The sequence below is a fragment of the Paraburkholderia sp. GAS32 genome, assembly GCF_050434225.1.
GTDB lineage: Bacteria > Pseudomonadota > Gammaproteobacteria > Burkholderiales > Burkholderiaceae > Paraburkholderia > Paraburkholderia madseniana.
Genome location: NZ_JBNPVS010000045.1, coordinates 1 through 57671, shown reverse-complemented (window position 1 = coordinate 57671; position 57671 = coordinate 1). Strand labels below are relative to the sequence as shown.

Below are 57671 nucleotides of genomic sequence, written 5' to 3'. Positions count from 1 at the left end.
GCGCCATCACGCGTGCGCGTAGTCTCAGTGTTCGTTCGTCTGCGCGCCAGAGTTCGAACAGGATCTCCTCACCCGGATAGACTGGCGCCGTAAAACGCACGGAAATCGAGCGTAGTCTTGTGGCGTCATATGACAGGGCTGTACACAGCACGGCGTGGCATGCCATACCGTACGTGCAGAGTCCATGCAGGATTGGTTGGCTGAAACCCGCCGCAGCGGCGACGTCCGGATCCGCATGCAACGGATTCAGGTCGCCGGTCAACCTGTATATCAAGGCTGACTGAGGCAGGCTTTGAATGTCCATCTCGAGATCCGGAGGTCCCTCGGGCATCGCTGGCAACGGTTCGGGAAGCGGATCGGAGACTCCGCTTGATGCGCTAAAGCCGCCGTCCCCGCGGAGGAAGCTCACGTTGCGGCTCTGCGCCACCAGAACACCTGTCTCCCAATCGACCAGATCTCTGAGCACAACGCCGATTGCACCCCGACCCTCACCCTTGTCACTCAGCGAGTGCACACGGTTCTTAGCGATGAGGCACCCCTGTGCCGGCAAAGGCCGGATAATTCGCAGGGATTGCTCGCCGTGCACCAGCTTCAAGGCATTCGCGCCGATACGCGGATCGCGCCACCAGGCACCTGGGGCACCCATCACGGTGGCCATCGTCGGCACTGCGTGCAACTCTTTCTCATACACGTAGCGCAACTGCCCGGCGTTTGTCGGCTCGGAGCCCATCCCAACGCTCAGCGCATAAAGCATTGAATCGCGAGCGGTGTAGGGATAGCGAACATCTTCAAAGCTCCATGACTTCACAACGTGATAATTGATCATGGGGGGGTTCCTTTCCTTGCCGGGTAATGATGCGGCGCTGTTTCGTCTGCCAACTGGCCGCCCTGCCAGCGGGGAAAGCGCTTTTCTGCGAACGCCCGCGGCCCTTCGATGGCATCCTCGGACGCATACATAGCGAGCACCGCCGGATACTGACCTTGCAGACTAAGCGCCTCGCTCAGCCCACGTTCGTCGAGTCCTCGCAGGATTGTTTGCTTCGCCGCGCGCACGGCCAATGGACCGCCCTGAAGAATCTCCTCTGCCCAGCGGCGCGCGATGTCTACGGAGCCCCCTGCCGGGGCAACCTCGTTGACGAAACCGAGCCGACTCGCCTCCGCTGCGTCGACGCGGCGACCTGTTAGAGCGATTCCCATGGCAGCCTTGAGCCCGATCTCTCGCGGCAAACGATGCAGTCCTCCCGCCAGCGCGGCTAGCCCAACCCGGACCTCCGGTAAAGCGAACTGCGCACGCTCATCTGCAACAATCAGATCGCAGGCAAGGGCGAGTTCAAATCCGCCGCCAACGGCCAAACCGTTGACCGCCGCGAGAACCGGTTTGTCAAGATCAAATCGCGCGGTCAGTCCGGCAAACCCCGATCCGGGCATGCGCTGACGTCCCTCCGCAACGCGGAACTTGAGGTCATTACCCGCACAGAACGCCCGTTCACCCGCACCGGTGACAATTGCGACCCATTGACTGCTGTCGTGCTGAAATGCATCGAAGGCCGTAGCAAGTTCATGATGTGCTGGCGGATGCAGCGCATTGAGCACTTCGGGACGGTTTATCGTGATCAGCGTAAGCCGGGCTTCCTGCGCAACGGAGATAAACTCGTAGTGCATGACAGCTAGATTCAGACTTTCTCGAGAATATGAACGGCGCAGGCGCTGCCGAGCCCCACCACATGAGTGAGCCCCAACCGAGCGCCCTGTACCTGCCGCTGCCCAGCTTCGCCGCGCAACTGCGTCACCACTTCATAGATGTTTGCGATGCCGGTCGCACCAAGCGGATGTCCCTTGGAGAGGAGTCCGCCGGACACATTAACCGGAATGCGCCCTCCGAGCGCCGTCTCGCCCTTATCGATCAGACTTCCGCCTTCACCCTCCGGACACAGACCGAGGTTTTCGTAGTGAGGAATCTCCGCCGTAGCAAAACAATCATGCAGCTCCACGAGATGCAGTTCGTCTGGACCGATACCGGCCATTTCGTACGCCGTTCTTGCAGCAAGACGCGTCACCGTATTGACGTCCTGCATCACCAGATTGCGCTCGGACCACGCGTCGCTCGCGAGGGCAGACGCCCTCACTCTCGCGGCCCTCCGCTCGAGGCCTAGCTCGCGCGCCTTCTTCGCGGACATCAGTACCGCAGCCGCAGCGCCGTCGACATTGACCGAGCACATCAGCTTCGTATTGGGGTATGCGATCATCTCCGCACCCATTACTTCCTCTAGCGGAGTTTCCTTTTGGTACATCGCTTTGGGATTGAATGTCGAATGATGGTGATTTTTCACTGACACCTTCGCAAACTGCTCAAGCGTAGTCCCATATTTGCGAGCGTGTTCCATGCCCATCATCGCAAAGACAGCCGGCATCGTTTCGGAACCGATAAGCCCCTCGACCGGCAGAGGCTCGTTGCCCACTTTCTTCTTGACGATCATGCCGGGTTGCATTTTCTCGACGCCGATACAAAGGACGATGTCGTAGAGCCCCGCCTTGATGGCCGTCCACCCTTCACGGAGCGCCGTCGCCCCGGTTGCGCACGCGTTGGTGCAATTGACGACCGGGATCCCGGTTTGTCCAATCAACTGCAGCGTGCGCTGCCCCGTCATTGTTTCGCCAATGTTTCCGCTATAAAGCGCCTGCACGTCTCCAATGGCAACGCCACAATCGTCAAGTGCACCCAACGCCGCTTCCGCAGCCAACTGAACGACGGTACGGTCGGGGTAGCGCCCGAACCGGATCATGTCGATACCTACCACATATACGTCGGACATATCAGGCCTCTCAAGCCGGGACAAAAAAATGGGCGACGAAGCCAAGCGCGTCTGCATTGGCCGTCTCAGCACCACGGAATACCATCTTTACCGGCATTCCAAATGTAAGTGCATCTGCCTCGGCCTCAACACCCAGTAGATTCCCTTTTAAGGAAGTCCCGTCATCAAGGTCGACCACAGCGGAGATGAAAGGTACCGAGATACCCGGATAACTTCGGTAAACAATGGTGTAGTTGTACAAACGTCCGGTTTCGCTTAATGAGTAGCTCTCCATAAACCCCCGCGCTCCGCAGCGTGCACAGTTCTCACGGCCACCAACAAACCGTGCACCGCAAGCCCGACATTTACATCCTTCCAGATAAGCTGTACCGTCGTCGCGCAACCTCGTGTAGGAGGTGGCAGGCTTCAGGACATCAGAGCTGCTATGTTCCATATGGTTTTCTCTCTTTCAATGGGTCTATACGAGCTTGGCCCTGCCATTCCTGATTACCGTGACGTCCCGGGAGCGCACGCCGACTTCAAACCAGACATCATCCGCTTCGCGCCACAGATCCACCGTAAGCAAATCGCCAGGAAACACAGGTGCAGAAAAACGAACCGAGAATTCGCGAATGCGCGCAGGGTCGTAATCACAGAATGCCTGCATGACAGCCCGGCATGCCATTCCGTAGGTACATAGACCATGGAGAATTGGCACTTCAAAGCCTGCGGCCCGTGCCACTTCGGGATCTGCATGAAGCGGATTTCGATCTCCACAAAGACGGTAAAGTAATGCCTGGTCCCGTCGCGTCTGCAGCTCAATTGTCAGGTCAGGTCGCCGCGCGGGTCCGCCGTTCCCTGTTCGACTGTCTGTTGGACCGCCGAAGCCCCCATCCGCCCGTGCAAAGGCGGTTCGGGTCAGCGTTGCGAGCGGTTCTTTCGTTTGGGGATCGCGCAGGACAGTTTCACGCTGGATGACCGCACCCTTGCCCTTCCCTTTGTCGTAGACGGCAACTACCCGGCTATCCGCCACCACGCGGCCTTGCACCGGAATCGGTTTATGGACGATCAAACCCTCCTCGCCGTGCAGCGTCTTACCTCGATCGACTCCGATCTGCTCGGGCGAAATCCCTGCGCCCCAGGCTGCGACGGCGGCAAATGTAGGTACTGCTAATAGTCCGACTTCGTAGACGAACGGCAACTCCCGGCGATCAAGCGGATCGCCTCCCATGCCGATCGCTAGTCCGTATAGCATCGTCTCCCGCTCCGTCCAGGAAAACTGCCTGCCCTCTTCTTTGAGATCGAGCACGGCGGGGTACTGAATAGGCATGGATGGATCCCCTTCCTAGCGGTTTTTCTGCGCGGGTCCGTAAGCATTGACGAAGTTGAGATCCCGTTCCGGCAGCATGACCTTGCCCGAGGCGACGGCAGCGGCCAACGCGTGTGCGTCAAATTGTTCCGGCGGGACGATCCCCGGACCGATCTCCATACGGATCTCGCCGACGTAGCCGCCACCGGCCAGAAGCGTCTTGCCAGTCTGGTCGCCGGACAAATCGCTAACCATATAGAGCAGCACAGGAGCGACACGCTCGGGCGTGAACACCTTCTTGTAGTCTTCCGAAACCATGCCATCGATAAGCTGGCTGGCCGCAGCGGGCGCGATTGTCCAGACTCGAACGCCGTACTTCAGACCTTCCTGGGCGAGCGAATTCGAGAATCCCCAGATACCCGCTTTCGCCGAGCCGTAGTTGGTCTGTCCGAACTTGCCCCGCAGGCCCGAGGTCGACGTGGTGTTGACAATCACTCCGCCGCGTCCCGACTCCTTCATATGGCCAAAAACGGGTCGTGTCACACAGTATGTGCCCTTCAGATGCACGCGGATCACTGCATCCCAGTCGGCCTCGTTCATCTTCACGAGTGACTTGTCTCGCAGGATGCCCGCATTGTTCACGAGAATGTCGAGTCGACCAAAGGCCGAAAGCGCATCCTGAAGAATCTTTTCTCCTCCCTCGACGCTTCCGACGTCCGCTACGTTCGCAACAGCCGCGCCCCCCTCTTCACGAATACCAGCCGCGACTTCCTCTGCGGGCCCTTGAGCATAGTCGTTCACCACAAGGGACGCTCCCTCACGCGCCAGCAATTGCGCGTATGCGCGTCCAAGCCCGGCGCCCGCACCGGTCACTACCGCTACCTTACCGTCCAGCAAACCCATTTCGTCACTCCGTCCTTTGGCAAACCGGGATCAGCGCCGTGCGCGCCAACGTTCACAAGGCGCACGAACGTCTCAGTCAGATAACGACGCACGTCTTCTTCACCGCCGTTCAACCTGCCTGAATCTCAATCAGCTTCGTCTGTGTAAATTCATTCAGACCGTCCTCGCCGAGTTCCCGGCCGTAGCCCGAGCGTTTGACACCGCCAAAAGGGCCATCCGAAAGCTGAGTGCCAGCGCCGCCGTTGAGCGTCACACCGCCTGTGCGAATCGCACAAGCCATCTCGAAGGCACGCCCCACATCTGCGCTGATAATTCCGCCTCGAAGTCCAAATCGAGAATCGTTAGCGATGCGAATCGCTTCATCATCACTGTCAAAACCAATGACCACTCCGACCGGCCCGAAAATTTCGTCTTGGGCAATCACCGATTGACTCTCGACGTTGTCAAAAAAAGTCGGCTCGTAATAGAAGCCCCTGGTGAGATCCGGTGGGCGCCGGCCGCCTGCCATCAGCTTCGCTCCAGTATCAACACCCAGCGCGACATAACGCTCAACCCTCTCGCGCGCGGCGGCCCGTATCAGAGGTCCCATCTGGGTGTCAGAGGCGCGCGGATCTCCAACCTTTACCGCTCGGGCCATCGTCGCCAGCTGCTCAACAAATTCCTTCCGAAGCGAGTTGTGAACAAGCACTCGCGTGTTCATGGCGCATCCCTGCCCCGCATGGCTGGTGAAACCACGTAATGCCTGACCGAGCGCCATTTTCACGTTCGCGTCCGCACGCACGATCAGGGCAGATTTGCCGCCAAGTTCCATGACGAGCCGCTTCAGCGTCGGTGCGCTCTGTGCAACAATCTCAGCTCCCACCTGGTCAGAGCCAGTAAAGGTCACCATGTCGACCCTGACGTCCGTTGTCAGCCTCTCCCCAGCTTCCTTGCCGCCCGTGATGACATTCAGCACACCTTTCGGTAGCCCTGCCTCCGCCGCCGCACCGGCCAGCAAGAGCGCTTCGAACGGAGTGTAGGGCGAAGGCTTCAGTACAACGGTATTACCGGTAATCAATGCTGCAGCAACCTTAACCACGTTAAGGAAATACGGATAGTTGTATGGCGTTATGGCAGCAACTACGCCCACCGGTTCACGCACTACGAAGGCAGTGCCTAGCACGGTGCCCGCTCCTGCGCCGCGGGTCAGTTCCGGCGCAATCGCGCGGACATCCTGGCGCGATACAAGTTCCAGAAAGCGTCGAAAGTGCTTCATCGGTATATCAAACTGGCGTGCTCTTGCGTTCGACTGTACGGCCCCCGCTTCAAGCACAATCAGCTCGCAAATCTCCGCGACTCGCGACTCGAGTACGTCATACATTTTTTGCAGATATCGGACACGCTCACCAACGCTCATGGCAGCCCAAGGGCCCGCGTCGAAAGCGGCGCGTGCAGCGGAAATGGCCGCCTCGGCATCAGCCACGCTGCCGCACGGCGCCAACGCAATCACCTCTTCTGTCGCCGGATTGAGCACGGGATCTTCGCCCCCACCATGCGGCGGGACGAACTCTCCGTTTATATACAGTGCGCCAGGTTGCTGTAATGGCAAAATCAAAGCGGTTCCCCTTTTCTCTATGCGGTATTGCCAGCAGTCTGCTCCGCTGGGTCGAGGATCCAGCTACGACTATCACGCAACCGCTCCTACAGGACACCCGTGCAGCGGACCAGCGGCCCGGGCGGTCAGACGTGCGACAAGATCTTCTTGATGTCGGCCGACGTCACCGGCTTATCCGACGCTGCCGAGGGATTCAAACCGCCGCGCGAGAGCGGTCGCGTGTCGACCGTTGCAGCCAGGTTGCGCAATGCTCCTACCGTGCAGTTCTCCCGACCCATGATCGAAAACGGGTCGTAGCTAAACTCTCGCATCGCGTTCAGGTGGGTGATCTTATTGATGTCTGTGGATGGAAGTGCGCGAATGCTCTGCCAGAGATGCTCAGGAGAATTGGGCCAGGTCGCGTCTGAGTGAGGATAGTCAGCTTCCCAGGTGATCATATCGATACCAATGTCTTGCCGATTGCGCAGCCCAAATTCGTCATCGATGAAGCACGTGATGATATGGCGCCGAAAGACGTCGCTTGGCTTTTCCTTGCCAAAATTTGCACGCGTCCACGCGCTATGCTGCTGGTACGTGAAATCGGCGCGTTCGAGCAGATAGGGGATCCAGCCAATGCCGCCCTCCGAAAGGGCCATGCGCAAGCCGGGGTAGCGCCGCCAGAAGCCGGCGAATAGCCAGTCGGCCGCAGCGTTCGCAATCGAAATAGGCATCGACGTAATCCACGCGTCGATCGGCGATTCGTCTGACGGATAAGGCGCATTTCCGCCTGAGCCGATGTGGCAGCAAATCACCACAGCGTTTTCCTCACATACTGCCCACAGTGGCTCCCAGCAATCGTTGTGCAGGCTCGGCAGACCGATCATAGACGGATTGTCCGGGAATGTGATGGCATGACAGCCGAGCCCTACCAGACGCCGTACTTCTTCCACAGCAAGCTTCACATCCCACAGCGGAAGCATGCCGAGCGGGATAAAACGGCCGGGATGCTTGCCGCACCAGTCGTGGAAGTGCCAGTCGTTGTATGCCTGAATAGTGGCCAACGCCAGTTCCTTGTCCTGCATTTTCTGGAAACGCGCCCCTGCAAAACCCGGAAACGACCCAAAGCAGATAGAGCCGAGTACGCCATTGGCGTTCATATCCTCGATGCGGGCGTCGACGTCGTAGCAGCCCTTGCGCACCTGGTCGAACGACACCGGTTCAAACCCGTACTCCTCTTTCGGTCGACCGGCGACAGCATTCAACCCGAGACCTGGAGCCCGCTGCCCCTCCACCACCCAATGGTGCGCGCCGTCCGTCCCTCGCACCACTTTCGGCGCTCGCTCCTTGAACGCCGCACGAATGTGGCGCTCGAACATGTCCTCCGGCTCGATCAGGTGATCGTCGACACTAACCAGAATAAGGTCTTGCAACTCCATGTGCGTCTCCTGTTGTACATCAATTCTCATAAACTGACTTTCGTTCATTTTATTTACCGCGATATTGGATGTCAACATACATCTTTCATAGCGGGTAAACATTGACGTCTGGCCAAGGAAACAACGGTAGACAAAAGCTGACAGTTCGTCCATTATTTGAATCATGTCGTATCGACAAACCGCCAGATAGATGCTCCGACGATCTCACGATCGACTAGCAACGACGATGCCGGTACGCCAGGCAGTTCACAAATCCCCTAGACCAACCGCGTGGCTGGCGCGAAAGCCATCGAACGCGGGAAGCTTGAGACGACGACACATGGATGAGCATGAGATCTGGTCCCGTGGAAAACAGGACACCGTAACGGCGGCGCTCGCCCGTTCAGCAGCAGCGTACCGCGACCGAATATTTTTGGACTTCAGTGGCGAGCTGCATACCTTCGCCGAGATCGATCGTGAGTCCACGCGCCTGGCTCGTGGTCTCATAGCGCTGGGCGTCAAGAAGGGCGACACCGTGGTCAGCATCCTTGACAACAATGTCGAGGCAGTATTGAGCTGGTTCGCCATTAATAAGGCCGGCGCCATCAGCGTGCCCGTGAACACTGCCTACAAGGGGGAGTTCCTGCGACACCAGTTGAATGACTGTGGTGCAAAAATTGTAATTGCCGAGGACGACTACGCCAGACGGGTAATCGACATTGAGGAAGGGCTTGCCGACGCGACAACGTTACTGCAACGCCGCGGATCGTTGGTCCATTCCTCTCGCTTACGGGTCGCCGCACTGGAATCAGTTTTTGACGAATCGAGCGAACCGCTTCCCGACGTGAATGCCCCAGCCGATCTGTCGATGCTTGTCTATACGGCCGGAACAACGGGTCCGTCAAAGGGATGCATGATTAGCCACAACTATGTATGCAACCTGGGCAGACAGGTGGTACAGATGGAAGACCGGCGCAGCGAGGACTGCAACTGGACAGCGCTCCCCCTCTTTCATATGAACGCGACTGGCGGTTCGATTCTGTCCTGCATGTTTGTCGGTGCCCGCGTAGCGATCTTTCCGCGTTTTTCGGTATCGCGATTCTGGCCCGACATTCAACGCAGCGGCGCGACAGTTGTGAGCCTGCTGGGTTCGATGATTACGTTCCTGGCGGAGGCAGAAGACACCGAAGCATCCAAGGCATGCTTTGGCCAGTTGCATACTGTTCGCGGCTCGCCATTTCCGGCCCCACTACAGCGCAAATGGAAAGAACGTTTTGGCGTAACTACCGCCGGGTCGAACAGCTATGGCCTCACCGAAGCTGCGCGCGTCGTCACGGGCATGCGCTCTGACGAATCTGCCCCGCCCGGCTCGTCGGGTCGCGCAAACGAAGACTTTGACGTTCGGATCTTCGATGACGAGGATAACGAGTTGCCTCCCAACACACCGGGTGAAATTGTCATCCGCCCACGAAGACCGCACATCATGTTCGAGGGCTACTGGAACCGCCCCGCAGATACACTGAAGATCATGCGGAACATGTGGCTACACAGTGGCGACGTTGGAAAGTTTGATGAGAACGGGTATTTTTACTTTGTCGACCGAAAGAAAGACTACCTTCGACGTCGTGGAGAAAACATCTCGAGCTTTGAGGTTGAAACCGGCTTGCGTGCCCACCCCAGTATCGCCGACGTAGCAGTGCATGCAGTATTCTCCGAATCCGGCGAGGACGATGTAAAGGCGACGATCGTCCTGAAAGAAGGCGCCTTCATCACGGAAGAGGAGATCTGCCTTTGGGCAATCGAACGCCTGCCGTACTTCACAATTCCGCGCTATTTCGAATTCCGACCGGATCTCCCCAGAAATCCGGTCGGCCGTGTCTTGAAGTATGAACTGCGCGCCGATGGTTGCACCGCGGCAACGTGGGATCGCGAGAAGAACGGCATGCAGGTCCCGAAGCGATAACGCTATCGCTTCGGCCCGCCAAAGGAAACAGAACATCCCGCGATCGAGATTGAAAATGCCCAGTCAGATACAAAGCGAAAGCACTGTGATTGTCGGAGCCGGCCAGGCTGCCTGCGAAGCGGCCGTGTCCCTGAGACAACTGGGATACGGCGGCCGCCTGCTTATGCTTGGGGAGGAAGCATACTTGCCTTACCAAAGGCCTCCTCTTTCAAAATCCTATCTGTCAGGCAAGACGGAGCAACAGGCATTATATCTGAGACCTGCAGCAGCGTACGAGAAGCTTGGCATCGAAATCCACACCAACGTCCGGGCAACGCATATCGACCCGAGAGAGCGGACGGTTGCGCTCTCGGACGGAACGAAGGAACAATACGACAAGCTCATTCTCGCGACCGGTGGACGTGCTCGCCCGCTTCTATTGCCAAGCAGCGCTAGCGAGTCGCCGCGCCTGTCAAATCTCCACTACCTTCGCACAATCGAGGATGTGGATCATATCCGGCAGCAGTTGCGTCCCAACTTCCGGCTTGCAATCATCGGCGGCGGATATGTCGGACTTGAAGTCGCCGCAATAGCCAATCGCCTGCGCGTCCGCGTGACGGTACTTGAAGCGTTACCCCGGGTACTTGCACGGGTTACCGCACCTGAGTTGTCGGAATTCTACGAGAGAGTGCACCGGAACGCTGGCGTAGATATCCGCACGTCGACGCAAGTCGAGCGTCTCGAGCTAGATGCGTCTGGTGACGCCGTGAAAGCAATCGTCTGCGCCGACGGCACCGTGCTGCAAACAGACCTCGTCATCGTCGGAATCGGCCTGATTCCCAACGTCGAGCTCGCCGAAGAGGCCGGCCTTGCGATCGAAAACGGCATCGCGGTCGATGAGTCCGGCCGAACCTCCGACCCAAACATATTCGCCATCGGCGACTGCTCCAGCCGCCCAAGCGCCTTGTACGGCCGGCGCATCAGACTTGAATCAGTGCCAAACGCGCTGGAGCAGGCGCGTTCCCTCGCGGCCCTGCTCTGCGGACATCCTTGTCCTGCTGAATCTCCGCCATGGTTCTGGTCCGACCAGTACGAGCTGAAGCTGCAGATGGTTGGACTTTCCGAAGGGTACGATAAGCTAGTGATCCGAGGTGACCCTTCATCAAACTCCTTCATTGCTTTTTATATGAAGGACAAGCGAATCATTGCAGCCGATGCTGTAAATGCACCTGCGGCGTTCATGTTTGCCAAGCGCATCGTCGGCCGGCAACCGCAGATTGCGGACTACTCGCCCCTTGCTGACGTAACCGTACCGCTTCAAACGCTTTTTACTGCGAGAACCTAGAGTCAATTTCGCCCCAAAACCATGCCCATCATCAAATTTATCGAACACAACGGCACGGAGCATGTCGTTGATGAAGAGGTAGGCCGCTCCCTGATGCAGGCCGCTGTTGACCATTGCGTGCCGGGCATCGTCGCAGATTGCGGCGGAAGCTGCAGTTGCGGGACCTGTCATTGCTTCGTTGATGAAGCATGGATCGGCCTGCTGCCAGTGGCCGAGGATGACGAAAGGTCCATGGTCGAGGGCTTGCTCGATGTTACCCCTGGTAGCCGGCTAAGCTGTCAGGTCAAGATCACTCCGGAGCTCGATGGAATCGTCGTACGCCTACCGAAATCACAGTTCTGACTGCACCCACCGGACAACATCTGGCAAAACTGATGGAGACACATTATGAAAATTATTGCTGACCGCGCCAAGTGCGCCGGACATGCCCGCTGCGCAGCCGTTTCCGAAGAACTGTTTGAGCTTGACGAAAGCGGCTATATCGCATTCGACTCGAAGCCAGTCCCTCCCGGCATGGAAGCCTTGGCCCGGCGCGGCACCCGCGCCTGCCCTGAGCGCGCCCTAATGCTCGACGAAGAAGAAGCGCCCGGCACGGCACAGAATATGTCGTGAAATGCTGAAACGCATATAATTACAACTGACGCGGTTTCAGTAATTCGACCGATAGTTAGACAATGCGCGACATCAGGACACTGCGACATGAAAACATCCGATCTTGGTCAGTCAACGAATCCAGCCGGCAATGGAATGGAAGACACGAAGGCGGCACGGCCGCGTAACCTTTACGGGCAGTCGATAGGACGCAAAGGTGCAGAGACCCGGGAGCGGTTACTTAAAGCCACCGTTGAGCTTCTTGAAAAACGATCCCTCCGGGACGTAAGCGTGGCGGACATCACGGCACTTGCAGGGACATCATCATCGGGTTTTTACATCTATTTTTCTGACGTAGATGCCGCGGCGTTGGCAGTAGCCGAAACGATCTATCAAATCACCCCGGAAATTGAGGCGCTACTCAGCAAGGCGTGGACGACGGAAGACGCGAAGGGCAACGCACAGGCATTGGTCAACTCATACGTCAATTTCACCCGGCAACATCATGCCATCCTACGCGTTCGAAATCTCGCGGCCGACGAAGGTGACCGACGTTTTGAGGAAGCCCGTCACAATGCAGTCGCTCGTATTCACGAACTGTTGGCCGCGCGCATTACGGCGGCCAACAACGGACTGGACCCGTCGTCGGGAGCCTCAGCTGTTCTTGCCTTGATGGAGAGAATCAGCGCAATCTCAAGGCTGCCTCTCAGGCGCCATCATTCCCGGCCGAAATTGATCGCCTCAGCTGCCTTTATGGTGGCGAGCGCGTTGGCTCCGGCCAACGAATCCACTACTTAGGTCCAATGGACATTCTCGAACGCCGGGCGGCGATTAGCGGTGTAGGGTTGATGCTGGCAGGACGACAAACCGGCCGCAGCGCGCTTGAACTGACGCTTGACGCCATTGACGAGGCCTTACACGACGCAGGCCTCGACTATGGTGATATTGACGGCCTCAGTTCGTGGCCCGGCATCTCGTCGACACCGGGGATGGCGCCGGTGACGCTGCGCGAAATCAAGGAATCGCTGGATCTCAAACTGAACTGGTTTGCAGCCTCCCCTGAGGCGCCAGGCCAGCTCAGCGCGGTCATGAATGCCGCCATGGCCGTCGCCACTGGACAGGCTCGCCACGTTATCTGCTTCCGGACACTTAGCCAGTATTCCGAACAGGTTAAGGCGCGAGGCCACAAAAAACATGAGGCAACGCAAGCCGCGCGGGTTGACGGTCTGATGTCGTGGATCCGGCCTTTCAATGGACTATCCGCAGCGCACCCGCTCGCTCTTGTCGCAATGCGCCACATGCATGAATACGGCACGACGCGCGAGCAACTTGGAGCGATCGCCATCAATGGGCGCCGCAATGCGATGCTCAATCCGCAGGCGCTGTACCGCGATCCAATGAGTCTGGACGATTATCTGGGTGCCAGAATGATCTCCGAGCCACTCTGCCTCTACGACTGCGATGCGCCAATTGATGGTGCAACGGTCGTGATTGTCTCAGCACTCGAAGCGGCCCGGGCACTGCGAAAACCGCCGTTACGGATTGAGGCGATGAGCGGCGCCCTATACGGGCGCAACTCGTGGGACCAGTTCGAGGATCTGACCAGCATGGCAGCTAATGACGCAGGTCGCGAGTTGTGGACACGTACCACGCTGAAGCCGAACGACGTTCAGATCGCAAATCTGTATGACGGATTTAGCATCCTGACACTGATCTGGCTCGAAGCACTCGGATTCTGCAGAAAGGGCGAGAGCGGTGCCTTTGTCGAAGGCGGTGATCGGATCTCCCGTGACGGGAAACTGCCCCTCAACACCGGAGGGGGCCAGCTTTCCGCAGGACGGCTCCACGGCTTCGGGCTGCTATGGGAAACCTGCATCCAGCTCTGGGGAGAAGGCGGGGATAGACAGGTGCAGGGAAATCCTGAAGTTGGGTTGGCCGCAGCCGGAGGCGGCCCACTTGCCGGTTGCTTGCTACTCACCCGGCAATAGTGGCATGGCGTGTTACGCCGCTGGTGAAACGCTCCTCTTCCGCACCTTTTGATATCGGCAAAAAGAAGCTGCACAAGCGATCATCTGCGTCGGCCGCCTGTGCAACAACTGTAGACAGGCCCGAACCTTCTGGAGGGCCGCCCTCCGTGGGCGAGACGCTGCCCCAGTCATCGTCCAGAGCATTTCGCTGACGGGAGACTTTATCGAAGGTCCCCCGCTCAATAAGCTTACCGATGCAGCAAGAGAGCAAGTTCGGAAATGTCATCCAATTCTTCCAGCGCATCGACTTTCTGAACGATTCGCTCAGCATGCTCCCGCGAAAGCAACCCTTGGGTGAGGCCGTCGAACTTTAGTTTCAGCTCCGCCTCTGACGCAGGACACTCTCGCAGTCCGCGCGGCGCTCTTTGGTAGTGGTTATATTTCCTGCTGTCACGAAGAATCACCTCCACCTTCGCCCCAAGAGGATGCGCGCCGTCTTCCATTTCGATGGGGTAGGGGTGTACTTTCTTCGCCTGGTCAAGTAACTCGGCGTCGACCCACAAGCCGGGGTCCAAATAAAGTTGTAGATCGTTACTGCACCTGACAAGGCGCAAAGCGAGGCTAAACGCGAGACTGAACTGAGCGCTGATGCAATCAATCGGTTCTGTGATAGCTGCGCCTTGCGGAATCGCCCAGTCGATCAGACCCACGTTAATCGCTACCACACCGGCCGCAGCAATCTCCGCTGAGTCCATGATTTCAGTGAGCGCGTTGAGAGCCGCATGCGCCGTACCCACAGCGGGATAAAGCTTGAACATGGTATCCAGAATGTGAAAGTGCCCCGTCCAGAAACGCTCGATGTCGGGAAGACTGCCATCGCCAAACAGCCGATAAATGCCGCGCTTTCCTTCGAAAATCGTGGCCGGCCCCGTCATGCCACATTGCGCAAGCAATGCGGCCTGCACGCCGCTGCGAGACGCTGATCCGGCATGCAGCCGCTTAACTTCGCCACCACTCTGGTCATACTCCATTGGTCCAGATGCATCGCTGGCGGCGATACTTAGCGCATGTGCCGCCTGTTCAGCGTCAAGCCCTAGCAGACTGGCAGCCGCGCCCGCCACGCCAAAAACACCTGCAATCTTTGTCCCATGCCATCCCAGCGCGAGGGTGCTGGCGTGGATAGGCCCAATCGAAGCCGCCTGAGCCTAATAGCCCGCGACCACAGATGCAATCAGCTCGCGCCCCGTCGCCAGCTCGCGCTCCGCAAGTGCCAGCGCCGCGGGAATTACGCAGACGCCGGGATGACCGCAATGGAAATGGCTATCGTCAAATTCGCAACTGTGACCGAAGGTGCCGTTCACGTAAGCTGCGTAGGGCGCCGATGTTTTCCAGCCATACAAGCTGACAGTCGACTCCCTGATGCCACCCATCGCTTCTGCCAACAACCGTACGGGCTGCACCTGCGGCAAAGTAGCACCTTTTATCTGAACGCCAAGTTGGTCCAGGATACATCGGTTCGCCTGCGCGATGACCTGAGTTGGCAGATCCTCGTAGTTCAGATCTACGATCCACTTCCCCAGTCTTTTCGCGATCATGCTCATTCTGGCTCATCTTGTGAAGTAAGGGTCAAGGTCACTCAGGCACCTACAGGTCCAGGCGCTCGCCGGCGTGGTGACCAGAAAACGTCCATGAAAAACTGCGGCATTGTCATTTCATTTGACATTAGTCGATCCTCATGAGCCTGTAAATCTGTTGTTTACTCTGATAAGACGTGTCAAATCTCAACCGGCCCAGACTTATTTAGTTGACGATTCGTCATTTATTTGAGAGAATAAAAACACTTCCCGGTGGCAGGATTGTCGCCGCATACAACTACAGATTGAGACACTGGAGGACAAGCAATGCACGCGTCGCCGACATCAGGAGACACGGAATCGCGCCTGCAGGACATACCGGATCATGTTCCGCGTGAACTTGTACAGGCGTTTGATTTCCGTACGGGACTCGGGAAATACCCGCACTCGACCGTAGCCGAACTGCACAACGGCCCTCGGATTTTCTTTTCGCCCACGCATCACAACGCAATTCCGGGCCCGGGAACCTGGGTACCCACACGGGCAGAAGATATTCGTGCAGTACTTCAGGATGCGGCCACCTTCTCGAGTGCCGTTTCGCGCTCGAATTCTTCGCTAAGGCTGATTCCCCTTGAAATGGATCCACCGGAACATCCCAAATTCCGGGCCATCATGAACCCGATATTCTCCCCTGCGCGGATGAAAGCGCTGGAAGAAAAGGTTCGATCAAGAGCGAAAGATCTCGTTGCGGCGTGCCACGCGAAGGGCGCCTGCGACTTCGTGGAAGACTTTGCCAAGCCCTTCCCTGTCGGGATTTTCCTCGACATGATGGGCCTTCCGGCTGACAACATGACGCGTTTTCTTGAGTGGGAAGCGCTGATCATGAGGGACAAATTCACACGAGCCGGCGCCATGCAGCAGGTCGCCGCCTATTTACAGGAACTCGTTGAATCGCGTCGCAAATCTCCCACCGACGACCTGATCAGCTTTGCCGTGACCGCCAAGGTGGACGGGCGCCCCTTGACTGACTCAGAAGTCACCGGCATCTGCGTCCTGCTCTTTATCGCCGGGCTGGACACGGTCACCAGCAGCTTCGCGTTTCATTTTCGGCATCTTGCAGAAAACCCAGCTGACCAAGACAGCCTGCGACATGATTTCACACTGATCCCCACTGCCGTAGAGGAGCTGTTCCGCGCCTACGCGGTTGTCAACACCAATCGTTATGCAACACGCGATGTCGAACTGGCCGGGGTGCTGATCAAGAAGGGGGACAACGTAACGTGTTCGACCATCCTCGCGTCACGGGATCCGCGAGAATTCGAGAATCCCAATAAGATTCAGCTCACTCGTAGCCCGAATCCACACAACGCCTTTTCATATGGACCTCATCGGTGCATCGGCTCGCATCTCGCCCGCCGCGAAATCATTGCGGGCATCGAAGAATGGCTAACACAGGTGCCTCCTTTCCACATCAAGCCCGGTGCGGAGATAGTCACCCACGGCGGCGGCGTGTTCAGCATGGAGTCTCTGCCACTCGTCTGGTGAGGGCGTATTGACGAAAAGTTTCCCCGCGCCCGTAAGAGAACAGAGCGAGCCCATGAACCCGGACGAATTGATCAGTTTTCAACTGTTTGCAGGAAAATCGGGCTTGCCGCTGGCCGCAGATGTTGGCGGCAATCCTGACGGAATCTGCGTCATCCTTTCGCCGGGAGCCGGACAGACGCGCCACTCCTGGCGTCGCCTGGCAAAACATTTGACTGTCCAGGGGTACCGCGTCATCTCACTCGACCTGCGAGGGCATGGCGAAAGCAAATGGGCACCCGATGGTGACTATGCAATCGAAGCGTTTGTTGACGACCTGTCGGCAGTGATGGATACACAGGATGGTCCACTCGTCTTGATCGGTGCATCGATCGGCGGGATCGCTTCATTGCTAGCCGTCGCAAGGCATCCTCCCCTTCAAATTCGCGGACTGGTATTGGTCGATGTGGTACCCAATATGCAGGCCGCAGGTCTTGAACGCATTCGTGGCTTCATGAGCGCCGGAGAAGACGGATTTGCGCATATCGACGATGCAGCCGACGCGGTGGCGCGCTATCTTCCTCACCGTCGGCGGCCTGTATCCAGTGCGAATCTGGCAAAAAACCTCCGGCGCGGCGAAAACGGCCGATGGTATTGGCACTGGGATCCTGCATTCCACGCCGGCTCGAAACAACGCGCCGAAGAAGGAATGCTAGCGAAAATGGAATCGGCTGCGACTTCCATCGCTGTTCCCACTTTGCTTGTTAGCGGCTCGCTAAGCGAAGTCGTCGACACAGCCGGTGCGACGCGACTTCTCCAGTTGATACCTCATGCACAGTGGGTGAATGTTCAGGATGCCGCCCACATGGTTGCCGGCGACCGAAACGACATATTTGACGCCGCGATCGACTCTTTTGTCCGGCGCGTGTCGGCAAACCGTGGAGATACGCAGCCGTGACATCAGTCGACATCGAATATCTGCGAACATGGGTGGGCCGCACCGAAACTCGTGCCGAGTGGCTGGCGCCGACGCCTGCCACGCTGCTTGCCGCAACCCTCGACCACCCGGAAATACCTACGGGGGTGGGCAATCCACTGCCTGCGCTCTTCCAGTGGTTGTATTTCCTCCCGGCCTTCCGACAGTCGCAAATCGACGCAGACGGGCATCCAGTCCGGGGAGGCTTACTCCCCCCTGTGCCGCTTCCACGCCGAATGTGGGCGGCCAGCACGATCGATTTCAAGCGCGCGCTCACAATAGGCGACACGGTCACCCGCCGCACGGAACTGTCAGCGGTCAATCTCAAGCAGGGCCGCAGCGGCCCGCTTGTCTTCGTCACGCTGCGCGCGATCTTCATCGACGGCCAAGGGCGCGAGGCGATAGACGAAAGCCAGGAACTGGTGTACCGGCATCAACCAGCGCCCGGCGATCCCCCTTTACCTTCCAGAGTGGCACCTTGCGACGAAAGCTGGTCGCGCACAGTGGTCCCAGACCCGACACTACTTTTCCGTTATTCGGCTCTGACCTTCAACAGTCATCGAATTCACTACGACGTGGACTACGCGCGCAATACGGAACGATATCCCGCTCTCGTTGTTCATGGACCGCTTTCGATCACGCTTCTCCTTGATCTGCTACAGCGCGAATTGCCCGGCAGGAAGGTCACTCATCTGAGCTTTCGCGCACTGAGCCCACTCTTCGAAGGGACGGCAGTCGATCTATGCGGACGACCTGAACTGGACGGCAAGACGGTCAGGCTCTGGACCCGAGACGCTCATGGTGCGCTATGCACCGAGGCGATCGCCCGAATCGAATAACCTCATCAACATAAACAGGATGGCTTCCCAGTGCACTACGACAATGATCAGTTTCAGGAGATCCGCGACGGTGTTCGGTCGCTATGTGCTGAATTTCCGGACGAGTATTTTCGCAAGATCGACGAACAGCGCGCCTATCCAGACACGTTTGTCAACGCGCTAATTGGTGCGGGCTGGCTTTCCGCCATGATTCCCGAGCAGTATGGCGGGTCAGGACTCGGACTTGCAGCGGCCACGGTAATCATGGAAGAGATCAACCGCTGCGGAGGTAACGCGGGCGCCGTACATGGCCAGATGTACAACATGAGCACCCTGCTGCGCAACGGATCGCCGGAACAGAAAGCTCGCTATCTGCCTCGCATCGCCTCAGGCGAGTTGCGCATCCAATCGATGGCGGTCACCGAACCCACGACCGGCACTGACACCACTCAGCTCAAGACCACGGCTACTCGGCGCGATGGCCGTTACGTCATTAACGGCCAGAAGGTCTGGATCTCACGGGTGCTGCATTCCGACCTCATGATTTTACTCGCGCGTACAACGGCGCTCAGCGAGGTCAAAAAGAAGTCCGACGGGATGTCGATCTTCATCGTCGACCTTCGCGATGCAATCGGCAACGGGCTTACCGTTCGCCCGATCGCCAACATGGTCAACCATGAAACCAACGAACTCTTTTTCGACAACCTGGAGATTCCTGAAGAGAATCTGATCGGGGAAGAAGGCAAAGGTTTTCGTTACATCCTTGACGGTCTGAATGCCGAACGCACACTCATCGCAGCCGAATGCATTGGTGATGGTCGATGGTTCGTGGAGCGGGCCACCCGGTACGCCAAAGAACGGGTTGTTTTCAATCGCCCGATCGGCCAAAACCAAGGCGTGCAGTTTCCTATCGCTCAGGCGTACATAGACGTCGAAAGCGCGGATCTCATGCGCTTCAAAGCAGCCCAGCGTTTCGATGCGGGTCTGCCGTGCGGCGCCGAGGCGAACATGGCCAAATATCTGGCCGCGAAAGCCTCTTGGGAGGCCGCTAACGTCTGCCTCCAAACGCATGGGGGATTCGGCTTCGCCTGCGAATATGACATCGAGCGCAAATTCCGGGAGACACGGCTGTACCAGGTCGCGCCAATCTCGACCAATTTGATATTCAGCTACGTGGCCGAACACATTCTGGGTTTGCCGCGATCCTTCTGAGGAACCTATGCAATCCCCCGATTCATCCCTGTCGTTACCAGATGCCCCCGGGCAGCCCACGGCCGCGCGGTCGGCCGACGGAGCCGCTCCGCCCCGCGCCAGATTGACGCAATGGGCGAGTTCGAAGCGCGCATTTGTCCTGCTCCTGTTGTGCGTGGTCGCTGCGGTCAACCTTGCCGACCGACAATTGATCACGATCCTGATTACCCCCATCAAGCACGAATTCGGTGCCAGCGACACAAGTATGGGGTTGCTAACCGGCATGGCATTCGCCGCGGTCTATGTCACCGCGGGACTGCCCATAGCCTACTGGTCCGATCGAGGCTCACGCCGATCTGTCATCGCCGCGTCAGTAGGTGCATGGAGTTTGATGACCATGCTTTGCGGCGTGACCCAGTCGTTTACGCAACTCGCAATGGCGCGCATGGGAGTCGCATTTGGTGAAGCAGGTTGCAACCCCGGGTCGCACTCGATAATTGCCGATCTGTATAGTCGCCACAACCGCGCGAAGGCCATCGGCTTCTACAACGCGTCTGCCTCCATCGGCATTGGCCTTGGTCTTTTCGCTGGCGGTGCACTCATCACGCATTTCGAATGGCGTACGGTGTTCGTACTTCTCGGCGCACCCGGTCTGCTGCTCGCGCTATTCATCCGGCTAGCAGTTCCGGAGCCCCCTCGAGGCATGTCCGACCCGGATCTGATACCGGAACCCGCACTACCGCTCGTTAAAACACTCCGATGGCTCGGGAGACTTCGCGCCTTTCGTTTTCTCGCACTGTCGGCCATGGGATGTGCCATTGTTAACTATGGCGTCCAGTCGTGGGCCGCGACGTTTTTCCTGCGCGTACATGGCGTGGCCGCTGGCGAAATTGGGGCTAAGCTCGGCACGGCCTCGGCAATCGGCCTCCTGACGGGAACAATCCTGTCTGGAATGATCGCGGACCGACTGTCCCACAAGGATCTTCGATGGCACATGCGCATCGCAGCCGGGGGCATGTTACTTGCGATTCCATTCGGCGCGGCATTTCTGCTGACATCCAATCGCAATCTGGCATTCATAATGTACGGACTGGCGATCGGGCTGCTATCGGTCTGGGCGACGCCAATCCATGCGCTCACGCAAACCGTAGCGAAGCCGCGCATGCGCGGCCTCGCAGCGGCAATTGTGGCGTTCTTTCTGAACGTATTGGGTTATGGCTTGGGACCGTTAATGGTAGGCATCCTCAATGATCGATTGCAAGTACGGTTCGGCAACGAATCCATTCGATACTCGCTACTTATCCTGCTCTCAGGCGCGATCGGGGCTGCGATAATATGCATATCCACCAACCGGACGCTGCTCTCTGACTACGCACGGACCCAGTCTCCGCTGATGTCTCCCGAAGGGCTGTCGGGCAACGCACTTCCTGGGGAGGAGTCGGCCGTATGATATCCACGCCTTCAGCGCGCGTTACCCGCGCACGCTCTTACCTGTTCGTTCCCGGCGACCGGCCCGATCGCTTCAGAAAGGCATTTGACGCAGGTGCCGATGCAGTTATCCTTGATCTGGAAGACTCCGTTTCGTCGAACCGCAAGTCGGCCGCACGCGATGCTATCGATAATTTTGTTGCCGCAGACAGCCACGCCATTGTCAGGATCAATGCCCTCGATACAGAGTGGGCGGCCGCGGATATTGACTTGTGCCGGCGTCCGGGCATCAGCGCAGTGATGATCCCTAAAGCCCAGAGCGCCAGCGATGTGACGGATGTAGCCGCAAGGGTTGGGGGAAACGTAGCGATACTGGCCCTAATCGAAACGGCCAAGGGCATGGCTAACGCTCATGCAATTTCACAGACTGCAGCCACCGGGCGCCTTGTGTTCGGCACCATTGACTTCCAGCTGGACTTGGGGATCGATGGCGACGATTGGGAACTGCTGTACTTCCGCTCCCTACTCGTCCTGGCTTCGCGCTGTGCAGGCCTCCCTCCACCCTGCGACGGCGTTACGGCGTCAATCGATGACGATATGGCGGTAGCGACGGACGCGCGGCGCAGCCAGCGGATTGGCTTTGGTGCGAAACTGTGCATACATCCACGACAGGTCCCGCTGATCAACCGGGTTTTTACCCCGGACGTGGACGCACGCGCTTGGGCGCAGCGTGTGCTCGACGCGTCGGCCAGTGCTGGAGGGTCAGCTGTCGCGCTCGACGGGAAGATGATCGATCGGCCAGTTGTGGAGCGCGCCCAGCGGATCATTGATGCCGCGCACATCGAGAAACCGTGAGCGACGGGCAGGCCTCACACTGTCTTGTGCAATCCAATTGCACAAAACGCTGGCGGGCGCGAGAACGTCACGACCGCCAGCGCTACACTAACCGGTTACGACAACATGACCCCGCCGTCGACCACGATCTCGGTTCCCGTGATAAACGACGCGTCGGGCGACAGCAGGAACGACACCGCTTTGGCGATTTCCACAGCTTCGCCCATCCGTTTCATCGCGGTCAACGCCGCGATCGGATCTGTCTGCTCCTTGGCACCCCGGGTAAGCGGCGTCAGAATGGGCCCTGGAGAAACAGCGTTGACACGCACGCCCCGAGTCGCGTACTCGATTGCAACAGACCGAGTCAAACCGAGTACTGCGTGCTTGCTCGCTGTATAGGCGTCCAGTCGGCGCAGCCCGAGATGAGCGTAGATGGACGCGATGTTCACGACTGCGCCGCCTCCCGCCTTCTCAATCGCCGGCAATTGGAATTTCATTCCAAAGAACACCCCGTCGAGATTGACGCCCATCACTTTGCGCCACTCGTCGGCGTCCATGCTTTCCAGTGCGTCGAACCGTCCGCTGATACCGGCATTGTTCACTGCGTAGTTCAACGCGCCGAAAACCTGCTCGGCTTTTGCAACCACGGCCTGACTCTGCTCGAACACCGACACGTCGGCGCAGAAAGCCACCGCGTCCCTGCCCTGCTCCCGGATTGAACGCGCCACCGTCTCCGCGTTGCCAGCGTTTATATCGACGACAAGCACACGCGCTCCGTTCAACGCCAGGTCGTGCGCTACCGCTTCGCCGATACCGCCTCCTGCTCCCGTCACTACGGCGACCTTTCCCTCAAAGCCTTTCGACATCAATGTCTCCTTCCAGTTTTCCTGTTATGGGATATGGCGACAACGCCTGCGCTTCGTCAACCCAAGGCAGCGATAATCTCCTCCGTTCTGCGCACGGCACCAATCATCGGGAAGATGGTCTGCGCGGCAAACTCGTGCATCCCCGGAGCGACGCTGCTGATCGCATCCTCCGCAAACACGAGTTGATATCCCAGTTCGTACGCTGCACGTGCCGTTGACTCCACACCCATATTGCTCGCGATTCCTGCCAGTACCAAAGTCTTGATACCTCGACGACGCAGTTGCAGGTCCAGTTCCGTGCCATGAAACGCGTTCCACTGGCGCTTCGTGATCACGATGTCGTCAGGCGCCACATCCAGATCACCTGAAAGATCGGCCCAATCGGCGGGCAATCCACCTGGCGGCATCGGTAGCGGCCGATCCACCGCCTGCTTGAGCGCGTCTGCAAAATCGGGAGCCCACGCAACGCGGGTGAGCACAACCGGCGAGCCAATCCGTCTGAAGCTTCTGGCAAGGCTCACTGCATTGGCCAGCACAGAGTTCGCCGAATGAGGCACAAACGGCACACGCAGGATGCCTTCCTGGAAATCCACCGCGACAAGCGCTGCGTTCTCGACTACGAGTTGCTCCATTACTACCTCGACAAGAAAGTGCTACTGGTTCAAAAAACCGATTGGCTGCCCGACGCATCCGGACAGCCCGATGATACCTCATGATAGATGACGCATTGTCAGTTATATATAGGTGATTCCCACAATCCAATTCGTCATCACTCAACCCCATACTGAACGCAGATGAAATTTGATGATGAGGGGCGTTCCGAGTCACAAATAAACGACCTTTCATCACTTTTCACGGCATGCAATCCGACAGAAATCGTCGACACACCATTCTGAAAGGAGACAAGAGATGGCACTGAACGTGGGTTTCGTAGGACTTGGCAACATGGGCGAAGGCATGGCCTCCAACGTTGCAAAGGCCGGGTTTCCACTAGTCGTCAGAGATATCCGGCCTGAGCCCGTCCAACGACTCGTCGCACTTGGAGCATCTGTCGCCGCAAGCAATTACGAGTTAGCGACCCGGTCCAGCGTGGTTTGCGTCGCCCTCTTTGACGAAGCGCAGGTTCGATCCGCTTTCCTGCCCGACGGCGATGACAGGGGATTGCTCGCAGGCCTCGCTCGCGGCAGTGTTGTCGCGATTCACAGCACGGTCCCACCTCGATTGACCAGGCAACTCGCGGAAAGCGCTGCCGAACACGGCGTTGCGATCCTCGACGTGCCTATGACGGGCGGTGGCGATACCGCCGCCCGCGCCGGCAAACTGACGTTCTTCGTCGGCGGAGACGAGGCGGCCTTCAATCGGGCGCAGCCCGCGCTCCAGGCAATGTCACAGCACTTGTTCTATGTCGGAGGCGTGGGGGCCGGATCTACAACCAAGATTCTGAGCAACTTCATGGCCATCTCCAACGTGCTGCTGGTTCGGGAAGCACTTCGTCTTGCCCGCGCGGCCGGCATCGACGAAGAGCAATGGCTTTCGGTGATCAACGCTGGCGGCGTCGGATCAAGCTGGGTGAGCAACAACTGGGCGCGCATCCGCGAGCAGGAGGACCACTACACAACCGGCCGCTCGGGCATGGTTGCCATGTCGAACAAGGACATGCACCTTGCGCAGGACCTCGCGCGCGAGTTTGGTACTCCCACACCCACGCTAGACCATCTCATCGAGAACGCGCTGCCGGAGTTGGGAAACCATGGCCTCACACGCTAAATCGCACATAGCTGAAGCCAATGGAATCGGGACGCGGAAACTCTGCATCGGCGTGGACGTCGGCGGGACGTTTACCGATATCGTGCTTTCGGACGGTCTAGAGGTCTGGCGGGCAAAAGCCCCCTCCACCACAGGGGCACTGGGCCGCGGCGTAATTGAAGCTTGCCGGCTGGTCGCACAGCGCGCCGGACTGGACATCGAGGAGATGCTATCCCGAGTGGAACGCTTCGGGCTGGGCACGACCGCCGTCACAAACGATATTGCTTCGCGCACCGGCCGTAGGGTAGGTCTTGTTACGACACGCGGATTCGAAGACCTGGTGCCGCTAGCGCGCGTGCGGCGCGTGCCGCGCGACGGCTGGCTGGTGCCGCCAGACGCGCTGATCGAGCGGGATTGGATTGTGGGCGTCGAGGAACGCATTGACCGGGACGGCGACGTGCTCCGGCAACTTGACGTCGAACAGGCAGTCGACGCGGCACGTCATCTCCATGAGCGTTTCGGTATTGAGGCATTAGTTGTGTCGTTCCTCTGGTCTTGTGCCAATCCGGCACATGAAAGCGCGGCGGTCCGGCGCATCCGTGAGACGCTACCTGATCTACCGGTTCTTTCCGCGGCCGGGTTGTATCCGGTAGCGCGTGAATACGAGCGAACAACATTTGCGCTATTGAACGCATATACATCCGGGTCGCTTGGCGGGATCGACGAACTCGTTGAGGACTTGGCGCTACTTGGTCTGCCGCAACCACCGCTTCTCGTCCACTCAGGCGGTGGCTCCATTACCGTTGCCGAGGGCCGCATCATGCCCGCCCTATTAGCAGAGTCGGGACCCGCCGCAGGGGTCGTCGGGGCGCTCGCGGTGTGCCGGGCCGCTGGTGTCCGGGACGCGGTCGCATGTGATATGGGCGGCACTTCGTTCGACATGGCTATAGTGCGTCACGGCGAACCGATGCGCCGAACTCGTGGTGAGTTGATGGGCATCTGGACCGCGATGCCGATGGTTGACATCGAGTCCGTCACGGCGGGTGGCGGTTCACTCGCATGGGTGGACGCCCTTGGTTTGCTGCGCGTCGGCCCGCGCTCAGCGGGCGCCTATCCGGGCCCAGCTTGCTATGGGCGAGGAGGGTTCGAACCAACCGTGACCGACGCTCTTGTGGTACTCGGCTATATCGATTCATCGAGATTCCTTGGCGGCGACATGTCGCTCGACGCAGTCGCGGCTGCGACTGCTTGCGAACGTCTCGGGCACGCGCTTGGCTCAGGTGCTAAACAGGCTGCGTGGGGCATCCATGAGATCGCCAAGGTAGAAATGGTGCGCGCGCTCAGAGCCCAGTTTGCACAGCGCGGCCTCGATCCGGCGGCCCACGCGATCGTGAGCATGGGTGGCTGCGGCGGTCTTTTCAATGCTCTGATCGCCAGAGAGCTTGGCATACAGCGGGTTTTGATTCCGGAACTTACGTCAGTTCTGTCGGCCTTTGGCGCGGCCAATGCGGACATTCGGCGCGAACGCAGCGTTAGCATGAATCTGTGTTTGCCTTGCGATGCGCAACAAGTCGAAACGAAGATGTCAGAGTTGGGCTTCGCAGTACACGCCGATCTCGCAGCCGATGGGATCGCGGAGTGCGATCGGTCCGTCAGGTTTGAGGCCGATCTCCGATTTATGCGGCAGCAATCGGAGTTGAATGTTACCTGTGAGGAAGGGTTTAACGCGGCCCAACAGGAACGCATCATTGAGGATTTCAAGGCTGAGTACGGTCGGCGCTATGGTCAGGGGGCGCTGATAAGCGGTACGCCAGTCGAGCTCGTGGCATTGCGCGCGATCGGGCATGGCAGCACTGTGCGCGCGGAGCTCGCGGGCCACCTTCCTGACGAGGATCCACGCCCGCCATCAGTTGCGAGCACCCGGGCCGTATATGTCGGGGAACGTACCCCTGCCACGCAGATAGCGGTGTTCGATGGCGCGGACCTCCGACCCGGTCAGACACTAACCGGACCGGCACTGATTGATAGCCGAGACACCACAATCTGGATTCCCGCTGACGTGCGCGCGACAGTCGACGGACACCGCACGATTACCCTGGAGATACCAAGATGAACCGAGAAGCAGAAGTAGACTTCGACGGAATCGCACTGGAAGTTTTCCGCAGTCGGCTGCAAGCCGTGGCTGAAGAAGGGGCCCTGACAATCGAGCGCACCGCTTGCTCTCCGACGATTGCCGAGTCACGTGACTGTTCGTGTTCCGTGCTGGATGCAGCGGGCGATCTCATCGTCGGCGGAGGCGCAGTGGCACATCATTTCGGCGCGTGTAGTCACGCAGTGCGCTGCACGCTGGCGCAGCACGGCACGAGCATTTCGCCGGGAGACGTGTTCATCGCCAATGATCCACACAACGGCGGTGGCCTGCACTACATGGATGTCGTCGTGCAGCGCCCAGTATTTCATGATGGAGCGCTGATTGCCTGGGTTGCGAACTCCGGCCACATGATCGATGTCGGCGGCATGACTTTCGGATCCTGGTCACCCGCGGCAACCGAATGCTTCCAGGAGGCACTACGCCTTCCACCGGTACGACTTTTCCGCCAAGGGACGGAAGTACAGGACACGTGGGCTATCGTACGCAATAACGTGCGGGTACCGTCGATGGTTGAGATGGATATCCGAAGTCTTGTGGCCGGTTGCCAGGTGGTGCACGACAAACTTTCATCCATAGCGGAAACGGTCGGAAGGAAACGTTTCATGGCCAACGTGCTGTCATTGCGCGACATCGTCTCGCGGGAAGTCAGACGGCGCATATCACTACTGGAAAACGGCGTCTATCGTCTCGCAACATGGACAGAGTGGGGAGATGAACGTTATCGGGTTCCCTGCACCCTAACGGTACTAGACGATAAACTGGTCTTCGATTTTGAAGGCGCCGCCCCGCAGTGCAAGCACTTTTTCAACTCAAAACCCCACGTAATCCGGTCGATCGTCACAAGCGACGTCACGGACGTATTCACGCACGATCTGCCTCTGTGCGCCGCTATGTTCGACGCGATCGAGGTCCGCTGCCCACCTGGTACAGTAGTGAACGCTTCGCCGCCTGCGCCCACCGCGTCAGCGCATTTCGATGTCGCGCTCAATGCCAGCATGGCCGCTCACCAATGCCTGATGATGGCGGTCGCCATATCGGGCGCGCAGGCGCCCGGGAAGCACCTGCTTTCCGGACCGGTCGCGCCGTCGTGCATGGGCCTGCACACATGGGCCTACAGCGCGGCCAATGGCGCGCAGGACGGCTGGCTCATGATTGAAGGCGCAATGGCCGGCGGGTCGGCGGGACACGATCGCGACGGCTACGATCTGTTCAGTTTTATGGTGGCCCGCAAAGCCATTATCGAATCCGTAGATATCGAGTCGTTCGAGTCGCGCTACCCGGCCCTCGTACTCGAGAAACGGCCGCGCGCCGGCGCCGAAGGGGCTGGCCGGTATCGCGCCGGCGCTGGCTGTCAGATGAGCTACAAGCCGCACAAAACGGCGTCATGGACTGGTGTGATGCTTGGCATGCGTGAACGTCTGCCTCTGCCCGGCTTCGCAGGCGGGCTATCTGGAGCCAACACCCGATTTGAACTGCATCGAGCCAATGGCCAGGTTGACACCATCTCAGGTCATGCCGATAGATTGGAGATTCGGGACGATGAGTGGTTTGAATTTCGGCTTGGCTGCGGAGGTGGATTTGGCGACCCGCTCGAACGTGACCCCGAGGCAGTGGCTCGCGATGTCCGCCAATCGCGCATCAACTTCGGCGAAGCGGCATCAGTGTATGGAGTCGTTTTCGATGAATCGGCGTGCCTGCCGGATCACGATGCGACACGCGTGTGCCGCAATCGGTTGCTGAACGACCGGCTGGCAAGGGCTCAGCCCGCGACCAGTCCACTCATCGGACATGGCCCGCTCGCATCGCCACAGCGCGGTCAGGGACGGTTGCTGTACCCTGGAGTCGAGCACCATGCCGGGATTGCGTACGCTATCAGCAGTGGGGCACCCCTCGCCGCTGCACCCGGCACCTGGACCGACGGATGTCCAAGGCTTGAGGAGCAGCGCGAAGGCGGAGTGGTTCTCTGCCAATATCTCGACCCGATAGCGGGCACAATCCTCATTGCTGATGCCCGCCTAGAAGGAGAACCCTGTACGATCGAGGCCCGACCTCAGCACTGGATCGCTTCAGTAAACAAACCCGCATCCAGAGCCGCGTTCAAATAGCGAACTATCACATGGAACCCCGGGCGCATTCGGCGCCCGAGGTCGGCCGCTACCCCGAATTCTTGCGCGCGCGAATCATCGTCTCCTGAACAACGGAAGCGACGAGCTGCCCGTTCTCAGAATAGAAGCGCCCATGCACCAAAGCTCGCCCCTGCCCCGCCCAATCGCTTTCCGTCTCGTAGAGCAGCCACTGTGAAGGGTCAGCTAATACGTGGAACCACATCGCATGATTCAGGCTTGCTACAAATAGATGCTCGTCAGGCATTTCGCTCACGTGCGGAATCAGCGCCGCATTGACCAGAAGGTAATCCGACAAATACGTCAAAACCGCTGTCCAACCGGTCGGGTCGGCCGGCATATTTCCACGCGCCCGCATCCAGAACCGTGACGCGGGTTTGCCCGGCTGCAACAATAGATGTTCCTTCACCGCAATGGGGCGTATTTCGAGTTGCGGGTAGGTGCTCAATCGTCCCTTGCCATGTTCCGACACCTGCGTCTCATAGCGCGCGGCAATCGACCCCAAAGTCGACAGGGAATCCGGTGCTGGCGGCTCGGACCGCCAGCCGGATTGATGTCGAAATCCTTCTTCGGGTCCACTGAAGGAAGCGTAAGCCCGCAAGACCGTATGCCCGGACTGGCGAGCCATGACCCGACGATGGGACAGACTGCGCCCATCGCGCCCCTCGCACACTTGATAGACGAGCGGTCGGGTCGCCGAGGCGGGAAATTCAAAGGAAGCGTGTAACGCATGCGGCAGCTTGCCTGAAACGGTCTGAGCCGCCGCGCAGAGGGCCTGTGCGAGGAGCTGACCGCCGAAAATAAACTCATTACGATTAGTCTGCGCGGCCCCACTGGAGAAACGACCGCCTCCAAGCGGGCTGAGCGTCAGCAACTGCTGCAGATCCGGGGTCGACGCATTTCGGCGAGGAGATTCGTTTCGCGGAACCATAGAGGTGCACTCAATAGTGGTTTACAACAGCGCCTCAGCATGAGCATGCCACTCAAGTTCATCGCGAAATTGCGGCGCAGCGACGGAGATCAGGCGCCGGACGCGGTCGCGAACAGACAACCCTCGCAGATCGGCCACACCGTGCTCGGTAATGATTAGGCCAGCGTCTGCGCGGGGAATAGTCGCGGGGCCAGACAGCGACGCAACGATTCGGCTCGCAATCTGTGGGCCGCCGGATCCCACTGTCGATGGCAATGCGATGATCGGCATGCCACCTTGAGACCGATGCGCGCCGCGAAGAAAATCCAGCGCACCACCGACCGCGCCGACGTATATTCCACGCGCCACCTCGGTATTGACCTGTCCCGTCAAATCCACTTCAATGGCTGAATTAATCGCCACGAAGCGATCAATTGCAGCCAGTACTTCAGCTGCGTGCGTATAGCACACCGAACGGAACTGCACCGACGGATTGCGATGAACAAATTCATTTAATGTACGGCTGCCCATCCCTACCCCCGCGATGCTTAGGCCCGCATCGACGGTCTTGCGGGCGTTGGTGACAACGCCGGCCTCGATCAGTCGCGCGGCCTCGTCTACGAGCGCTCCGGTATGGATACCCAGCTCCCGGTGGCTGGACAGTTCGCTAAGCACCGTTTCCGGTATCGACCCTATGCCGAACTGGAGTGTCGATCCGTCCTCGATCACCGCCGAAACCTGCCGCGCCACCGCCTGTTCGATTTCGCCCGGATTGCTGCGCGACGGTTCAAGAGGGCGTCGAGCCGTCACAACAGCAATATGTATATCATCCGCAGACAAGCTGTACTGCCCATATGTCCATGGCGCAAGCTCATTGATCTCTGCGATAACGAGTCTCGCCCGTTTGATTGCGGGAACAAGATACTCGTGGGCCAGCGAAAGGCTGAACCGGCCATCCGGCCCCGCAGGCGCCAGTTGCACCATCACGACATCGACCCTGAGTTGGCCTGTCGAAATCAGCTCGCCGAGCTGCGAATAGTGACACGGCAGAACGTCGAGCTTTCCCTGCATTGCGAGGGTCCGATTGCCACCGGCCCCGCAGTAGGACCGGAAGCGCACGCAATCCGTGAATTCCGGGTCGGCCGTTTCCGACCACGTAGCGCCGATAAATGCCTGCAATTGGCCAACGCGGTGACGCTGCTCCATCAGTGCGCGCGTCAACGCTATAGGCTCGGCACCAGCCTGGCCCCACATCACGGTTTCGCCGCGGCGCACGAGCGCACCGAAGTCGATTTCACCGGCGTCAAGAATCTTCAAGAGCAGTCATCCTCAAGAGCCGGTCACCCATTCTGCCCGACGCAATATATAATTGACGAAGCGTCAGTTTATATCAAACTGGACACAAATCCCATGGGAGACTCATAGCATGAACACAGCGCTCAGGCGGGCGGCCGTAGTCACCCCGCTGCGTACCCCGGTAGGAAGCTTTGGCGGCAGTTTGCGCCCCCTCACTGCCGACCAGTTGACCACGCATATCATCCAGGCGGTACTCGAACGCAGCGCAATAGATGGCGCGGCTATCGACGAGGTAATTGTCGCGCAGTCGTATTCGTCCAGCGAGGCACCGTGCCTTGGCCGTTATGGCGCACTGGCGGCCGGACTACCGCTCGAAGTGCCCGGGTATACGGTCGACAGGCGTTGCGGGTCGGGTCTACAGGCAGTCATCGACGCGGCCATGATGGTGCAGACGCACGCGGCTGACGTCGTCCTGGTCGTTGGCGTTGAAAGTATGAGTAATATTGAATACTACTCGAACGACATGCGCTGGGGGGCCCGTTCCGGCTCGGTTGAATTTCATGATCGGCTGCAGCGGGGACGCGAGCGCTCGCAGCCACAGCAACGTTTCGGGGTGATTTCCGGCATGCCTGAAACCGCAGAGAATCTCGCGAGGGAATATGGAATTAGCCGCGGTGAAGCTGATAATTTCTCAGTTTTAAGTCACCGCCGTGCAGCGGCGGCATGGGCTGAAGGTCGCTTCGACCCAGAGGTAGTGCCAGTCACGGTGCCCCAAAAAAAGGGTGACACTTTGATCTTTTCGAAAGACGAAGGTATCCGTCCCGACACCAGCCAAGAAACCCTATCTCGCCTGAGACCTGTTCTGAAGGATGGGACGGTTACCGCTGGCAATGCCAGTCAGCAGAACGATGCCGCCGCCGCCTGTCTGATTGTTGCGGAGGCCCGCCTGGCCTCATTGAAGCTTGAGCCCATGGCTTTCCTGAACGCGTGGGCAGCTTCGGGTTGTCATCCGGCGACAATGGGTATTGGTCCCGTCCCAGCCGTCAACAAGCTGCTTGCTCGAACAGGGCTCACTCTCGACAGCATGGATGTGATCGAGCTCAACGAGGCGTTCGCCGCTCAGGTACTGGCCGTCCTCAAGGCATGGCGGTGGAATGACCTGAACCGCCTGAATCCCAATGGCGGCGGCATTTCGCTTGGACATCCCATCGGGGCGACTGGTGTCCGCATACTGACGACCCTTTTACACGAGCTCGCACGTCGCAAAGGTCGTTACGGACTTGAGACGATGTGCATTGGCGGTGGGCAGGGACTTGCGGCGCTCTTCGAACGGCCGTAATTCAATGAGCGAGACCCCATCCGGCTTGATATCGGATAGGGTCTCGTGACAACCTTTGCGAAAGAACGCCTGAACCGACAGGACAAACCCGAAACGCTACGCTCCAGATGAGTGTTCTCTCGATAACCCTCGGGAGTTGTTCTTCGTCGCCGCGCTGGATTGCCGAACATCCGTCGCTGCCGGCTTGCGCTGCCGACCGTCGGTCACGGCTCCCAGAAGGAAATGAGACAGCGACGGAATCAGCACCAGTGCGCCGATCATGTTCCAGATGAACATGAACGTGAGCAGAATTCCCATGTCTGCCTGGAATTTTATAGGCGACCATACCCAGGTGACCACCCCCGCAGCCAACGTAACGCCAACTAGCGCCACCACCTTTCCTGTGAAGCCGACTGCTTTGCGATATGCGGTCGGAAGGTCCATTCCGGCCCGCTGTTGCGCAAGCTGAACACTCAGCAGATACAGGGCATAGTCCACTCCAATGCCAACGCCTAGCGCTACGACTGGCAATGTAGCAACCTTGACTCCAATCCCAAGCATCACCATCAACGCCTGACAGAGAATTGATGTCACGGCGAGCGGTATAACCGCGACAATCGTGGCGCGCCAGCTCCGGAATGTAATCAGGCAAAGCAGGATGACTGCCGCATACACGAACGCCAGCATGCGCTCATTGGCCTGCAGAACGGCGATGTTGGTTGCCGCCTCGATGCCTGCGCTGCCGGCAGCAAGCAGAAATCGACGGTCCCCGTTGCTGTGCGCTCTGGCGAACGACTCGGTTATCTTGACCATCTGGTCCAAGGTGGTTGCCCGATGATCCGCCAGATATGCGATTACAGTGCCCGCTGTACCGTCTGTGTTCATCAGCTCCGGGTCGTTCGTCTTGAGGTCGAATGTCGCCTGGGAGGACAACGAAGCCTGACGGCTCAAGGTGAACCACTTCGGGCTACCTTCGTTGATACCGGACGTGCCATACCGCGCCATGTTGGCAGCAGACATCGTCCCCTGCACAACAGGTAAGGCACGGAGTTGCTGCTCGAGGCGATCTTCCTCGGTCAACGTGGGGAAGCTGCTCATACCGTCCGGCTTCGTCTTGACGATTACCGCAAAGACATCGCTTGAAAGTCCGAACTTGCTGGATATGAAAGCGGCGTCCCGGTTATAGCGCGAATCCGTACGCAGTTCAGGAGCGCCCGGATCAAGATCACCGGTTTGCAGATTCAGACCGACTACAAATCCGGCGATGGTCAATCCGGTCGTCACGATGAGCGCGCCTGCCGCCCAGCGGCGACTCGTGAACCGATCAAGGACGCCCCACAAACGCTCTGAAAAAACCGGATTCTCGGCAGTCATTTGCTGCGCACGAAGGCTGCGTCTGGCTGCTGCGCGACTTACCCCCGTATACGACAAAACCACCGGCAGAAGAACCAGGTTTGTGAAGATCAGCAGACCGACGCCAATGCTCGCCGTCATTGCAAGATCGCGAATCGCCGGAATATCAATGATTGTCAGTATCCCAAATCCGACCGCGTCGGCGAGCAAAGCCGTCAACCCTGCGAGAAACAACCGTCGGAACGTGTGACGCGCTGCGACGTATTTGTGCATTCCCTTACCAACATCCTGCATGATCCCGTTCATCTTCTGTGCGCCGTGCGACACGCCAATAGCAAACACGAGAAAAGGAACCAGTACCGAATACGGGTCAAGCGAGAAGCCAAGTAGATTGACAACGCCAAGCTGCCAGACTACCGCGGTCAGTGAGCAGACCAGCACGAGTAACGTGCTGCGCACACATCGCGTGTAAAGGAAGATTGCACCGGCCGCAACGATTGCCGCGACGGCGAAATATCGGCTCATCTTTCCAATGCCGTCGATCAGGTCTCCGACCAGTCTTGCGAATCCGGTAATGTGAATCCCGATCCGCTGCGACTGGTGCGAGAGTACTTTCCTGTCCAATTCCTTCGAGAATGCCGCGTAGTCGAGCGGCTCACCCGTCACCGCATTCTTCTCGATCAGCGGCACCACGATCATGCTCGAGTGCTGATCGTTAGATACCACACTCCCAACGATTCCCGCCAGCATCACGTTTCGCTTGAGTTGACTCACTGACGCGACGGAGCCAGTGTAGTCCTGCGGCATAACCGCACCGCCGCGATAACCCTCTTCCGTAATCTGCGTCCATCGAACCGAAGGGGTCCAGAGGGATTTCATGAATAGGCGGTCAACCCCCGGCATCAGGAACACTGCGTCGTTGATTTCGCGCAGTGTCCGCAGATACTCAGGATCGTAAATGTCGCCGTTCTTGTTCTCCACCACGATCCGCACTGTGTTGCCAAGTCCACGCGCGATGCTTTTGTTTTCCAGATAGTTGCGGATGAAGGGCTGTGACTCGGCCAGCGTCTTGTCAAAGCTCGCATTAACCTTCAGGCGTACCGCCTGCGAGCCCAGCAAGGCGGTCAGCAACACGCAGACCAGAACAATCACGAGGCGATGATTGAAAATCAGTCGCTCAAGAACATTACCCGAGCGCGGATTGAAGTCTTCCAGTCGTCTGGCAACCACACCCTCATCTGCCGCTTGCGCCTGATCGAATTGATTCATTTTGAAACCTCATTGAACGTAGCCGAGCGCCCTGTAAGGACCTGTTCCAAATTGACTCCTTGCAAGCCGGCGAGCATCAAGCGCTGGGCCCCCAGTACGTCAATGCCAGTAAAAGGCATCGGATGTGAGACTGCCTCTGCCTGAAACGTCACTCCTTGATCCCGGCTCACTAGCAAGGCGCCGCCAGAACTGCCCAGAATAACCATCGCCCCCCCATCGACTGTCGCCGCAGTCGTGAAGCTGTCTTTTACGGGCGTGTCGACGTGTTGCCACGTAGCCCCTCCGTCCGGGCTTCGGAAGACTGTTCCACGCAATCCGACCGCCAGCAGGAAATTACCCGTTCCAGTGACGTCGAAGAAGCTTCCCTTGTAGGGCGCGGACACTGCGACGAATGATCTGCGCGCTCCATCGTAGCGATACACCCCACCCTGTTCACCGGCGATAACAAGATTGTCACCTATCTTCTTGATCACATTCAGATTTAGAAATCCCTTGTTGTCGATGTGATCCATCCAAGGTATCCAATGCTTACCGCCATCGTCGGTCGACACGATCATTCCAAAGGAACCGACTGCGATTCCGTGCTGGAGATCGGTAAAGTGAACGCTAAGAAATGGTAACGACGTGTCGCCTTGCGTATTGAGCTCAATCTCCTTGAGAAACACCGCCGCAGACGCGTCGCCTGACGCTATTCTATTTCTGTAATATGCGGGAAATGCGACGGCCGCCACACGATTGTCTAGCTGCTTTTTCCACGTTCGGCCACCGTCTTCCGTATGCAGAATGACCGCGTCATGTCCGGTCGCCCACCCCTGCTCCGGGCTCACGAACTGTACGGCGACCAGGTCAGTCTGCACCGGAACACGAGCCTGGTGCCACGACCGTCCCTGGTCGTCAGAAATGATAATAAGCCCCCGCAATCCGACAGCGACGACCCGGGTGCCTGCGTTCGTAATCGCCATCAAAGGCTGACTCGTTCGCCCTCTGAAGCCGAATTGCTCCACCGCTGGGGTATCGAGGGGATCCTGGAAGGCTTTGCTATCCGTCTGGGCTTGGACCGAAATCGCTACAAGAAGGGCTATCGTCGAAGTGGCAAAGCGAGACCATAAGTTGTTCATCGAGAACTCCGGATTACCGGCACCAGCGCGAATCTCGCAAGCTGGAGCCTCAAGACATCAATAGCTCCGACTTCACGCCGCTAACGGATGCCCGCATTCATCAGGCCGGACGGAGTAAAACGCGACATGTCAGGCAACTTCGCCCCGCTTTTCTCATAGCCGGTGCCGAATTCGCCACCAATAAAGTACGAACCCTTGGAAAGATCCACAAAACTGTATCGGGCGTCAGTAAGATAGGGGGCGACGGGGTCATAGATAACAGAGGGATAGTCAAGGCCAATTCGGTACAACTGGCCAGCGTGGTCGTACTCGTCGACCTCGCTCACAATCCAAGAGTCCTCGTCTACATAGAAAGTTCTCCGGGACATGATGTGACGCTGACCGGACTTCAATGTTGCTTCAACGACCCACACTCGGTGTTTCTCGAAGCGGACCATGGCAGGATCCGGAAATTTTCTTGTCAGAAAACTTTGCACGGACGTTGAAGGCAAGAAAGGCTTATAGACGTTGTAGGGAACGTAGATTTCCTTCTTGCCGACCAACTTGAAGTCGAACCGATCCATTCGCCCCGAGAACATGCCCACTTCGTCATAGGTCAACGCGCCCCCAAAATTTGCAGCGGGCGTGTCGTAGGTAAATTCCGGCGCCGTGCGTACACGACGCTGTCCCGGCGTGTAGAGCCAGTTCAACACGTCAGCCTGACTATAGTTGAGCGAATAGGAGAGGATCAGGTTATAACCAACCTGGGAAGACGGTGCGTTCCCGATCTCCAGCTGTTTCAGGTAATACAGATCGGGGACGCTCTTCGCGGCCGGATCGTAATACTGATTGCCATAAGTGCCCGTGAAAGTACCGAGCAGCGTACGGCCGCCGTCAGGCTCTACGAGATAGGATTCGTTGCGAACGACACGGCCGGCGGACATCCAGTGGAGATAAAAATTCCACATCACCTCGTAGCCATTCTTTGGAATCGGAAACGGGACCCCGCCATAAGCACCGCTCACGCCATCCCCCTCGATCGAACCGATGAGATGAGCCTTTGTGGCATTTGCCCGCGAATTACTGAGCACCCATTCCGGATAAGGTGCGGTGCGGTGCGTCGGGTACACCTGCATCCGATAGTCCAGATATTTTTTTAACATTGCAATCTGACCCGCTGTCAGATTTTCAGCATGCTCGGCCATGTTCTTTGAGTCAATAGTGAGGATCGGCTTTTCGTTTTCGAACGGGTCAGGGTAAACCGTGCTGCCACCCTTGTACCCAGGGGCAGCCTCCGTAAGTCCCCCGCTATATGCCGGGATTGACCCGTCAGCGTTGCCTGCTTTCTCTGCGCCGAAATCCGTCAACGTTGTGCCGAGACTCTTGGCAGCATCCGCATCAACGGCCGCGAACGCCGTGCCGCCCTGCAGGCCTGCAAAAATTGCGACCAGAAACCATACGTTCCGTTTCATTGCTTGCTCCTCCATGGATTTGGAACCGGGTAGCGAAGGCCGCAGCCATCGCCCCCCTTTTTTTCGTCACGGGTGCCCGATTCCAGTCGCACCTCCGCGCAGCGCAGATCGCAACGAACCACCGGGTACCGTCTCCTCCTTTCGGCAGACCAACCTCGCCACCTAATAACTGACTATACGTCATTTTAACTAGCGAATCGACTAGCAATCTCCCTCACAAAATCGCGATCATTACTTTTTAACTGACACATATTCATGCTAGCCACACACTGGAGGAGGTCGGCAAGCGCACCCCCTTCGCGCCGGCGACCTACTACTTTCCCTCGAAGATCGGGGCGCGCTTTTCGACAAGCGCGCTCACTCCTTCGACGTGATCTTCGGTTAGATGGCACAACGCCTGCGCCGTCGCCGACATCTCCATTACCGCTTCATACGGCGCACTTCGGCCATGTCGCATCAGACTCTTCGCCAAACGCAATGCATGCGGAGGTTGCGCAGCGATCTGCTGCGCCAGTCGAAACGCCGCCCCGGACAACTCGGCACCCGGAACGATCTGTGAAATAAGGCCCCATTCCGCAGCGGTCGCCGCGTCGATCAGCTTGCCGGTATAGAGCATCTCGGCAGCCCGACTGTATCCAATGACTCGCTGGAGCAACCAGCTACCGCCGTCTCCGGGAATCAATCCGACTTTCAGAAACGTGACTCCAAAGCGGGCATCGTCAGACGCGATGCGTACATCAGCGAGACACGCAAGATCGCAGCCGAGACCGACCGCAGCGCCATTTACAGCAGCAATCAACGGCATTTCCAGACCATAAATTGCGCTGGTCACCGCATGAAACTCCCGCCTGTAGTTTTCCCGAATTTCGATTCCGCTACCGGCGAACGCCCCTTTTTTTTCCAGCATTGACTTCACATCCCCGCCGGCGGAAAAAGCTCGCCCTGAGCCGGTCAATATCGCGCATCGAATATCGCGATCCCGGTTTACTTCATCACAAACCTGACGAACAACCTCCCCGTCTCCGATCGCGCCCAGGGCGTTCATGGACTCAGGGCGGTTAAGCGTGAGTAAGGCAACGTGGCCACGCTTTTCAACCAGCAACATACTCATGGGAACCTCGTTAACGGGTCGGACGTCTTGAATGGACTTGCTCTGCATCCGAACAAAATCCGACTTGCATCGCCAGCTTTCGTTGAATTAGTGCCGGCGCGGTGAACAGTTGACACCTATTCCTTGCGGAGAATTGACAGAAATTCCCGACGAGTGGAAGGGTCCGTACGAAATGAACCAAGCATGCGCGACGTAACCATTTCCGAACCTGCCTTGAGGACCCCGCGCGTCGACATGCACTGATGCGCCGCTTCGAGCATGACCGCCACCCCCTTCGGTTGCAGGATTTCGTTCAGGGTATCGGCAATTTGCACGGTCATCTTTTCCTGGATCTGCAGGCGCTTCGCATATGCGTCGACAAGTCGCGCCAGCTTTGAGATCCCAACTACCCGGTGTTCGGGCAGGTATGCCACATGTGCACGTCCGATGATGGGGACCATATGGTGCTCGCAATAGCTCTCAAAACGGATGTCCTTCAGGACGATCATCTCATCGTAGCCATCGACTTCCGAAAACGTGCGGGTCAGCAGTTCGCGTGGATCGACCAGGTACCCGGCAAAAAACTCCCCGTACGAACGAACTACGCGAGCGGGAGTATCCACCAAGCCTTCTCGAGAAGGGTCGTCACCAGCCCAGCGGATCAGTACACGAACTGCGTCCTCGGCATCCTCGCGCGAGGGTTTCTCAAGGAGAGGAGCGTAATCCCGTGCGAAATGGCCGCCATTGTCTAGTTTCATGTTTGTACATTGATGCATGCATGCCTCAAACGAAGCAGCTTGTTAAGGACAGGCATCCGCATACCGCGCTTGCAATTGGCGGCCATCACGTAGTTTTCTCTAGAAGGCCATCTGCAGTGTCAGAGATACCCATCCTCTGTCGTTGTAGAAGTAGATACCATTACCGCTCGTATAGAACGACGCAGCGCCGCCATTAACGGCCGTGTTGCCACCATTCGTATGGGCGTGATATCCGTTGTACTGGAGGGTGACGTTGTATTTGTTCTTTACCAGTGCGTGCACACCCGCAGTGTAAATCAGGCCACCCTGCCCCACCGAAGTCCCAAGGCTTGCTGTATTTCCGTATAGGCCGTACTCCACAAACAGCGGCATGTCGATATCGACACCCGGAAATACCTGCAACCAGGTCGGGTCAAACAAAGCAGCGACAGCAACCGAGTTTCTGGTCGAACAGCCGTCCCATTTGTTTCCGGTGGGGCACCCCATGGGATTACCCGTCCCGTTATACAGTGCGCCATTACTGGTAATCGACGTTAGGTGGGTTCCAGCGAGTTCGGCGGTCAGCGAACCAGTCTGCCAGAGCGGTGTCCGCGTGAGCCCGGCAATCACATTGGCGATGACATTGATCGTATTGCCACGTGGCCCCTGCAATCCGGCAAGATCTCCAGGCAGCGGCCCAGTAGCACTGTTGAGGGCCGTATGCTCCCGATACGACACCTCGAAGCCGGTACTATAGTCTCCGATCTGTTTTTCAAGGCTCAACCCGAAGAGATGCACGTCACTTGCGTATGCGAGGTGATAGTTCGTAGCGCCACTTGCCGGATCCACACCAATGAGCGGAGCCCATGGCTGCACTTCATCGAAGCGGCGATAGTAGGCATCGATCGTTCCTCTTAACCACTCTGGGCTCCACGAAGCCTTCACGCCGTAGTTGGGGTTAGTATTGCTCGGCCTGACATCCGAGCCACGAGGAATTGACCCTTCGAGAAATTGAGGCCCATTAAACAGAAATCCCGCAGTGCCTAGATATGTACCTCCCTCCGGAAGCAGGTTCCTAGCCGACCGTAGAAAATACTGTCCCTCAAGATTGAATGTCGGCGTAATCTGAGTGCTGATCAGCACCTGGAGACGAGGAAGCGCCAACTCTTTCGTGAGCGAGCCCGGTTGACTGGAACCCTTGATTCCGTCAGACGCATTTTGAGAATAGTTGATGCCCTGCGCGCCGAAAAAGAGTGCATTGCCCCAGAATTGGGTTAGCTGGCCAAGCTTGATCGTGGTGTTGTGCCCCCCGATATCAAACTTGCCAAACACGAACGCGTCGAGTAACTGGATACCTTGCTGATAGTACCGCTCTGTGTAACTTGTATACTGATTATTGGCATACGAGAACAAACTTGAGTACGGAACACCGGGCGCGAAGTTGCCTGGATTCGTATTGACGCCATTGCCGTATGCAAAGTCCTTGAACATCGAAGCGCTGACGCGAAAACCGTACTTATCCTTCCAAACCGCGTCAAATTCTGAAAGGTCGCTAATGCGGTTCGTCACGACGTCACCCGCATGCGAAAATTTGTAATCAGACTCTGCAAAAGCCGGATTATTTCCGATCCCGGGGTTGATTCCTTGAGCGCGCACCCCGAGGTTGTATGTCACTGTGTTGTCCCAGTTGACCACCCAGTCTGGATCGAGTGGCAATTCGAACGCCTGCGCGTCATGAACTCCCCCTCCCAGCGCCAGGCAGGCAACTGCGGTCGAACACGTAATTCGCAACGGCAGGCATTTGCTCACCTTGCACTGATTCATTTCCGTCTCCTGATTTAATTTATTTGTTAGCCAGTTCGCAACCGTCAGGCGCTCGGACAATAGTCGATCCATCGCACTGCTCCTTGTGCCCCTCTTCCCCTGGCCGCGTTCGACTCACGGCCAGCACTTAGCTCGATCAAGATCCACCTGTCCCGCATACGACTGCGTTGGTCGACCCCACTTCATCGACTTTCTGGCTCTCCCACGGAGGAGCACGGGGACGCCGCCGACCGCGTACCGCTCCTAACACCGTCATTTGGCCACGACAACCAATCCATACATCGTGGCTTCCATATGTTTTCTGACACATCGTCAGTTTATTTTCTGTTTTCGTCGAGTGTCAATAGGAGCTTGCACACGCCATCCTTGTCTGACATCACGCCGTTTTGCACGTAACCATTTGAACTAAAAGCTGTTTTTGTACGTATACGACATTTTTTCGACTAATTTTCAGTCATTGGTGGATACCCCAACAGCATCATGCCGATGCGCAGAATCGTTGTATAACTGATTAGTTATCAGCTATATTTGTTCGTGTTCATGTGCAGGGGGCGCATACAACCATCCCGTGCCCGCTGACGATGCGCTTTGCGACCCACCTCCGGTCGATCGGGCGCTTCAATGCGGCGACAGCGGATCAGGGGCTGCGAGAACAGAGTCACGGAAGTACTTGGAGGATTCGGAAAACTGGCCAAAGGGGCTCCGCAGACGGCGATGCGATCCGCTGGTATGGAAAATGCGCCGAAGCAACTCCTTCAACCCAACATACTGTATTGAGAGAAGGCATGAAGATCATCGTTTCAGTGAAAAGAGTGGTAGACGCCAATGTGAAGGTCGGCGTGAAGTCAGACTGCACAGGCGTCGACATCGCGAACGTGAAGATGTCGATGAATCCGTTCGACGAAATCGCGGTCGAAGAAGCCGTTCGTCTGAGGGAAGCGGGCGTAGCGACCGAAGTGATCGCTGTGTCGGCAGGTGTGACGCAAGCGCAGGAAACGCTGCGCACGGCGCTGGCGATCGGCGCGGACCGCGCGATCCTGATCGAGTCGGGCGAAGACCTGCAGCCGCTGGCGGTCGCCAAGCTGCTGAAGGCGCTGGTCGACAAGGAACAGCCTGGGCTGGTCATTCTGGGCAAGCAGGCCATCGACGACGATTCGAACCAGACCGGCCAGATGCTGGCTGCGCTGGCGAATCTGCCGCAAGCGACGTTCGCCTCGAAGGTGGTGGTTGCAGACGGAAAGGCTACCGTGTCGCGCGAAGTGGATGGCGGCGCGGAAACGCTGTCGCTGAGCTTGCCGGCTGTGATCACGACCGACCTGCGCCTGAATGAGCCGCGCTACGTGACGCTGCCGAACATCATGAAGGCGAAGAAGAAGCCGCTGGAAGTCCTCAAGCCGGAAGATCTCGGCGTTGATGTGACGCCGCGCCTGAAGACGCTGAAGGTTGTCGAGCCGCCGAAGCGTTCCGCCGGTGTGAAGGTGCCGGATGTGAAGACGCTGGTCGAGAAGCTGAAGACCGAAGCCAAGGTGCTGTAAGGAGACGGACGAAATGACGAATCTGGTAATTGCAGAACACGATAACGCATCGATCAAGGCTGCGACGCTGAACACGATTGCCGCCGCGCAGAAGATCGGTGGCGATATTCACGTGCTGGTCGCGGGTCACAACGCACAGGCCGCAGCGGATGCCGCAGCGAAGATTGCAGGTGTGAGCAAAGTGCTGCTGGCCGACGCGCAGCAACTCGCAGCGGGTCTCGCAGAAAACGTCGAGGCGACGGTGCTGAACATCGCGAAGGACTACACGCACATCCTCGCGCCGGCGACCGCTTACGGCAAGAACATCGCGCCGCGTATCGCCGCGAAGCTCGACGTCGCGCAGATCAGCGACATCACCGCAGTGGATAGCGCCGACACGTTCGAGCGCCCGATCTACGCGGGTAACGCGATCGCAATGGTGCAATCTCAAGACCCGATCAAGGTCATCACGGTCCGCACGACGGGTTTCGACCCGGTGGCAGCAGAAGGCGGCAGCGCAACGGTCGAGAAGATCGAAGCGGCAGCCGACACGGGCCTCTCGCAATTCGTGAGCCGTGAAGTGACGAAGCTGGACCGTCCGGAACTGACCTCGGCGAAGATCATCGTCTCCGGTGGCCGCGGTCTGGGCAACGGCGAGAACTACACCAAGGTTCTGGAGCCGCTGGCCGACAAGCTGAACGCAGCGCTGGGCGCATCGCGCGCAGCGGTCGACGCGGGCTTCGTGCCGAACGACTATCAGGTCGGCCAGACGGGCAAGATCGTCGCGCCGCAACTGTACATCGCTGTCGGTATCTCGGGTGCGATCCAGCATCTTGCCGGCATGAAAGACTCGAAGGTTATCGTCGCCATCAACAAGGACCCGGAAGCGCCGATTTTCAGCGTCGCCGATTACGGTCTGGTGGGCGATCTGTTCGCGGTCGTACCGGAACTGCGGGAGAACCTCTGATAGCTGGACAATCCAATGCATCGGTAAGAACATGACTCAAGGTGCCAATTTCGATCTGAACGCGCGCCAGGAGGCCGCCGCATGTGCCAACGCCGAAGACGCCGCCGTGTGGCGGTGGTTTTCTGACCTCTATGATCAGGGTCTGATACGCTGGTGCAGAACCGATCGCGGCTGGCTCGTGAGCGTAGCCGATCGTCACGTGGCGACCACGGCCACGTTCGATGAAGGGATTCGGGAAGCTATGGCACGCACACAGGACGCCGATCTGCCACGCAACAAGAAGAAGGATTCCTCAAACCGCGAGGAGAAGCTCCGGTGAAGCACACGGCGTACGTTTTACGCTCTGAACCGGAGATTGAATCGCTTGCAAACGTACTTAACTCCTAAGTTCACGTCCTCTGGTGCGCGTTCGACGAACTATGTCTCGTTTTGCGGCGTACAGGCAAAGGTGCCGCGCCGCTATCGGCGGAGGCGCTTGGGACCGGCGGGTGCGGGCCCTGCACTGCGCGTCGACCAAAACTAGACTGCGCAAACCGGCCAGGGAGAAGGTCCTTCCCGCCGACATCCAATGGCCGAAACCGCCATCACGCAAGGCGAATCGGTAGTGTTCGCCCACCGATGTCTCGCGCCGATCTGGACCACACTGTCGCCCGGGGCTAGTGCAAAGGTCTGCCGTCAGGCAGGTAATGCACAACCCGGCCGGAAAGCACAATGACCCACTCCACGGTGTCCGCCCGTGCCATGCCACTGCCATCGCCCAGCAACCTCGCCGCGTAGTCAGGATCAATCCTTGCAATCGCATCCAGTTCTGCCGTGGTCCCTGGCGATGGAGCCATCGGCGCGCAATGCGCGGGAATAGTCAACAACCAGAATCGAAAACCACCCGGGGGCGGGAAAAGAGTCGTCGCCGAGGCTTTCGGCTGGTCACCGCTGGACGGCAATGGTATCCGTTGATCGCTTACGAAAACCTCCGCGAAGCTGACTCCAAATGCTGTGGACACCGGTTCGACCGAATCCGCATGGCAATCAGTTACCACTATGGCTTCACCCGTGCTGGTCTCGCCGGTCAAAATGACGCGCATCTGGATCTCCCTCTGGCTCGCCACGCCCCGCGTCCAGCGATCGCCAGTGCTGTACGGGGTAACGTCGTGAACCGAGTAACGAAAGCAGGAATCAACGCTGCAGGTAACCGGACAACAAACCCGAACTGGTCCAGTTACAGCCAATGCATCACAGGTAAAAATCGTGTTGAAATCTGTTCATCATCTACCCACCAGGTTGTCGTGCATCTATGTGGTCGCTTCCCACCGCAGCGGCAAGTGTTTAATCGCATTGATGCGGCCTGATTTGGCGACCACCTGCGAGTCGCCCGAAATCTCGAAATCCGGGATCCGTTGCAGCCATTCCCGTAGAAGAACACGCAGCTCGACGCGAGCGAGTTGCGCTCCCAGGCATCGATGGATACCCGTACCGAAGCTCATGTGCTGTTTGTTCTGCCGCCGAAAATCTACTGTCAGCGGGTCGACGTAGCGCCGCTCGTCAAGGTTGTAGAGTGCAGCTGGTAGCAGCACCAGGTCGCCTTCACGCATTGAAACACCCTTGTATTTGAAGTCCTTGGTGGCCATACGCCCGAAGTTGGCAATGCCGTGGCGCCGCAACAGTTCCTCCACCGCATCCGGAATCAAGGCGGGTTCCGCAACGAGCTGCCTGCGATGTTCCGGATTGCGTGCCAGAAAATTCATGAAGAATCCCATTGACGAAACCACGGTATCGAGGCCACCGAACATCACGTTGGCCGTCATGCTCAGCACCTCAATTTGCGTCAGCGGGCGATCATCAATGCGCGCCCCCAGGAGGTAACTGATGAAATCATCACCCGTCTGTCCCTCACGCTCGGCAATGCAGTCCTGGAGATAGGCCATCATTGCGTGCACGGCGCGCATGAACGACTGAGGATCGGGATCTCGGGTAAGCCAGTCCGCAGCGGGTAGCAACAGCTCGGCGTGTTCCAGCGGCAACTGCATCATGGTAAGGAACGTATAGATAGGCATCCGCTGCGCAAACTGGGTCTGGAACTCGCACCCGCCCTGCTCGATAAACCCATCGATCAATTGTCGAGTCAGTCCGCGCATCTTTTCCTCAAGCTGCTGCACAGCCTTTGGTGAAAAGAACGGTTGCAGCAAGCCCCGATAGTTGGCATGTTCTGGCAGGTCCGCCTCCCCTGGAAAGAACCTCATATCCCGCTCCTCACGAGACATGGCAACGCCCTTGTTTGAAAAGTGCTCAGTGTCGCGCCAGCCCTCGGCTATATCTTCAGCCCGCGTGAACACCCAATGCCCCTCATTGCGCGGGGTATAGAAAATCTCCGGCCCCTCATGCAGCCGCTTCCAGCCCAAGTGAATGTCGTCCTTCTCAGGTTCGACAGCAAAATAGTCAAAATCCATGATCAGATTCGCTGGAATATCCGGGACAACCGGTTGGCTACGCATTATGAAGTCCTTCAGTAGATTTATATCGACCCACAGGCTCACTCATCGGAGTCATCCGCGAGGTACTGTTCTGCGCCGCAGAATAGAGACATCGCATAACGCAAATCCCTCATCCCACGTACCGTGCAAGTATCCCGAGACAGTGGCCGGGTCGACAGACGGTGCATAAAATTCCCTGACGTCGACACGGGGCAGCCGCGCGGCACGACTCATGCGACGAAATTGCGCGGTCCGCTGCGAAAACATCAGGCCAAAAACCGTGGATGGCCCAACAGCGAATTACCCCCGCTATAGTTGAAGATCTGCCCCGTCTCGAAGAATTCGTCACGCACCAGCATATAGGTCATTGCAGCGATGTCCTCCGGACGGGTAATCCTGCCCAGCGGCGTCAGGTCGATGAAACTTTTCTCGAAAGCGTCCGGGTCCATCCCGAAATCGCGTACCCCTTTGCGCGAAAGTTCCGTCGGTACCAGCGACGGGATAATCCCATTGATTCGCAAGCGTTTGTGGCGATATTCCACGGCGGCTCCCTGGACGACGCGATCGCCGGCCCGCTTCGACGCTGCGTAACCGATGATTCCTGACAACGGATCATAGGCCGACAGCGAGGAGATATTGACGATTGCCCCACCATCGACCATAACCTCAGCGACATGCTTGATGAACATGGCCGGCCCGATGAAATGCATCTTCGCCATGCGCATCAAATGCTCTTCAGTCAGGTCCGTGAATGGCACGCGAGGCGCAAACCCGGCCGCGTTCACCGCGATGTCAAGACGACCGTAAGTATCCTTTGTGTGCGCAACCAGATCCGCAATCCTTCGCTGGTCGGTAATATCCGCTTCAAGCGCCGAGCCGCCAAGCTCCCTCGCGAGAAGCTGCAGGTGTTCGACACCTAACCCGGAAACAACGACCTTTGCGCCTTCTGCAGTCAGGCGCCGCGCCATGGCTTCACCCATTCCACCCGGCGTTGATGCGCCAAGCACGATAGCAACCTTGTTCTCGAGATCCTTCATCTGAATTCCTTTACGGGATGTGTTTCAGACCTTTCCCGGTGTGCGCTTATGCATCGGAAGCGGCCCATCCGGCCACTGTCGCTGGAGCGAGTCGCGTCCCTCGCGGTAGCGTTTTTCGACCAGCTCCATCGAATAAGGGTGTGTCCAGATGAAAAACTCCTCCGTCTGGATCCCCTTGACCACAAGTTTTCCGACGATTTCCGGACTCATCCCATAGGCCTCGAGCGCCGCGTGATTCTGCTCGCTGCCCTCGAATGCGCTGCCGAGCTCCGCCGGACGATTACGCCCGGCATCCCACAAATGCGTATTGATGATGCCCGGACACAACACGCTGAAACCAATGCTCTCCCCGTATTCCAGGCGAAATGCGTCGGCGAAGCCGAGTACAGCATGCTTCGTGGCGACATAAGTCGCGACACCTTTGGTCGGCGTACCCACCGCGTGATGCGAGGCTGTGTTGCAGATCCAGGCTTTCGTGCCGCTGGCAAGAAAGCGCCTACCGAATGCGCGACAGCCGTTGAACACGCCATACACGTTCACCTCGAACTGCCAACGCAAATCGTCGTCGGTCGTATCAAATCCTGCGCCTGTCGCGATAACACCCGCATTGTTGCAGAGGATATCAACGTGTCCCAACTCGCGCCACGCCATCTCGGCCAACTGCTCGACCGATTCGGAGCGGCGCACATCGCAGAGAAAGGGACGCGCCATCGTCCCCTTCGCTTCAAGTTCGGCGCACACCGCTTCGGCCCGATCCAACTGCACGTCAGCAACCACGATACCGCGGGCACCGGCAACGGCGAGCGCCAACGCAATGCCTCGGCCGATTCCGCTGCCTGCGCCTGTCACAACACAGCCCTTCTGCCTGATTTCCATGCTATCCCCACTTAGCTCAATGCCGCATAATGAACGGCTGATTGGTGTCCGGCTTGCTACAGATCCAGACGGTTTTGGTTTGCAACCATTCCTTGATTGCCTCAATGCCGCCTTCCCGGCCAAGGCCGCTGTGTTTGTAGCCACCGAAAGGCGTAGTGTAGCCGCCGACCCGATACGTATTAACCCAGACAGTGCCAGCCTGGAGACGCTCCGAGGCACGCATCGCCTTTCCCATATCCGACGTCCAGACACCAGCGGCAAGGCCGTAGCGTGTATCGTTGGCAATCTGGTAAGCCTCCTCTTCTGTGTCGAACGGAATGATCGATAGCACGGGACCGAACACTTCCTCACGCGCGATGCGCATGTCGTTATGCACATCGGTGAAGATCGTTGGCGCTACGAAGCGTCCTCCTTCCGCGCCAGGACCACAATACGGCCCACCACCAAGCACGCAAGTCGCGCCCTCTTGCCTCGCGATGTCGATATAGCGCAGTACTTTCTCGTATTGCTGCAACGTCGCGATTGGACCGACATGAGTCCCCGCCAGCATCGGATCGCCGATATGCGCCGCACCCGCCATCTGAACGAGACGATCAACGAAGCGATCATGAATCGAACGTTGGAGCAGCAACCGCGAACCTGCAATACACGTCTGGCCGCTGGCCGCGAAAATGCCAGCGATGGCGCCGACCACTGCGGCGTCAAAATCCGCGTCTTCGAATACGATATTCGGTGACTTGCCACCCAGCTCGAGCGCGACATGCTTGAAATCACGCGCGGCGGTCTCGTTAATGAGTCGCCCCCCGGCCTCCGAGCCGGTCATGGCGATTTTTGCGATGTCTGGATGCTCGACCAGCGCCGCTCCGGCTTCATTTCCGTACCCCGTGATGACGTTGACCACCCCGGACGGAAACCCGGCTTGCCCAAATAGTTCGGCAAACTGAATGGTTGAAGCAGATGTAAATTCGGATGGCTTGATGACGGCAACGTTCCCAGCCGCGAGTGCGGTGGCAAGCTTGTGTGTCAGCAGCAGGAGCGGCGAATTCCACGGTGTAATCAGCCCGACCACGCCGAGAGGCTCGTGGCGCGTGTAGGCGAGCATGTTCGGCTTGCCTGAAGGAATGACCGATCCTTCTATCTTGTCACACAGCCCCGCATAGTAGCGATACCAATCTGACATGAGCCGCATTTGCGGGAGCATCTCGCTATATAGCTTTCCATTGTCGCGAACCTCCGCTGCTGCGAGCGACTCGGCGTGAGACTCGATCAAGTCAGCAATCCGGACAAGGGCGCGGCCACGCTCCGACGGTTTCAGCATGTTCCAAACCGGTAGCGCTGCCTTAGCCGCGGCGACGGCCTGATCCACGTCTGCTTTGGTGCCTCGGGCAATCTCGCCCCAGACCTTTCCGGTATACGGGTTGTCAGTCGGAATGTATTCTCCGGCTATCGGGGTATGCGTACTGCCGCCAATGTACATGTCGTATCGTTGCACGTCGCCTGGAACTTCTGCGCCCGCAGATGTGGGGTTGTGGATCATCGCTCTCTCAGTTCACGACAATAAAGGGGTTACAACGGAAGGTTGTCATAAAGGAAGCGCCGATGATGCGAAACGCGCACCGGACGGGTCGAATGAGGGCCGCAGCGCTCCGGGAATTCGATAACCTATGGATCCGGCTAAAGCGGGCTCCAGCACAGAGGAAGCGTCGTGAGCACCAACGCTTCGCTGGCGATCGCCTGGACCTTCGCCCCGGGCAGAATGTGGAAGTCTGGAATCCGCTTCAGCCATTCCTCGTAGGTAATGCGCAATTGTTGACGAGCGATGTTCGATCCGATACAACGATGCGGGCCTGCTCCGAACGCAATATGCGTATTCGGCGAACGGTCGATGTCGACGTCCAAAGGATGCTCAAACGCGCGCTCATCAAGGTTACTCAACGGCATCGACAGGATGACGTTGTCGCCCTTGCGAAACAACACGCCGCTTACTTCGACGTCTCGAGTAACAAACCGGTTGGTGGCAATCTGGCTGTAACGACGCAACAACTCTTCAATCGCGCTGGGGATCGCGGAAGGTTCGTTCACCAGCCGCCGACGCAATGGCGCATCAATCGCGAGATGCCGAAAATGAAGAGTAGTCGCACCAGCAATAGTATCCAGACCGGCCAGAAGAAAGAAAAAGAAAAGCCCAAAAATCTCCTTCTCGGTGAGCGAGCGGCCGTCTATACGTGCATCCAGCACGATACTGATCAGGTCGTCGCCGCGCTCTTTCGTGCGACGAGCGATCAGTTCCCGCTCGAACGACATCAGCCAGTCAATTCCCGCCTTGCGCGTGCCGGCATCATAGCCGCTATGCAGGATCTTCCTGACGTTTCCCATCACTTCAAGCGTCTCTTCAACCGAGATGCCGAGAAAATGGCTGAAAATTCCCGCGGGTAGCTTGCGGGCCAGCAACACAAAGTCCACTTGTCCGTCGTTCAGAACATCTTCGATCACACGAATGGTGTGACTACGCATGTGCGATTCCTGCGTCTTCACTCGGGCCGGCGAAAACAGAGGGTTAAGCAGCGAGCGGAACTTAGCATGGTCCGGCGGATCCGCTTTGACTGGGTAAGCGAACCACTCTTCCCCCCCCAACGCTCGGTCGAAACCTGAAATCCGTTGACTGGAAAAGGTCTCTGGATCCTGCATGATGGTCTGAATATCCTTGCGGCGTGTTACCACCCAGTTGCCCCACTGCGGATCCTTTGCTGTTTGGGCAATGTAGAAGATATCGGGCTCGTCGCGAAATCGCTCCGCGTAATCCCGCTGAGGATCCTCGCCAACTGGGATCTGATAAAAATCTACTTCCCGCACCAAATGGGACGGGACATGTAGGGGAATCGTCGGCATTGAATTGGAAACAGCTCGATCTGACATGACATCTCCCGTCTCCATCCGCTACTCCGAGACCTTCTGAACTACAACCTCGGAAAGGCGGACTTCCTTGCTCAGCACTAGCGAAAAGTTGACCTTCACAGTACCTCGCGTCAAACGTACGCGTAAGGCGCCTTCTGATAGCTTTCGTAGCTCTCTGCGTCATGCGAAAAAAAGAGCTCTGCGTCGTATTTCTCTGCCAAGTCCTTCAATCGCTGTATCGAAGTCAAAGCCTGCGACTCGTCGCGATTACCGGCCTGTATGCACATCATGTCGAGATTCTTTTTCGAGTAACACGCATCGGCCGTAAAAAGCATCGGGCGTCGATGTGGCAGGTTCACCATCAGGCTGTAGTGCCCAGCGGTATGGCCTAAAGTTTCGAATAGGTATACCCCCTTCGCAATTTCCTGATCCCCCGTCAGCGTCTCGAAACGAGGAGTGAAAATATCAAGGTCTCCGCTACCTATATTTTCGTCTCGTGATTGGTCACGGATATGTGGCGCAAAACTCGTATCGGAATAGCCAAGTTTTTCCGATTCGCGAGGAGTACGAAAAGCCTCAAGCTCACATTTGTGACAGATAGTCGTTGCATGCGAACAGTGTTTATTCCCCCCGCAGTGATCAATGTGATAGTGGGAGTTGATCACATGCGTGACATCCGAGGGCCGCATCTTCAATAAGTCTAGTTGACCGGGAATCGTCTGCCGTGAGGATTGAAGAGGCTTTGTGAATGGCACGGTCTTACATGTGTGGTCCAAATCGAAACCAGTATCGAAAATAAATTTACCGTCGGCATGATCCACAAGTACGCCGTAAACCGGGAAACGCTCCTCGCCTGTCAGTCCCGCGTTGAGGTACAGATACGACCGATCCAAGGCCATCGTTCCACCATCAAGAAGGTAAACTTTCGTCTCTTTCATGTGCCAGTCCATTTTCAGAAAAACAGGCTTATTTAAGGAATATAGCTAGCCGATTGCCCATGATAAATGACGTTTAGTCATTTTTAACTAGTGCATTCCCTGGCGCGCAAGATCGAACAGTCCTCATGGACTGTTCGCCTCCGTCGCAAGCAAGGAAGAAGACTGCGCCTGAGCGCCGCACGCTATAACACTTCGATCCACGTCGATCGGCCCGCGCTCACTCCCCCCCGTCGGGCTCACGGGATCATGTGGAAATTTCCCATAACAAGGACGCTCTTCGAAATGCAACTACCGTGGTAGTAGGCGCAAGAGGTTACTTGCACCTGTTCATCGGACGATTCTCGAATATTCCACGCGAGGGCGACACTGACCAAGATGCCAATTGTCAGAATGAAACTCACGAGACTCGCACGCCGTTTTTTCATGACTTTCCTCCACATTGGATTCCGAGCCATACGCTTCTCACGTCGAACCGAATCGCCTGCCATGGATGGACTAAGCGTTCTCGTTCTGACACGTTCGCTGCATCACCTGAATTGGCGACAAACTATTGGATCTTGCCGCGCCATCACGGCGCGGGCGGCAACGCTGCACTGACAGCAGAACCTTCGATTTTCTATTCAGAGAGAGTGCGCCCCCTAGGCATCGATGGATAACCGTACCGAAGCCCACATGCTGTTCGCTCTGTCGGTGACAATTGACTGTCAGCGGGTCGACTTGGCGCCGCTCTCCAGGTTGCAGAGCGCGGCCGGTACCGGCACCAGCCACTTTCGCGCATTAGTACACCCTCGTATGCGAAGTTCCTGGTCACTATGCCCCCGATGCTGCAATACACTGGCGCCGCAACCGTTCTTCCATCGCAGAAATTTCGAGAACGCAACCAATAATAACTGACGCATTAACAGTTTTCATTGGTGCATACCCTGACGTCAAGGTCACGAGCGTTCTGAAAAAACTACGTATGCGGCCCATTGATGTTGGAGAGAAGCCGTTAAAAAGGATGGGAAGTCTTCTGCCAAGGCCAAGAGATTCGTCGTTCAGCTAGCCAAGGAAACAGGCGCTGCGATAGCGCATCGAGTTCTTGGTTTAGGAGGTATTGTCACGTTGTTGGCAGGTTGAGGGAGATGCGGCGACAATCCCGGGCATGAAACGAACCACTTTGCCGCCCCGCGCGGCCACCGACACCATTTCCTATGCCGGCTACCGGTTTCCGCCCGATGTGATCAGCTACGCGGTGTGGCTGTACTACCGTTTCCCGCTGAGCCTGCGCATGGTCGAGGAGTTGCTAGCCGCGCGCGGCATCGATCTGACCTACGAGACGGTGCGACGCTGGTCGGTGAAGTTCGGCCTGGGCATTGCCCGGCGCATCCAGTCGACCGCCCTGGCGCGAGGCGACAAATGGCACCTCGATGAAGTGGTCGTCACGATCAACGGGAAGAAGAACTGGCAGTGGGCGTGCGGTGGACCAGCATGGCGCGGTGCTCGACGTGCTGGTGCAAGGCCGGCGCGACCGGCACGCGGCCAGGCGCCTGATGCGCAAATTGCTCAGGAAGCACGGCGCCCGCCGCGTGTGTTGATCACCGACAAACTCAAGAGCTATGCCGCGGCGAACCGGGATCTTGGTCTGAACGGCGAACACCGCCAACACAAGGGGCTGAACAACCGGGCGGAAAACTCGCACCAGCCGACACGGGTGCGTGAGAAGGTGATGCGCCGCTTCAAGTCGGCGCGTCACCTGCAGCGTTTCGCTTCGATGCACGATCAGGTAGCCAATCTCTTCATGCGCTGCCGTTTCCACACCGACGCAAAACAAAAGCGGGCGCTCCGCACCTAGGCCTTCGCGGCCTGGGAGAGCGTGGCGTGCGTTCCGATGCTGGAGCGCCTTGCAGCTTAAGTTAGTTATCCCGATGCACTGAGTGTTTGACCGCTCACCGCTTAACAACTTGACAATACCCCCGCAGGTTAGCGAGACATGCTCATTGCGAGGCAGTGCTCAACGCTTTCCACACAACCTTGGTCGCCGCCCGAAGCGCGTCCAGATCAGGCGCGTTGTCTCCAGCTCGACGAGTAAAAACCATCAAGCCTTGTAGGTGTGAGAGGATCAAGGCGCCGCGCAGCGTGCATTCGCCAGACGGTAGCGACGGATTGATTTTCGCAACGAGACCCGAAAACACTTGCTGAAATTCCCCCATGACCTCAGCCATCAGATCGCGCACAAAAGCCTCATTCTCTGCCAAACTCCAACAATGAAGGGCGAAGGCATTTGCAAGACTGCCGGGCCCCGTCAACGCCCCGAACGCCTCGTCGACGATGTCATCAAGACGTTCTTCAGGAGAGCGAAACTTGTCTTTGGCCAATGCACGATATTGCACAAGATAGCGCCTGGTCATTTCCTCGATCGTGCTTCGTAACAACTCGTCGCGGGTACCGAAATAGTGCTGCAAGGTGTTCAACCGGATTCCCGCATCGCTTGCGACGCGTGTTTGCGTGAACCCTGCACCGCCTCCCGACGCGAAAACCTTGATCGCGACCTCAAGGATCTGCGGCACGCGGGTGGCTCTATTGCCCCGACGCTTCGGCTGGTCTGCCGTGCCGGCTGCCGGGGTCTTTACCAATGCAATGGTCATTTCCTTCATCTGTGTCCACTCCCCAATCCGAGCTTTTTCGCAACACATTCCTGATTTCGGCCGAAACCATCGGCGTCCAGCGCCCCACCCCAATGGCAGTTGCACATGCCAGAATTGGTTCGCCTACTACGTATTATAGGTTCACATACCAATTAAACCTAGCAGAAGGTCTGCTCAGCCAGCCACCATGGACAAAACTGCGACCAATGACGGATTGCTCGAATCAAATCTCCATACTTATTGGTATTTCTCCCATGCAAAACGACCTTGTTTATTGGTATATGAACCACTAATATTTGGTTAACGTACCAATTAGAAGGTGCGTTCGGATGCTTCGAAGCGTGTGCGGGGTCAGGAGAATTGAAGTGTTAATGTCTTACTCACTGCGCGAGCTGCACAGCGCAACCTGGGCACCGTTCCTTCCGTGGCTGCGGATCGCCGCCAGCCTCCTGGCACCCACCAAAGACGCGCTATTCACCACGCCGGCCAGTCAGTTCGCGGCCGGCTGTGATCTGCTTGTGCGGCTATGCCAGCACTACCCGAAACCGGCATTCGGCCTGACAGAAACGGTCGTCCGCGGCACGCCAGTCGCTGTGAATGAAACCGTAGTGCTGGATAAGCCCTTCTGCCGGCTGCTGCACTTCGAGCGCGCCACAGCGTGCAGGCAACCCGCTGTGCTGATCGTCGCACCGCTATCGGGTCACCACGCCACGCTGCTGCGTGACACGGTGCGGACGATGCTGCCGGATTTCGACGTCTACCTCACCGACTGGCGCGATGCGCGCATGGTCCCTCTCGCCGAGGGCGCCTTTCATCTGAACGACTATGTCGAGTATGTGCGCAAGTTTCTTGAGTTCCTGGGGCCGGACGTCCATGTCCTGTCGGTCTGTCAGTCGACCGTCCCGGTGCTGGCTGCCATTTCGCTCATGGCAAGTAACGGGGAAGACACACCAATCAGCATGACGCTAATGGGCGGCCCGATCGACGCGCGTCGCGGACCAACAACGGTCAACGAACTGGCACAAAGCCGGCCGCTTGACTGGTTTGAGCAGCAGCTGATCGATACCGTACCGGGCACCTACCCTGGCGCCGGCCGCCGGGTATACCCCGGATTCCTGCAGCACATGGCGTTCGTCGGCATGAATCCCGAGCGCCATCTCGCCTCGCATCTGAACTACTGCCGCGACATGGCGACCGGCGACTCCAAAGCGGCTACCGCGCATCGTAGCTTTTACGACGAATACAACGCGGTACTCGACATGGCGGCCGACTATTACCTCGAAACGGTTCGGGTGGTTTTTCAGGAGCACCGCCTCGCGCGTGGCATCTGGCAAGTCCACGGCAAACCCGTACGCCCGCATGCCATCCGGGACACCGCGTTGATCACTGTTGAAGGTGAACGGGATGACATCTGCGGGCCAGGTCAGACACACGCCGCGCACGATCTGTTTTCGGGGCTTTGCGCCTCGCGCAAGCACCGCGTCTCCGCTGAGAGCTGCGGCCATTACGGGATCTTCTCGGGGAATATCTGGAGCACCGAGATCTATCCACAAATTCGCGAGCTGATTTATCGGCACGACTCGCAGAAAGCAGCCGGACAGCGAGCCAAATGCATTGACGCCATCGCCGCATAACGATGCACGCATGCGGATGCGGTTGGTCAACAGGGAATGGGGTTGAAGGAGAGGACGATGAATGGCAATGAGAAATCCTTGCGCAGGCTGATCGACAAGTGGCTCGCGCCAACCCCAGCCATACCGGTTCGAGTCACGCGGTTCACTGGCATGCGTTCAAATCAACGACGCTATGTCTGCGTCCAGGCTGCTCGACCGGCTGGGTCGCTGGCGATCTTTTTCTTCCGGCACGACGATGGCTCGTGGTGCGTGTTTCCCCCGGCAATAGAGCGGCCAGCGATGAGGGCCGAGCGGCATGCAGCTTGAACAGACCTCTGCGCGAGGAAGCCTTGTGCCGCTGGCGTGGATGAGGTCCGTCAAGGGACGTTGAAAAGGGTCAATAGTGTCAACAAAAGCGCCTGATTCAATGTCGATGGCAAAAAAATGCAGGCTACGGCGCTATCGCCAGTTGAAATTCAGATTCCACACCCTGATTGCGCTCGCAGTTGACCTTTTACGATGAACGGCCCCGGAGAGATTTGAAAAGGAGGACTGTCATGGACATCCTGGAAATAGCTGCGAACTCGGGAATGCAGGTCACCCTCGACGGTCGCATCGGCCGTGAGGAGTATCGGAGTGTCTACGGGTCGGTACAGGCACTGCAACGCTTTGCTGATGCCCTGCTTGCGTCGGTGCTGCACGACACGAAGGGCATCCATCGAGGCACCGAAATCAGCCCGCCATCCGGCGGTTGATCGATTTGATCGACCGCACGCTGAAACTGGGCCTCAGGAGGTTGTATGTCTCTTTGCCCTCTGCGTCGTTGTTCGCTGCCCGGCTTATTGGCCACGGCGTTGACATTTGGCGCGATCAACAGTTCATGGCCCTTGACAAACGGGCAGCCCCTACAAAGGAATGAGGTCGGCACCGTGGCACTGCCAGGTTGATGGGGGAGGCGGCGGTAGAATGAAGTGATGGTGTTGAAGTTCGTAAATTCCGCTAATAATGTCCGTTGAAGTGCTAATCGTGTCCGTTAATTCCGCTAACGCAAACGGCGGTAGTCCTTGAACTTACGCATCTCGCGATAACGGCTGATCGCGCGCAGCGCGGCAGCAAAGTGACCCGACAGCCGAAATACAGAGGCGGGAACTGTTTCCAGGAGCGTGTGATGCACGCTGCAGAATTCGGCTGTCGGTTCGAGCCACTCACGTTTCCAGCGCGGCGCCGATACGTCTGCGTCATTCAGCACGAGGCATCGGAAACAGTACGGCATGCAGCGCGGATTTATGAGCCAAGCCGACGGC

Annotated in this window: 50 protein-coding genes and 2 pseudogenes (1 of these 52 running past the window's edge); 23 read left to right on the top strand and 29 right to left on the bottom strand. The window is 57.9% G+C overall.

Annotated elements, in window-relative coordinates; all coding sequences use genetic code 11:
* The 8 genes from P3T25_RS37700 to P3T25_RS37665 all read right to left on the bottom strand — a co-directional run.
* Positions 1 to 826, bottom strand: the 5' portion of a protein-coding gene (locus P3T25_RS37700) for a MaoC/PaaZ C-terminal domain-containing protein (RefSeq protein ID WP_429362154.1). Its footprint begins 44 nt before the window's first position; 826 of the gene's 870 nt are visible here — the first part of the coding sequence; it begins with the start codon at positions 824 to 826; the stop codon falls past the left edge of the window.
* Positions 823 to 1662: an enoyl-CoA hydratase-related protein gene (locus P3T25_RS37695; RefSeq protein ID WP_429362152.1), complete on the bottom strand. Its 840-nt coding sequence runs from the start codon at positions 1660 to 1662 to the stop codon at positions 823 to 825. The genes P3T25_RS37700 and P3T25_RS37695 overlap by 4 nt, the downstream gene beginning before the upstream one ends.
* 11 nt (positions 1663 to 1673) lie before the next feature.
* Positions 1674 to 2813 (bottom strand): thiolase family protein, encoded by a 1140-nt coding sequence (locus P3T25_RS37690; protein WP_429362150.1) that lies wholly within the window; start codon positions 2811 to 2813, stop codon positions 1674 to 1676.
* A 10-nt stretch (positions 2814 to 2823) separates the two neighbouring features.
* Positions 2824 to 3087, bottom strand: a complete 264-nt coding sequence (locus tag P3T25_RS37685; RefSeq protein ID WP_429362148.1) for a Zn-ribbon domain-containing OB-fold protein — start codon at positions 3085 to 3087, stop codon at positions 2824 to 2826.
* A 183-nt stretch (positions 3088 to 3270) separates the two neighbouring features.
* Complete coding sequence (locus P3T25_RS37680) at positions 3271 to 4122, bottom strand: MaoC/PaaZ C-terminal domain-containing protein (protein WP_429362146.1); 852 nt, start codon at positions 4120 to 4122, stop codon at positions 3271 to 3273.
* Positions 4123 to 4137: 15 nt separating this feature from the next.
* Entirely contained in the window at positions 4138 to 5004 is an 867-nt protein-coding gene (locus P3T25_RS37675) for an SDR family NAD(P)-dependent oxidoreductase (RefSeq protein ID WP_429362144.1), read from the bottom strand.
* A gap of 109 nt (positions 5005 to 5113) precedes the next feature.
* Positions 5114 to 6517: an aldehyde dehydrogenase family protein gene (locus tag P3T25_RS37670; RefSeq protein ID WP_429362142.1), complete on the bottom strand. Its 1404-nt coding sequence runs from the start codon at positions 6515 to 6517 to the stop codon at positions 5114 to 5116.
* Positions 6518 to 6723: 206 nt separating this feature from the next.
* Positions 6724 to 8091, bottom strand: a complete 1368-nt coding sequence (locus tag P3T25_RS37665) for an amidohydrolase family protein (protein WP_429362140.1) — start codon at positions 8089 to 8091, stop codon at positions 6724 to 6726.
* A gap of 241 nt (positions 8092 to 8332) precedes the next feature.
* On the opposite strand from P3T25_RS37665, the gene P3T25_RS37660 reads away from it, so the two are divergent.
* From P3T25_RS37660 to P3T25_RS37635, 6 genes are all read left to right on the top strand, one after another.
* Positions 8333 to 9955: an AMP-binding protein gene (locus tag P3T25_RS37660; RefSeq protein WP_429362138.1), complete on the top strand. Its 1623-nt coding sequence runs from the start codon at positions 8333 to 8335 to the stop codon at positions 9953 to 9955.
* 55 nt (positions 9956 to 10010) lie between these two features.
* Positions 10011 to 11279 carry an NAD(P)/FAD-dependent oxidoreductase gene (locus P3T25_RS37655; protein WP_429362136.1) on the top strand — a complete coding sequence of 423 codons (1269 nt, stop codon included), beginning with the start codon at positions 10011 to 10013 and terminating at the stop codon, positions 11277 to 11279.
* A 21-nt stretch (positions 11280 to 11300) separates the two neighbouring features.
* Positions 11301 to 11621, top strand: coding sequence for a 2Fe-2S iron-sulfur cluster-binding protein (locus P3T25_RS37650; protein ID WP_429362134.1), 321 nt, complete (start codon positions 11301 to 11303; stop codon positions 11619 to 11621).
* 45 nt (positions 11622 to 11666) lie between these two features.
* A complete protein-coding gene (locus tag P3T25_RS37645) occupies positions 11667 to 11891 on the top strand; it encodes a ferredoxin (protein ID WP_429362132.1) in 225 nt (74 codons plus the stop codon).
* Between the two features lie 87 nt (positions 11892 to 11978).
* A complete protein-coding gene (locus tag P3T25_RS37640) occupies positions 11979 to 12668 on the top strand; it encodes a TetR/AcrR family transcriptional regulator (protein ID WP_429362130.1) in 690 nt (229 codons plus the stop codon).
* 5 nt (positions 12669 to 12673) lie between these two features.
* Positions 12674 to 13858 (top strand): thiolase family protein, encoded by a 1185-nt coding sequence (locus tag P3T25_RS37635; protein ID WP_429362128.1) that lies wholly within the window; start codon positions 12674 to 12676, stop codon positions 13856 to 13858.
* Positions 13859 to 14085: 227 nt separating this feature from the next.
* Here P3T25_RS37635 and P3T25_RS37630 read toward each other — a convergent pair whose 3' ends face one another.
* Positions 14086 to 14655: a hypothetical protein gene (locus P3T25_RS37630; protein ID WP_429362192.1), complete on the bottom strand. Its 570-nt coding sequence runs from the start codon at positions 14653 to 14655 to the stop codon at positions 14086 to 14088.
* Between the two features lie 63 nt (positions 14656 to 14718).
* Positions 14719 to 15432: pseudogene (locus tag P3T25_RS37625) on the bottom strand (MmgE/PrpD family protein); the annotation flags it as partial.
* A gap of 306 nt (positions 15433 to 15738) precedes the next feature.
* Between P3T25_RS37625 and P3T25_RS37620 the strand changes: the two are divergent.
* From P3T25_RS37620 to P3T25_RS37595, 6 genes are read left to right on the top strand one after another with little or no spacing between them, the layout of a single operon-like run.
* Positions 15739 to 16956, top strand: a complete 1218-nt coding sequence (locus P3T25_RS37620) for a cytochrome P450 (protein ID WP_429362126.1) — start codon at positions 15739 to 15741, stop codon at positions 16954 to 16956.
* A 52-nt stretch (positions 16957 to 17008) separates the two neighbouring features.
* Complete coding sequence (locus tag P3T25_RS37615; RefSeq protein WP_429362124.1) at positions 17009 to 17890, top strand: alpha/beta fold hydrolase; 882 nt, start codon at positions 17009 to 17011, stop codon at positions 17888 to 17890.
* A complete protein-coding gene (locus P3T25_RS37610; protein ID WP_429362122.1) occupies positions 17887 to 18747 on the top strand; it encodes an FAS1-like dehydratase domain-containing protein in 861 nt (286 codons plus the stop codon). The genes P3T25_RS37615 and P3T25_RS37610 overlap by 4 nt, the downstream gene beginning before the upstream one ends.
* A gap of 30 nt (positions 18748 to 18777) precedes the next feature.
* Positions 18778 to 19938 (top strand): acyl-CoA dehydrogenase family protein, encoded by a 1161-nt coding sequence (locus P3T25_RS37605; protein WP_429362120.1) that lies wholly within the window; start codon positions 18778 to 18780, stop codon positions 19936 to 19938.
* Positions 19939 to 19945: 7 nt separating this feature from the next.
* On the top strand, positions 19946 to 21367 hold the full coding sequence (locus P3T25_RS37600; RefSeq protein WP_429362118.1) for a spinster family MFS transporter: 1422 nt from the start codon (positions 19946 to 19948) through the stop codon (positions 21365 to 21367).
* On the top strand, positions 21364 to 22200 hold the full coding sequence (locus P3T25_RS37595) for an HpcH/HpaI aldolase/citrate lyase family protein (protein ID WP_429362116.1): 837 nt from the start codon (positions 21364 to 21366) through the stop codon (positions 22198 to 22200). Before P3T25_RS37600 ends, P3T25_RS37595 begins: the two co-directional genes overlap by 4 nt.
* A 95-nt stretch (positions 22201 to 22295) precedes the next feature.
* On the opposite strand, the gene P3T25_RS37590 is transcribed toward P3T25_RS37595, so the two are convergent.
* Both P3T25_RS37590 and P3T25_RS37585 read right to left on the bottom strand, forming a co-directional pair.
* Complete coding sequence (locus P3T25_RS37590; protein WP_429362114.1) at positions 22296 to 23045, bottom strand: SDR family NAD(P)-dependent oxidoreductase; 750 nt, start codon at positions 23043 to 23045, stop codon at positions 22296 to 22298.
* A 56-nt stretch (positions 23046 to 23101) separates the two neighbouring features.
* On the bottom strand, positions 23102 to 23677 hold the full coding sequence (locus P3T25_RS37585; RefSeq protein WP_429362112.1) for a hydrolase: 576 nt from the start codon (positions 23675 to 23677) through the stop codon (positions 23102 to 23104).
* Between the two features lie 277 nt (positions 23678 to 23954).
* Between P3T25_RS37585 and P3T25_RS37580 the strand changes: the two genes are divergently transcribed.
* From P3T25_RS37580 to P3T25_RS37570, 3 genes are read left to right on the top strand one after another with little or no spacing between them, the layout of a single operon-like run.
* Entirely contained in the window at positions 23955 to 24812 is an 858-nt protein-coding gene (locus P3T25_RS37580) for an NAD(P)-dependent oxidoreductase (protein WP_429362110.1), read from the top strand.
* A 52-nt stretch (positions 24813 to 24864) separates the two neighbouring features.
* Entirely contained in the window at positions 24865 to 26904 is a 2040-nt protein-coding gene (locus P3T25_RS37575) for a hydantoinase/oxoprolinase family protein (RefSeq protein ID WP_429362108.1), read from the top strand.
* Positions 26901 to 29048: a hydantoinase B/oxoprolinase family protein gene (locus tag P3T25_RS37570; RefSeq protein ID WP_429362106.1), complete on the top strand. Its 2148-nt coding sequence runs from the start codon at positions 26901 to 26903 to the stop codon at positions 29046 to 29048. Before P3T25_RS37575 ends, P3T25_RS37570 begins: the two co-directional genes overlap by 4 nt.
* Before the next feature lie 49 nt (positions 29049 to 29097).
* On the opposite strand, the gene P3T25_RS37565 is transcribed toward P3T25_RS37570, so the two are convergent.
* Both P3T25_RS37565 and P3T25_RS37560 read right to left on the bottom strand, forming a co-directional pair.
* On the bottom strand, positions 29098 to 29940 hold the full coding sequence (locus P3T25_RS37565) for an acyl-CoA thioesterase (protein ID WP_429362104.1): 843 nt from the start codon (positions 29938 to 29940) through the stop codon (positions 29098 to 29100).
* A 78-nt stretch (positions 29941 to 30018) separates the two neighbouring features.
* On the bottom strand, positions 30019 to 31251 hold the full coding sequence (locus P3T25_RS37560; protein WP_429362190.1) for an acetyl-CoA hydrolase/transferase family protein: 1233 nt from the start codon (positions 31249 to 31251) through the stop codon (positions 30019 to 30021).
* A gap of 151 nt (positions 31252 to 31402) precedes the next feature.
* Between P3T25_RS37560 and P3T25_RS37555 the strand changes: the two genes are divergently transcribed.
* On the top strand, positions 31403 to 32611 hold the full coding sequence (locus tag P3T25_RS37555; protein ID WP_429362102.1) for an acetyl-CoA C-acetyltransferase: 1209 nt from the start codon (positions 31403 to 31405) through the stop codon (positions 32609 to 32611).
* A 96-nt stretch (positions 32612 to 32707) separates the two neighbouring features.
* On the opposite strand, the gene P3T25_RS37550 is transcribed toward P3T25_RS37555, so the two are convergent.
* From P3T25_RS37550 to P3T25_RS37525, 6 genes are all read right to left on the bottom strand, one after another.
* Positions 32708 to 35212 (bottom strand): efflux RND transporter permease subunit, encoded by a 2505-nt coding sequence (locus tag P3T25_RS37550; protein ID WP_429362100.1) that lies wholly within the window; start codon positions 35210 to 35212, stop codon positions 32708 to 32710.
* Positions 35209 to 36330, bottom strand: coding sequence for a WD40/YVTN/BNR-like repeat-containing protein (locus P3T25_RS37545; RefSeq protein ID WP_429362098.1), 1122 nt, complete (start codon positions 36328 to 36330; stop codon positions 35209 to 35211). Before P3T25_RS37545 ends, P3T25_RS37550 begins: the two co-directional genes overlap by 4 nt.
* A gap of 80 nt (positions 36331 to 36410) precedes the next feature.
* Entirely contained in the window at positions 36411 to 37781 is a 1371-nt protein-coding gene (locus P3T25_RS37540; protein ID WP_429362096.1) for a DUF1329 domain-containing protein, read from the bottom strand.
* 313 nt (positions 37782 to 38094) lie between these two features.
* Positions 38095 to 38892, bottom strand: a complete 798-nt coding sequence (locus tag P3T25_RS37535; protein ID WP_429362094.1) for a crotonase/enoyl-CoA hydratase family protein — start codon at positions 38890 to 38892, stop codon at positions 38095 to 38097.
* A gap of 116 nt (positions 38893 to 39008) precedes the next feature.
* A complete protein-coding gene (folE, locus tag P3T25_RS37530; protein WP_429362092.1) occupies positions 39009 to 39629 on the bottom strand; it encodes a GTP cyclohydrolase I FolE in 621 nt (206 codons plus the stop codon).
* Positions 39630 to 39728: 99 nt separating this feature from the next.
* Positions 39729 to 41504 (bottom strand): DUF1302 domain-containing protein, encoded by a 1776-nt coding sequence (locus P3T25_RS37525; RefSeq protein WP_429362090.1) that lies wholly within the window; start codon positions 41502 to 41504, stop codon positions 39729 to 39731.
* A 713-nt stretch (positions 41505 to 42217) separates the two neighbouring features.
* Between P3T25_RS37525 and P3T25_RS37520 the strand changes: the two genes are divergently transcribed.
* The 3 genes from P3T25_RS37520 to P3T25_RS37510 are packed head-to-tail and all read left to right on the top strand — an operon-like array spanning position 42218 to position 44232.
* Positions 42218 to 42967: an electron transfer flavoprotein subunit beta/FixA family protein gene (locus P3T25_RS37520; protein ID WP_429362088.1), complete on the top strand. Its 750-nt coding sequence runs from the start codon at positions 42218 to 42220 to the stop codon at positions 42965 to 42967.
* Positions 42968 to 42980: 13 nt separating this feature from the next.
* Positions 42981 to 43913: an electron transfer flavoprotein subunit alpha/FixB family protein gene (locus tag P3T25_RS37515; protein WP_429362086.1), complete on the top strand. Its 933-nt coding sequence runs from the start codon at positions 42981 to 42983 to the stop codon at positions 43911 to 43913.
* Between the two features lie 31 nt (positions 43914 to 43944).
* Complete coding sequence (locus P3T25_RS37510; protein ID WP_429362084.1) at positions 43945 to 44232, top strand: hypothetical protein; 288 nt, start codon at positions 43945 to 43947, stop codon at positions 44230 to 44232.
* A gap of 337 nt (positions 44233 to 44569) precedes the next feature.
* Here P3T25_RS37510 and P3T25_RS37505 read toward each other — a convergent pair whose 3' ends face one another.
* From P3T25_RS37505 to pldA, 7 genes are all read right to left on the bottom strand, one after another.
* Positions 44570 to 44995, bottom strand: a complete 426-nt coding sequence (locus P3T25_RS37505) for a hypothetical protein (RefSeq protein WP_429362082.1) — start codon at positions 44993 to 44995, stop codon at positions 44570 to 44572.
* A gap of 207 nt (positions 44996 to 45202) precedes the next feature.
* Entirely contained in the window at positions 45203 to 46402 is a 1200-nt protein-coding gene (locus P3T25_RS37500; protein ID WP_429362080.1) for a cytochrome P450, read from the bottom strand.
* 245 nt (positions 46403 to 46647) lie between these two features.
* Positions 46648 to 47418 (bottom strand): SDR family NAD(P)-dependent oxidoreductase, encoded by a 771-nt coding sequence (locus tag P3T25_RS37495; protein WP_429362078.1) that lies wholly within the window; start codon positions 47416 to 47418, stop codon positions 46648 to 46650.
* A gap of 24 nt (positions 47419 to 47442) precedes the next feature.
* Complete coding sequence (locus tag P3T25_RS37490) at positions 47443 to 48294, bottom strand: SDR family NAD(P)-dependent oxidoreductase (RefSeq protein ID WP_429362076.1); 852 nt, start codon at positions 48292 to 48294, stop codon at positions 47443 to 47445.
* A 16-nt stretch (positions 48295 to 48310) separates the two neighbouring features.
* Positions 48311 to 49831, bottom strand: coding sequence for an aldehyde dehydrogenase (locus tag P3T25_RS37485; protein ID WP_429362074.1), 1521 nt, complete (start codon positions 49829 to 49831; stop codon positions 48311 to 48313).
* Positions 49832 to 49968: 137 nt separating this feature from the next.
* Positions 49969 to 51210, bottom strand: a complete 1242-nt coding sequence (locus P3T25_RS37480) for a cytochrome P450 (protein WP_429362072.1) — start codon at positions 51208 to 51210, stop codon at positions 49969 to 49971.
* A 110-nt stretch (positions 51211 to 51320) separates the two neighbouring features.
* The gene (pldA, locus tag P3T25_RS37475) at positions 51321 to 52127 is read right to left on the bottom strand and encodes a 4-pyridoxolactonase (RefSeq protein WP_429362070.1); all 807 of its coding nucleotides are present in this window, start codon (positions 52125 to 52127) and stop codon (positions 51321 to 51323) included.
* A gap of 1159 nt (positions 52128 to 53286) precedes the next feature.
* Between pldA and P3T25_RS37470 the strand changes: the two genes are divergently transcribed.
* Positions 53287 to 53961, top strand: coding sequence for an IS6 family transposase (locus P3T25_RS37470; RefSeq protein WP_429362068.1), 675 nt, complete (start codon positions 53287 to 53289; stop codon positions 53959 to 53961).
* Between the two features lie 142 nt (positions 53962 to 54103).
* Here the strand turns inward: P3T25_RS37470 and P3T25_RS37465 are convergent, their stop codons facing one another.
* Positions 54104 to 54763, bottom strand: coding sequence for a TetR/AcrR family transcriptional regulator (locus P3T25_RS37465; protein ID WP_429362066.1), 660 nt, complete (start codon positions 54761 to 54763; stop codon positions 54104 to 54106).
* Positions 54764 to 55125: 362 nt separating this feature from the next.
* Between P3T25_RS37465 and P3T25_RS37460 the strand changes: the two genes are divergently transcribed.
* From P3T25_RS37460 to P3T25_RS37450, 3 genes are all read left to right on the top strand, one after another.
* Positions 55126 to 56388, top strand: coding sequence for a polyhydroxyalkanoate depolymerase (locus tag P3T25_RS37460; protein ID WP_429362064.1), 1263 nt, complete (start codon positions 55126 to 55128; stop codon positions 56386 to 56388).
* A 57-nt stretch (positions 56389 to 56445) separates the two neighbouring features.
* Positions 56446 to 56694, top strand: a complete 249-nt coding sequence (locus tag P3T25_RS37455; RefSeq protein ID WP_429362062.1) for a hypothetical protein — start codon at positions 56446 to 56448, stop codon at positions 56692 to 56694.
* Positions 56695 to 56924: 230 nt separating this feature from the next.
* On the top strand, positions 56925 to 57122 hold the full coding sequence (locus P3T25_RS37450) for a hypothetical protein (protein ID WP_429362060.1): 198 nt from the start codon (positions 56925 to 56927) through the stop codon (positions 57120 to 57122).
* A 287-nt stretch (positions 57123 to 57409) separates the two neighbouring features.
* On the opposite strand, the pseudogene P3T25_RS37445 reads toward P3T25_RS37450, so the two are convergent.
* Positions 57410 to 57671, bottom strand: a pseudogene (locus P3T25_RS37445) (TniQ family protein); the annotation flags it as partial.

What these genes read in the sequence shown, in the direction of transcription:
- P3T25_RS37595 (WP_429362116.1), top strand. Translation starts at nt 21,364, where the DNA reads ATGATATCCACGCCTTCAGCGCGCGTTACCCGCGCACGCTCTTACCTG.
- P3T25_RS37690 (WP_429362150.1), bottom strand. Translation starts at nt 2,813, where the DNA reads ATGTCCGACGTATATGTGGTAGGTATCGACATGATCCGGTTCGGGCGC.
- P3T25_RS37535 (WP_429362094.1), bottom strand. Translation starts at nt 38,892, where the DNA reads ATGAGTATGTTGCTGGTTGAAAAGCGTGGCCACGTTGCCTTACTCACG.
- P3T25_RS37540 (WP_429362096.1), bottom strand. Translation starts at nt 37,781, where the DNA reads ATGAAACGGAACGTATGGTTTCTGGTCGCAATTTTTGCAGGCCTGCAG.
- P3T25_RS37600 (WP_429362118.1), top strand. Translation starts at nt 19,946, where the DNA reads ATGCAATCCCCCGATTCATCCCTGTCGTTACCAGATGCCCCCGGGCAG.
- P3T25_RS37460 (WP_429362064.1), top strand. Translation starts at nt 55,126, where the DNA reads ATGTCTTACTCACTGCGCGAGCTGCACAGCGCAACCTGGGCACCGTTC.
- P3T25_RS37660 (WP_429362138.1), top strand. Translation starts at nt 8,333, where the DNA reads ATGGATGAGCATGAGATCTGGTCCCGTGGAAAACAGGACACCGTAACG.
- P3T25_RS37495 (WP_429362078.1), bottom strand. Translation starts at nt 47,418, where the DNA reads ATGAAGGATCTCGAGAACAAGGTTGCTATCGTGCTTGGCGCATCAACG.
- P3T25_RS37685 (WP_429362148.1), bottom strand. Translation starts at nt 3,087, where the DNA reads ATGGAGAGCTACTCATTAAGCGAAACCGGACGTTTGTACAACTACACC.
- P3T25_RS37525 (WP_429362090.1), bottom strand. Translation starts at nt 41,504, where the DNA reads ATGGATCGACTATTGTCCGAGCGCCTGACGGTTGCGAACTGGCTAACA.
- P3T25_RS37585 (WP_429362112.1), bottom strand. Translation starts at nt 23,677, where the DNA reads ATGGAGCAACTCGTAGTCGAGAACGCAGCGCTTGTCGCGGTGGATTTC.
- P3T25_RS37570 (WP_429362106.1), top strand. Translation starts at nt 26,901, where the DNA reads ATGAACCGAGAAGCAGAAGTAGACTTCGACGGAATCGCACTGGAAGTT.
- P3T25_RS37555 (WP_429362102.1), top strand. Translation starts at nt 31,403, where the DNA reads ATGAACACAGCGCTCAGGCGGGCGGCCGTAGTCACCCCGCTGCGTACC.
- P3T25_RS37655 (WP_429362136.1), top strand. Translation starts at nt 10,011, where the DNA reads ATGCCCAGTCAGATACAAAGCGAAAGCACTGTGATTGTCGGAGCCGGC.
- P3T25_RS37635 (WP_429362128.1), top strand. Translation starts at nt 12,674, where the DNA reads ATGGACATTCTCGAACGCCGGGCGGCGATTAGCGGTGTAGGGTTGATG.
- P3T25_RS37620 (WP_429362126.1), top strand. Translation starts at nt 15,739, where the DNA reads ATGCACGCGTCGCCGACATCAGGAGACACGGAATCGCGCCTGCAGGAC.
- P3T25_RS37455 (WP_429362062.1), top strand. Translation starts at nt 56,446, where the DNA reads ATGAATGGCAATGAGAAATCCTTGCGCAGGCTGATCGACAAGTGGCTC.
- P3T25_RS37490 (WP_429362076.1), bottom strand. Translation starts at nt 48,294, where the DNA reads ATGGAAATCAGGCAGAAGGGCTGTGTTGTGACAGGCGCAGGCAGCGGA.
- P3T25_RS37545 (WP_429362098.1), bottom strand. Translation starts at nt 36,330, where the DNA reads ATGAACAACTTATGGTCTCGCTTTGCCACTTCGACGATAGCCCTTCTT.
- P3T25_RS37505 (WP_429362082.1), bottom strand. Translation starts at nt 44,995, where the DNA reads ATGCGCGTCATTTTGACCGGCGAGACCAGCACGGGTGAAGCCATAGTG.
- P3T25_RS37485 (WP_429362074.1), bottom strand. Translation starts at nt 49,831, where the DNA reads ATGATCCACAACCCCACATCTGCGGGCGCAGAAGTTCCAGGCGACGTG.
- folE (WP_429362092.1), bottom strand. Translation starts at nt 39,629, where the DNA reads ATGAAACTAGACAATGGCGGCCATTTCGCACGGGATTACGCTCCTCTC.
- P3T25_RS37630 (WP_429362192.1), bottom strand. Translation starts at nt 14,655, where the DNA reads ATGTTCAAGCTTTATCCCGCTGTGGGTACGGCGCATGCGGCTCTCAAC.
- P3T25_RS37695 (WP_429362152.1), bottom strand. Translation starts at nt 1,662, where the DNA reads ATGCACTACGAGTTTATCTCCGTTGCGCAGGAAGCCCGGCTTACGCTG.
- P3T25_RS37550 (WP_429362100.1), bottom strand. Translation starts at nt 35,212, where the DNA reads ATGAATCAATTCGATCAGGCGCAAGCGGCAGATGAGGGTGTGGTTGCC.
- pldA (WP_429362070.1), bottom strand. Translation starts at nt 52,127, where the DNA reads ATGAAAGAGACGAAAGTTTACCTTCTTGATGGTGGAACGATGGCCTTG.
- P3T25_RS37615 (WP_429362124.1), top strand. Translation starts at nt 17,009, where the DNA reads ATGAACCCGGACGAATTGATCAGTTTTCAACTGTTTGCAGGAAAATCG.
- P3T25_RS37520 (WP_429362088.1), top strand. Translation starts at nt 42,218, where the DNA reads ATGAAGATCATCGTTTCAGTGAAAAGAGTGGTAGACGCCAATGTGAAG.
- P3T25_RS37665 (WP_429362140.1), bottom strand. Translation starts at nt 8,091, where the DNA reads ATGTTGACATCCAATATCGCGGTAAATAAAATGAACGAAAGTCAGTTT.
- P3T25_RS37640 (WP_429362130.1), top strand. Translation starts at nt 11,979, where the DNA reads ATGAAAACATCCGATCTTGGTCAGTCAACGAATCCAGCCGGCAATGGA.
- P3T25_RS37650 (WP_429362134.1), top strand. Translation starts at nt 11,301, where the DNA reads ATGCCCATCATCAAATTTATCGAACACAACGGCACGGAGCATGTCGTT.
- P3T25_RS37465 (WP_429362066.1), bottom strand. Translation starts at nt 54,763, where the DNA reads ATGAAGGAAATGACCATTGCATTGGTAAAGACCCCGGCAGCCGGCACG.
- P3T25_RS37500 (WP_429362080.1), bottom strand. Translation starts at nt 46,402, where the DNA reads ATGCGTAGCCAACCGGTTGTCCCGGATATTCCAGCGAATCTGATCATG.
- P3T25_RS37675 (WP_429362144.1), bottom strand. Translation starts at nt 5,004, where the DNA reads ATGGGTTTGCTGGACGGTAAGGTAGCGGTAGTGACCGGTGCGGGCGCC.
- P3T25_RS37480 (WP_429362072.1), bottom strand. Translation starts at nt 51,210, where the DNA reads ATGTCAGATCGAGCTGTTTCCAATTCAATGCCGACGATTCCCCTACAT.
- P3T25_RS37680 (WP_429362146.1), bottom strand. Translation starts at nt 4,122, where the DNA reads ATGCCTATTCAGTACCCCGCCGTGCTCGATCTCAAAGAAGAGGGCAGG.
- P3T25_RS37515 (WP_429362086.1), top strand. Translation starts at nt 42,981, where the DNA reads ATGACGAATCTGGTAATTGCAGAACACGATAACGCATCGATCAAGGCT.
- P3T25_RS37590 (WP_429362114.1), bottom strand. Translation starts at nt 23,045, where the DNA reads ATGTCGAAAGGCTTTGAGGGAAAGGTCGCCGTAGTGACGGGAGCAGGA.
- P3T25_RS37645 (WP_429362132.1), top strand. Translation starts at nt 11,667, where the DNA reads ATGAAAATTATTGCTGACCGCGCCAAGTGCGCCGGACATGCCCGCTGC.
- P3T25_RS37450 (WP_429362060.1), top strand. Translation starts at nt 56,925, where the DNA reads ATGGACATCCTGGAAATAGCTGCGAACTCGGGAATGCAGGTCACCCTC.
- P3T25_RS37510 (WP_429362084.1), top strand. Translation starts at nt 43,945, where the DNA reads ATGACTCAAGGTGCCAATTTCGATCTGAACGCGCGCCAGGAGGCCGCC.
- P3T25_RS37580 (WP_429362110.1), top strand. Translation starts at nt 23,955, where the DNA reads ATGGCACTGAACGTGGGTTTCGTAGGACTTGGCAACATGGGCGAAGGC.